The 56347-nt window shown below is 70.2% G+C and carries 48 protein-coding genes; 20 read left to right on the plus strand and 28 right to left on the minus strand.

Going from position 1 to position 56347, the window contains the following annotated elements; translation table 11 throughout:
• Positions 1-34: 34 nt before the first annotated feature.
• Positions 35-1030, minus strand: coding sequence for a helix-turn-helix transcriptional regulator (locus tag DPQ65_RS11420; RefSeq protein WP_114907432.1), 996 nt, complete (start codon positions 1028-1030; stop codon positions 35-37).
• Positions 1031-1468: 438 nt separating this feature from the next.
• Here DPQ65_RS11420 and purD point away from each other — a divergent pair, with 438 nt between their 5' ends.
• The 3 genes from purD to purL all read left to right on the plus strand — a co-directional run bounded on the left by purD (position 1469) and on the right by purL (position 7722).
• Positions 1469-2746: a phosphoribosylamine--glycine ligase gene (gene purD / locus DPQ65_RS11425; protein WP_114907433.1), complete on the plus strand. Its 1278-nt coding sequence runs from the start codon at positions 1469-1471 to the stop codon at positions 2744-2746.
• A gap of 125 nt (positions 2747-2871) precedes the next feature.
• Positions 2872-3810 carry a phosphoribosylaminoimidazolesuccinocarboxamide synthase gene (locus DPQ65_RS11430; RefSeq protein WP_238146814.1) on the plus strand — a complete coding sequence of 313 codons (939 nt, stop codon included), beginning with the start codon at positions 2872-2874 and terminating at the stop codon, positions 3808-3810.
• 18 nt (positions 3811-3828) lie between these two features.
• A complete protein-coding gene (purL, locus tag DPQ65_RS11435) occupies positions 3829-7722 on the plus strand; it encodes a phosphoribosylformylglycinamidine synthase (protein WP_114907435.1) in 3894 nt (1297 codons plus the stop codon).
• A 141-nt stretch (positions 7723-7863) separates the two neighbouring features.
• Here the strand turns inward: purL and DPQ65_RS11440 are convergent, their stop codons facing one another.
• Positions 7864-8301, minus strand: a complete 438-nt coding sequence (locus DPQ65_RS11440) for a VOC family protein (protein ID WP_162802177.1) — start codon at positions 8299-8301, stop codon at positions 7864-7866.
• Between the two features lie 258 nt (positions 8302-8559).
• On the opposite strand from DPQ65_RS11440, the gene DPQ65_RS15695 reads away from it, so the two are divergent.
• Entirely contained in the window at positions 8560-8724 is a 165-nt protein-coding gene (locus tag DPQ65_RS15695) for a hypothetical protein (protein ID WP_162802178.1), read from the plus strand.
• A gap of 77 nt (positions 8725-8801) precedes the next feature.
• On the opposite strand, the gene DPQ65_RS11445 is transcribed toward DPQ65_RS15695, so the two are convergent.
• Positions 8802-9278: a hypothetical protein gene (locus tag DPQ65_RS11445; RefSeq protein ID WP_337589688.1), complete on the minus strand. Its 477-nt coding sequence runs from the start codon at positions 9276-9278 to the stop codon at positions 8802-8804.
• Between the two features lie 69 nt (positions 9279-9347).
• Here DPQ65_RS11445 and DPQ65_RS11450 point away from each other — a divergent pair, with 69 nt between their 5' ends.
• Positions 9348-9986: a TetR/AcrR family transcriptional regulator gene (locus tag DPQ65_RS11450; RefSeq protein WP_114907437.1), complete on the plus strand. Its 639-nt coding sequence runs from the start codon at positions 9348-9350 to the stop codon at positions 9984-9986.
• Here the strand turns inward: DPQ65_RS11450 and DPQ65_RS11455 are convergent.
• On the minus strand, positions 9983-10834 hold the full coding sequence (locus tag DPQ65_RS11455) for an ABC-2 transporter permease (protein WP_114907438.1): 852 nt from the start codon (positions 10832-10834) through the stop codon (positions 9983-9985). The genes DPQ65_RS11450 and DPQ65_RS11455 overlap by 4 nt on opposite strands.
• Positions 10831-11748 carry an ABC transporter ATP-binding protein gene (locus tag DPQ65_RS11460; protein ID WP_114907524.1) on the minus strand — a complete coding sequence of 306 codons (918 nt, stop codon included), beginning with the start codon at positions 11746-11748 and terminating at the stop codon, positions 10831-10833. The genes DPQ65_RS11455 and DPQ65_RS11460 overlap by 4 nt, the downstream gene beginning before the upstream one ends.
• A gap of 182 nt (positions 11749-11930) precedes the next feature.
• On the opposite strand from DPQ65_RS11460, the gene DPQ65_RS11465 reads away from it, so the two are divergent.
• Both DPQ65_RS11465 and DPQ65_RS11470 read left to right on the plus strand, forming a co-directional pair.
• Entirely contained in the window at positions 11931-13133 is a 1203-nt protein-coding gene (locus tag DPQ65_RS11465; RefSeq protein WP_114907439.1) for a sensor histidine kinase, read from the plus strand.
• Positions 13130-13804 carry a response regulator gene (locus DPQ65_RS11470; protein WP_114907440.1) on the plus strand — a complete coding sequence of 225 codons (675 nt, stop codon included), beginning with the start codon at positions 13130-13132 and terminating at the stop codon, positions 13802-13804. The genes DPQ65_RS11465 and DPQ65_RS11470 overlap by 4 nt, the downstream gene beginning before the upstream one ends.
• Positions 13805-13942: 138 nt before the next feature.
• Here the strand turns inward: DPQ65_RS11470 and DPQ65_RS11475 are convergent, their stop codons facing one another.
• The 3 genes from DPQ65_RS11475 to DPQ65_RS11485 all read right to left on the minus strand — a co-directional run bounded on the left by DPQ65_RS11475 (position 13943) and on the right by DPQ65_RS11485 (position 17128).
• Positions 13943-14395: a heavy metal-responsive transcriptional regulator gene (locus tag DPQ65_RS11475; protein WP_114907441.1), complete on the minus strand. Its 453-nt coding sequence runs from the start codon at positions 14393-14395 to the stop codon at positions 13943-13945.
• A gap of 86 nt (positions 14396-14481) precedes the next feature.
• Entirely contained in the window at positions 14482-15582 is a 1101-nt protein-coding gene (locus DPQ65_RS16160) for a pyridoxamine 5'-phosphate oxidase family protein (RefSeq protein WP_238146800.1), read from the minus strand.
• A gap of 250 nt (positions 15583-15832) precedes the next feature.
• Positions 15833-17128 (minus strand): adenylosuccinate synthase, encoded by a 1296-nt coding sequence (locus DPQ65_RS11485; RefSeq protein WP_114907442.1) that lies wholly within the window; start codon positions 17126-17128, stop codon positions 15833-15835.
• A 124-nt stretch (positions 17129-17252) separates the two neighbouring features.
• Between DPQ65_RS11485 and DPQ65_RS11490 the strand changes: the two genes are divergently transcribed.
• Together DPQ65_RS11490 and DPQ65_RS11495 are read left to right on the plus strand one after the other, a co-directional pair.
• Positions 17253-17783, plus strand: a complete 531-nt coding sequence (locus DPQ65_RS11490) for a SigE family RNA polymerase sigma factor (protein ID WP_114907443.1) — start codon at positions 17253-17255, stop codon at positions 17781-17783.
• On the plus strand, positions 17780-19807 hold the full coding sequence (locus tag DPQ65_RS11495) for a hypothetical protein (RefSeq protein WP_114907444.1): 2028 nt from the start codon (positions 17780-17782) through the stop codon (positions 19805-19807). Before DPQ65_RS11490 ends, DPQ65_RS11495 begins: the two co-directional genes overlap by 4 nt.
• A gap of 30 nt (positions 19808-19837) precedes the next feature.
• On the opposite strand, the gene DPQ65_RS11500 is transcribed toward DPQ65_RS11495, so the two are convergent.
• The 5 genes from DPQ65_RS11500 to DPQ65_RS11520 form a co-directional block, all read right to left on the minus strand.
• Complete coding sequence (locus DPQ65_RS11500; protein WP_162802179.1) at positions 19838-20818, minus strand: helix-turn-helix domain-containing protein; 981 nt, start codon at positions 20816-20818, stop codon at positions 19838-19840.
• 258 nt (positions 20819-21076) lie between these two features.
• Entirely contained in the window at positions 21077-21484 is a 408-nt protein-coding gene (locus DPQ65_RS11505; protein WP_114907446.1) for a DUF3151 domain-containing protein, read from the minus strand.
• 20 nt (positions 21485-21504) lie between these two features.
• Positions 21505-22533, minus strand: coding sequence for a class II fructose-bisphosphate aldolase (gene fbaA / locus DPQ65_RS11510; protein WP_114907447.1), 1029 nt, complete (start codon positions 22531-22533; stop codon positions 21505-21507).
• Between the two features lie 80 nt (positions 22534-22613).
• Positions 22614-23225, minus strand: coding sequence for a TrmH family RNA methyltransferase (locus DPQ65_RS11515; RefSeq protein WP_114907448.1), 612 nt, complete (start codon positions 23223-23225; stop codon positions 22614-22616).
• Positions 23226-23268: 43 nt separating this feature from the next.
• On the minus strand, positions 23269-23910 hold the full coding sequence (locus DPQ65_RS11520) for a DedA family protein (protein ID WP_114907449.1): 642 nt from the start codon (positions 23908-23910) through the stop codon (positions 23269-23271).
• Between the two features lie 219 nt (positions 23911-24129).
• Between DPQ65_RS11520 and DPQ65_RS11525 the strand changes: the two genes are divergently transcribed.
• Entirely contained in the window at positions 24130-25596 is a 1467-nt protein-coding gene (locus DPQ65_RS11525; RefSeq protein ID WP_162802180.1) for a sunset domain-containing protein, read from the plus strand.
• Between the two features lie 191 nt (positions 25597-25787).
• Here DPQ65_RS11525 and pyrE read toward each other — a convergent pair whose 3' ends face one another.
• Positions 25788-26333 carry an orotate phosphoribosyltransferase gene (pyrE, locus tag DPQ65_RS11530; protein WP_114907451.1) on the minus strand — a complete coding sequence of 182 codons (546 nt, stop codon included), beginning with the start codon at positions 26331-26333 and terminating at the stop codon, positions 25788-25790.
• Positions 26334-26380: 47 nt separating this feature from the next.
• Between pyrE and DPQ65_RS11535 the strand changes: the two genes are divergently transcribed.
• From DPQ65_RS11535 to DPQ65_RS11550, 4 genes are all read left to right on the plus strand, one after another.
• Positions 26381-27169, plus strand: a complete 789-nt coding sequence (locus DPQ65_RS11535; protein WP_114907452.1) for an SDR family NAD(P)-dependent oxidoreductase — start codon at positions 26381-26383, stop codon at positions 27167-27169.
• Positions 27170-27195: 26 nt separating this feature from the next.
• A complete protein-coding gene (locus tag DPQ65_RS11540) occupies positions 27196-29010 on the plus strand; it encodes a S9 family peptidase (RefSeq protein ID WP_114907453.1) in 1815 nt (604 codons plus the stop codon).
• Between the two features lie 2 nt (positions 29011-29012).
• On the plus strand, positions 29013-29804 hold the full coding sequence (locus tag DPQ65_RS11545) for an exodeoxyribonuclease III (protein WP_114907454.1): 792 nt from the start codon (positions 29013-29015) through the stop codon (positions 29802-29804).
• Positions 29805-30090: 286 nt separating this feature from the next.
• Positions 30091-31302, plus strand: a complete 1212-nt coding sequence (locus DPQ65_RS11550) for a hypothetical protein (protein WP_162802181.1) — start codon at positions 30091-30093, stop codon at positions 31300-31302.
• Between the two features lie 49 nt (positions 31303-31351).
• On the opposite strand, the gene DPQ65_RS11555 is transcribed toward DPQ65_RS11550, so the two are convergent.
• From DPQ65_RS11555 to clpB, 5 genes are all read right to left on the minus strand, one after another.
• On the minus strand, positions 31352-32404 hold the full coding sequence (locus tag DPQ65_RS11555; RefSeq protein ID WP_114907456.1) for a phosphotransferase family protein: 1053 nt from the start codon (positions 32402-32404) through the stop codon (positions 31352-31354).
• The gene (locus DPQ65_RS11560; protein WP_114907457.1) at positions 32401-32985 is read right to left on the minus strand and encodes an HhH-GPD-type base excision DNA repair protein; all 585 of its coding nucleotides are present in this window, start codon (positions 32983-32985) and stop codon (positions 32401-32403) included. The genes DPQ65_RS11555 and DPQ65_RS11560 overlap by 4 nt, the downstream gene beginning before the upstream one ends.
• Before the next feature lie 42 nt (positions 32986-33027).
• Positions 33028-34779, minus strand: a complete 1752-nt coding sequence (locus tag DPQ65_RS11565; protein ID WP_238146801.1) for an MFS transporter — start codon at positions 34777-34779, stop codon at positions 33028-33030.
• Position 34780: 1 nt separating this feature from the next.
• The gene (locus tag DPQ65_RS11570; RefSeq protein ID WP_114907458.1) at positions 34781-35512 is read right to left on the minus strand and encodes an LppX_LprAFG lipoprotein; all 732 of its coding nucleotides are present in this window, start codon (positions 35510-35512) and stop codon (positions 34781-34783) included.
• Between the two features lie 157 nt (positions 35513-35669).
• Positions 35670-38240, minus strand: coding sequence for an ATP-dependent chaperone ClpB (gene clpB / locus DPQ65_RS11575; RefSeq protein ID WP_114907459.1), 2571 nt, complete (start codon positions 38238-38240; stop codon positions 35670-35672).
• Positions 38241-38578: 338 nt separating this feature from the next.
• On the opposite strand from clpB, the gene DPQ65_RS16350 reads away from it, so the two are divergent.
• Entirely contained in the window at positions 38579-39631 is a 1053-nt protein-coding gene (locus DPQ65_RS16350; protein ID WP_114907460.1) for a transglycosylase family protein, read from the plus strand.
• Between the two features lie 41 nt (positions 39632-39672).
• Here DPQ65_RS16350 and DPQ65_RS11585 read toward each other — a convergent pair whose 3' ends face one another.
• The 4 genes from DPQ65_RS11585 to DPQ65_RS11600 all read right to left on the minus strand — a co-directional run bounded on the left by DPQ65_RS11585 (position 39673) and on the right by DPQ65_RS11600 (position 42771).
• The gene (locus DPQ65_RS11585; RefSeq protein ID WP_114907461.1) at positions 39673-40233 is read right to left on the minus strand and encodes an NUDIX hydrolase; all 561 of its coding nucleotides are present in this window, start codon (positions 40231-40233) and stop codon (positions 39673-39675) included.
• Between the two features lie 169 nt (positions 40234-40402).
• Positions 40403-41200 carry a ZIP family metal transporter gene (locus tag DPQ65_RS11590; protein WP_114907462.1) on the minus strand — a complete coding sequence of 266 codons (798 nt, stop codon included), beginning with the start codon at positions 41198-41200 and terminating at the stop codon, positions 40403-40405.
• A gap of 57 nt (positions 41201-41257) precedes the next feature.
• Complete coding sequence (locus tag DPQ65_RS11595) at positions 41258-42430, minus strand: acyl-CoA dehydrogenase family protein (RefSeq protein ID WP_114907463.1); 1173 nt, start codon at positions 42428-42430, stop codon at positions 41258-41260.
• Positions 42430-42771, minus strand: coding sequence for a ribonuclease E inhibitor RraB (locus tag DPQ65_RS11600; protein ID WP_114907464.1), 342 nt, complete (start codon positions 42769-42771; stop codon positions 42430-42432). Before DPQ65_RS11600 ends, DPQ65_RS11595 begins: the two co-directional genes overlap by 1 nt.
• Positions 42772-42901: 130 nt before the next feature.
• On the opposite strand from DPQ65_RS11600, the gene DPQ65_RS11605 reads away from it, so the two are divergent.
• The 3 genes from DPQ65_RS11605 (at position 42902) to DPQ65_RS11615 (ending at position 49424) form a co-directional block, all read left to right on the plus strand.
• Positions 42902-43699 (plus strand): HAD-IIA family hydrolase, encoded by a 798-nt coding sequence (locus DPQ65_RS11605; RefSeq protein WP_114907465.1) that lies wholly within the window; start codon positions 42902-42904, stop codon positions 43697-43699.
• A 182-nt stretch (positions 43700-43881) separates the two neighbouring features.
• Entirely contained in the window at positions 43882-46311 is a 2430-nt protein-coding gene (locus DPQ65_RS11610; protein WP_162802182.1) for a cell wall-binding repeat-containing protein, read from the plus strand.
• A gap of 197 nt (positions 46312-46508) precedes the next feature.
• Complete coding sequence (locus DPQ65_RS11615) at positions 46509-49424, plus strand: cell wall-binding repeat-containing protein (protein WP_114907467.1); 2916 nt, start codon at positions 46509-46511, stop codon at positions 49422-49424.
• 95 nt (positions 49425-49519) lie between these two features.
• On the opposite strand, the gene DPQ65_RS11620 is transcribed toward DPQ65_RS11615, so the two are convergent.
• The 4 genes from DPQ65_RS11620 to dnaK all read right to left on the minus strand — a co-directional run bounded on the left by DPQ65_RS11620 (position 49520) and on the right by dnaK (position 53852).
• A complete protein-coding gene (locus DPQ65_RS11620) occupies positions 49520-49966 on the minus strand; it encodes a heat shock protein transcriptional repressor HspR (protein ID WP_114907468.1) in 447 nt (148 codons plus the stop codon).
• A gap of 64 nt (positions 49967-50030) precedes the next feature.
• On the minus strand, positions 50031-51035 hold the full coding sequence (locus DPQ65_RS11625) for a DnaJ C-terminal domain-containing protein (RefSeq protein ID WP_114907469.1): 1005 nt from the start codon (positions 51033-51035) through the stop codon (positions 50031-50033).
• Between the two features lie 208 nt (positions 51036-51243).
• Positions 51244-51927: a nucleotide exchange factor GrpE gene (locus tag DPQ65_RS11630; RefSeq protein ID WP_238146802.1), complete on the minus strand. Its 684-nt coding sequence runs from the start codon at positions 51925-51927 to the stop codon at positions 51244-51246.
• On the minus strand, positions 51924-53852 hold the full coding sequence (dnaK, locus tag DPQ65_RS11635; protein ID WP_114907470.1) for a molecular chaperone DnaK: 1929 nt from the start codon (positions 53850-53852) through the stop codon (positions 51924-51926). Before dnaK ends, DPQ65_RS11630 begins: the two co-directional genes overlap by 4 nt.
• A gap of 282 nt (positions 53853-54134) precedes the next feature.
• Between dnaK and DPQ65_RS11640 the strand changes: the two genes are divergently transcribed.
• Positions 54135-54872 (plus strand): TnsA-like heteromeric transposase endonuclease subunit, encoded by a 738-nt coding sequence (locus tag DPQ65_RS11640; protein WP_162802183.1) that lies wholly within the window; start codon positions 54135-54137, stop codon positions 54870-54872.
• On the plus strand, positions 54869-55942 hold the full coding sequence (locus tag DPQ65_RS11645) for a helix-turn-helix domain-containing protein (protein WP_162802184.1): 1074 nt from the start codon (positions 54869-54871) through the stop codon (positions 55940-55942). The genes DPQ65_RS11640 and DPQ65_RS11645 overlap by 4 nt, the downstream gene beginning before the upstream one ends.
• Here the strand turns inward: DPQ65_RS11645 and DPQ65_RS11650 are convergent.
• Positions 55917-56347, minus strand: a 431-nt coding sequence (locus DPQ65_RS11650; protein WP_202863095.1) for a transposase, incomplete at its 5' end; no start/stop codon positions are given. The two genes, DPQ65_RS11645 and DPQ65_RS11650, sit on opposite strands and share 26 nt — an antisense overlap.

Here is a 56347-nt window from a genome sequence, read left to right on the forward strand (position 1 = left end):
GTGTCCTCGGAGACCTCTGCCCTCCGGCCGTTGCTCAGATCCAGCCGCGGCGGGTCGCCTGCACGCCCGCCTGGAACCGCGTGCTCGCACCGAGCGTCCGCATCAGGGAGGCAACCCGCCGCTCCACCGTGCGTGTGGAGACGCTCACGCTGCGTGCGATCTGCTGGTCGGTGGCTCCGGTTGCCAAGAGGCTCAGGATCCGTCGGTCGCGCGGCTCCAGCGGCGCCTCGTCAGTCTCCCCGGCCATCCGCGCCAGGGTCGGCGCCATCGGGGTGGACAGTTCGTAGGCCACGTCAAACAGCGCCCCGATCGCCATGACGGCTGCCCGACGCCGCACCACGAACGACCCGTCGGCGCGTGGATCGTGGCGGGACAGGTCGACCAGCGCCGTCTTGTCGTCCACCACCAAGCCACTGAACGGGAGGCCATCACCCACCCGGACCGCCACCCCGGAGCTCGCGAGCTCCTCGAGGCGGGTCAGCACCCCGTCGTGCTGGAACAGGGCCACGTCCACCACCAGGCTCATCGACCTGCGCGGCACCGACGGCCACACGATCGCGCTGGGGTCCTCGCCCAGCTGCTGCAGCGTGGCCGGGGAGTCGTCCAGGAAGTAGCGCAGCCGCTCCTGCGCCGTGGCGGACAGGGAGTGGCTCGCCAGCACGACCTGGTCGACGGACCGCAACATCTCCACGCCGACGAAGGTCGGCTCCTCGGGCTCGACCCTGGCCTGGCGCCAGAGGGCACCGAGCTCAGGGGCCGTGTTCCGGGTGGAGCGGGCCCGCGCTTCCAGCGTGGCGGCCAGCCGGGGCATGGCCGTCTCCGGGGGCAGGATGTCCCAGACACCGGGGCCGATCGGCGTGATGAGCTGTCGACCGACCAGGAACGCCGCCCCACGGTCGACGTCGTCCGGGTGCAGCCCCGAGTCGACCAGCGCCTCCCGGGTCGGCCGGCCGGTCCGCAGCATCGCCAGGTACAGCGAGGTCAGGAAGTCTTCGAACTGTGGGTCCGCCAACTCATCCAGTCTCGGCACCGGGTGCCTCCCTCCGTCGTCGCTCTGTGCGTTGGTCCCACGACACCGTTGCCATTGTGTCGGATCACCGACAATGACTATAAGCCGCCACCTCTCAACGTGACATCTGTCAGCGGTCATGTCATTGTGGTGCCACCGGCCTAGCCGGAGTGGGGAATGTGTGAGTCGACTGTTATCCCCCCCGAGACAGTCAGACCCCGTTCTCCACCGCGTGGCCCATCTGGGAGAAGACCCCCCCTGCCTCCCAGGTGGGCCACGCCCCGTCTTCCCCCATTTTTGGGGAGGTTTGGCCCGCCCCCTGCGCATTTTTGGGGAGGTTCGGCCCGCCCCCGGCGCCGGGAGCCTGTGGCCTTGCGCAACCACGCCCGCGTCCCGAACCGGTGAGTTCGTGCACAGGGCCGAGTTCTGCCTGAGGCGACCCTGGCTTAGTGTCGTCCCGTGAGGGTTCTCGTCATTGGCTCCGGCGCGCGCGAGCACGCCATCGTCCGCGCACTGGCCGCCGACCCCACCGTCGACGCCGTGCTCGCCGCTCCCGGCAACCCTGGGATCGATCTGGTGGCCCAGTGCTTCCCGGACTGTGGGCCGGTCACCGACCCCGCGGCGATGTCCCAGCTGGCCGAGCAGGTGGGCGCCGACCTGGTGGTCGTCGGCCCGGAGGCACCGCTGGTGGCCGGTGTCGCCGACGCCATCCGCGCCCGGGGGATCGCCTGCTTCGGTCCCTCTGCGGCCGCAGCTGCCCTGGAGGGGAGCAAGGCCTTCGCCAAGGAGGTGATGGCCGCTGCCGGCGTCCCGACGGCCCTCGCACACATCTGCACCTCCGAGGACGAGGTGGTCCAGGCCCTGCAGAGCACCGGCGCACCGTTTGTCGTCAAGGACGACGGTCTGGCGGCGGGCAAGGGCGTCGTGGTGACCGATGACCACGCCGAGGCCCTGGCCCATGGACTGGCCTGCCTGGCCAAGGACGACGGCCGGGTCGTGATCGAGGAGTTCCTCGACGGGCCCGAGATCTCCCTGTTCTGCATCAGCGACGGCACCGAGGTCCGCGCGCTGGCACCGGCCCAGGACTTCAAACGGGTCGGCGACCAGGACACTGGTCCCAACACCGGCGGGATGGGGGCCTACAGCCCGCTCCCCTGGGCGCCCGACGACCTGGTCCCCGAGGTCCTGGAGCGCATCGCCCAACCCACGATCGATGAGATGCGCCGCCGCGGCACCCCGTTCGCGGGAGTGCTCTATGTCGGGCTGGCGCTGACCTCGCGCGGACTGCGCGTCGTGGAGTTCAACGCCCGCTTCGGCGACCCGGAGACCCAGGTCGTTCTCGCCCGCCTGCGCACCCCTCTCGCCCAACTGCTGGACGCGGCGGCCCACGGTCGCCTGGCCGAGATGCCCGAACTGTCCTGGCACGAACTGGCGGCGGTGACCGTGGTGCTGGCCTGCGAGGGCTACCCGCAGGCCCCCGTGACCGGCGCCGCCATCGCCGGCCTCGAGGAGTGCGGCGCCCTGGAGGACGTGCAGGTCCTGCACGCCGGGACTGTCGACTCCCCGGAGGGCGTGGTCGCCTCAGGCGGCCGGGTCCTCTCGGTGGTCGGCACCGGACCGGACCTCAGCACGGCCCGTGAGCGCGCCTACGCCGGCGTCGCCGTGATCGATCTGGCGGGTGGACAGCACCGCACCGACATCGCCGCCCGCGCGGCAGAGGGGACCGTCCTGACATGACCCCTGCGAGCGAGAGCCCTGACCAGAGCACGGGCAGGACCGCTGACCGCAGCGTCGGTGAGAACCCGGACCTGGGATCCCTGAGCGAGGACCGTGCGGGCCTGCCGGGCGAGCTCCCCGGTTTCATGCCCGTCTACTCCGGCAAGGTCCGCGAGCTGTTTGCCCCGATCGCGCCGGAGACCGGCCTGGTTGATGAGTCCCGCCTGCTGCTGGTCGCCTCCGACCGGATCTCGGCCTTCGACCACGTCCTCGACAGCCCCATCCCCGACAAGGGGGCCGTGCTGACCCAGCTCTCCCTGTGGTGGTTCGACCAGCTGGCCGACCTGATCCCCCATCACGTGCTGGACACCCGTGTCCCGGACCGGGTCGCTGGCCGGGCGATCACCGTGCGTCGGTTGCGGATGCTGCCGGTGGAGTGCATCGCCCGCGCCTATCTCACCGGCGGCGGACTGACCGAGTACCGCCAGAGCGGCTCGGTCAGCGGGGTCGCCCTGCCGGCCGGGCTGCAGGACGGGTCCCGGCTGCCCGAGCCGATCTTCACGCCGAGCACCAAGGCCCCGGCCGGTGAACACGACGAGCCGATGTCCTTCGAGGACGTCGAGGACGAGCTGGGCCCCGACCTGGCGAGCCGGGTGCGGGACCTGACCCTCGGCATACTTGATCGGGGCAACGCGATCGCCGCCGAGCGCGGCATCCTGATCGCTGACACCAAGGTCGAGTACGGCGTGGACCCGGTGTCTCTGGGCGTCGGACCGGACGATGAGATCGACTGGGCCACAGTGGATCCCGACGCGATCCAGGTGGTGCTGGCCGACGAGGTGCTGACCCCTGACAGCAGCCGCTTCTGGCGTGCATCCCAGTGGCAGCCCGGCCAGCCGCAGACGTCCTACGACAAGCAGGTGCTCCGTGACTGGCTGCTCTCGGACGCGAGCGGTTGGGACCGGTCGTCCGGAGAGGTTCCCCCGCCCCTGCCTGCGGAGGTCATCGCCCTCACCCGGGCCCGTTACGTCGAGGCCTATGAGGCCCTGACTGGCCAGACCTTCCGCACCCCCACCCCGCAGTAATCCCGAGGAGACCCGTTCATGGCCGCGCACGACCCTGCGTTGACGACCGTCGCCGGTGGCTCGGCGCTCTCCGACTTCCGTGCCCGTGCCCTGCTGCGCCGGCTGCAGACGGTGGTCCCGCGCGTGACCGGTGTCAGCGCGCGCTACCAGCACTGGGTGGCCTCCGCGGCCCCGCTCACCGACGACGAGGCCCACACCCTGCGCCAGCTCCTGACCTACGGCGACCCGCACCAGCCCACCGAGCCTGCCCCGGGCGAAGCGACCGTGGTGGTCACCCCCCGGCTGGGCACCATCTCACCGTGGGCGAGCAAGGCCACCGACATCGTGCACAACTGCGGCATCGCCATCCACCGGGTCGAGCGGACCGTCGACTACACCCTCGCGCTGGACGGCCCGGCCCCGCTGACCGAACAGGAGTGGGTGGCCTGCGCCGCTCTGCTGCACGACCGGATGACCGAGACGGCGCTGCCCAGCTCCGAGGGAGCCGCGGCGCTGTTCGCCGAGCGAGAGGCCGCCCCGATGGAACTGGTCGACGTGCTCGGCCGAGGCTGGGACGCGGTGGCGGAGGCCGACACCGCCTGGGGCCTGGCACTAGCCCCCGACGAGATCGACTATCTGGTCGACGCCTTCACCCGCATCGGCCGCAACCCGACCGACGTCGAGCTGACCATGTTCGCCCAGGCCAACTCCGAGCACTGCCGCCACAAGATCTTCAACGCCGACTTCGTCATCGACGGGGAAGCACAGCCGCACAGCCTGTTCGGGATGATCCGGCACACGGAGAAGGTCTCCGGTGCCGGCACGGTCGTGGCCTACAAGGACAACGCCTCGGTGATGGCCGGCGGACCGATCACCCGGTGGCTGCCGACCGGCGGTGCGGACGGGCCGCGGCGCTATGCCGCGGCCGAGGACGAGGTCCACGTGCTGATGAAGGTGGAGACGCACAACCACCCGACCGCCATCTCCCCCTTCGCCGGCGCCGCCACCGGTGCCGGCGGCGAGATCCGCGACGAGGGAGCCACCGGTCGCGGCAGCGCCCCCAAGGCCGGACTGACCGGCTTCGTGGTCTCCAACCTGCACCTGCCCGACACCAACGAGCCGTGGGAGGCGGACCCGTACGGCGCCCCGGACCACCTCGCCGCACCGCTGGACATCATGCTCGAAGGACCGATCGGCGCCGCGGCCTTCAACAACGAGTTCGGGCGTCCTGCGCTCGGCGGCTTCTTCCGGGTCTATGAGCAGACCGTCGACGGTGTGCGCCGGGGCTATCACAAGCCGATCATGAGTGCCGGCGGCCTGGGGTCGATCAGCGCCTCGCAGACCGAGAAGGTGCGCTTCCCCGCCGGGACCCTGCTCGTGCAGATCGGCGGACCGGGCATGCGCATCGGCATGGGCGGTGGCGCCGCCAGCTCGATGGCTTCGGGGGTCAACGCCGCCGAGCTCGACTTCGACTCGGTGCAGCGCGGCAACCCCGAGATGGAGCGCCGCGCCCAGGAGGTCATCAACCACTGCTGGTCCCTCGGCGCCGACAACCCGGTGCTGGCGATCCACGATGTCGGAGCCGGCGGCCTGAGCAACGCCTTCCCCGAGCTGGTCGACGACGCAGGCCTGGGCGCCCGTTTTGACCTGTCGGCCGTGCCGTTGGAGGAGTCGGGCCTGTCCCCCAAGGAGATCTGGTCCAACGAGAGCCAGGAGCGCTATGTCCTGGCGATCGCCCCGGACTCCCTGGACGGGTTCGCTGCGGTCTGCGAGCGGGAGCGGTGCCCGTATGCCGTGGTGGGGGTCGCGCAGGACGAGCCCCAGCTGGTCCTGGGTGACCCGGAGGCCGAGGCCGTCGACATGCCGATGGAGGTCCTGCTGGGCAAGCCCCCGAAGATGACACGCGACGCCCGGCGGCTGACCCGTTCCACGCCCGACCTGGACCGCACCGGGCTGGAGGGGTCCGCGGTGCGGGACTCCGCATACGCCGTCCTGCGCCACCCGAGCGTGGCCTCCAAGCGGTTCCTGATCACCATCGGTGACCGGACGGTCGGCGGGCTGAGCCACCGGGACCAGATGGTCGGGCCGTGGCAGGTGCCGGTTGCCGATGTCGCGGTGACCCTGTCCGACCTGGTGGGACTGGCCGGGCAGGCGATGGCCAGCGGCGAGCGCACCCCGCTCGCCGCCGTTGACGGGCCGGCCTCGGGGCGGATGGCGGTCGGTGAGGCACTGACCAACCTGCTCGCCGCGCCGGTGACGCTCAGCGGGGTGAAGCTGTCCTGCAACTGGATGGCCGCCGCGGGCGAGGAGGGCGAGGACGCTGCGCTGTATGACACCGTCCACGCCGTGGCCATGGAGCTCTGTCCCGCGCTGGGCATCTCGGTGCCGGTCGGCAAGGACTCACTGTCGATGCGGACCACCTGGACGCAGGACGGCGCGGCCCGGCAGGTGACCTCGCCGGTGTCCCTGGCCGTCTCGGCCTTCGCCTCGCTCCCCGACGTCACCGGCACCCTGACCCCTCAGGTGGCTCCGGAGACGGGGCTCCTGCTGGTCGACCTGGGCGCCGGCCGCAACCGCCTCGGCGGCTCGATGCTCGCCCAGGTGCGCGGGGAGTTCGGCGGCACCGTGCCTGACCTGGACGACCCCGCCCGGCTGATCGCCCTGGCCGGAGCGCTCACTGAGCTGCGCGCGCAGGGCCTCGTGACGGCATACCACGACCGGTCTGACGGTGGCCTGTGGGCAACGTTGTGCGAGATGGCGTTTGCCGGCGCCGTCGGCCTCGACGTCACGCTGCCCGGTGCCGACGCGGTGGCCACCCTGTTCGCCGAGGAGCTCGGAGCGGTCCTCGGGGTCCCGACCAACCTGGTCGACGCCGCCCGGGCCGTGCTGGCCGAGCACGGGCTCGCCGAGCTCACGCACCTGTTGGGGAGCACCACCGCCGAGCGTCGCGTGCGCGTGCAGGGAGAGGGCGTCTCGCTGGACGAGCCGGTGCGCGACCTGGCGCAGGCCTGGGACGAGGTCTCCTGGCGAATCAGCTCGCTGCGCGACAACCCGGAGTGCGCGGACTCCGAGCACGCAGCGTTCGGCCGCGACGACGACCCCGGCCTGCACCTGGCCACCAGTTTCGACCCGACCCATGACGTCGCCGCGCCCTACCTCAACCTGGGAGCCCGCCCCGCCGTCGCGATCCTGCGCGAGCAGGGAGTCAACAGCCACCTGGAGACCGCCTTCGCCTTCGACCGGGCCGGCTTCGACACCTTCGACGTCCACATGACCGACCTGCAGAGCGGACGGTTCGACCTGGCCGACGTGGTGGGGCTGGTCGCCTGCGGAGGCTTCTCCTATGGCGACACCCTCGGGGCCGGCGAGGGGTGGGCACGCTCCGTGCTGTTCAACACCGCGCTGACGGAGTCCTTCGGGTCCTTCTTCGGCCGAACCGACACCTTCGCGCTGGGCATCTGCAACGGCTGCCAGATGTTCGCCGCCCTGGCCGACCTCATCCCCGGAGCCGAGGCGTGGCCGCGGTTCACCCGCAACGCCAGCGAGCAGTATGAAGCTCGCCTGAGCCTGGTCGAGGTGCTGGACAACCCCTCGATCTTCTTCTCCGGCATGGCAGGATCCCGGATCCCGATCGCCGTCGCGCACGGCGAGGGCCGGGCCGACTTCGCGGCGCGCGGTGATGCGTCGGCGGTGCTGGCGGCGGCGCGCTATGTCGACCACCACGGGCACCCGACCACCAGCTATCCCGCCAATCCGAACGGCTCACCCGGTGGCCTGACCGCCGTGACGACCTCGGACGGACGGTTCACCGCGATGATGCCGCACCCCGAGCGGGTGCAGCGCAACGCCCAGCTGTCGTGGACGCCCGGCCCGCTGGACGAGGCCAGCCCCTGGCTGCGGATGTTCCGCAACGCCCGCGTCTGGGTGGACTGACCACCCCACCTCGACCGAGCGCACCGGGACCCGGACAAACGCCCCACCGAGCGCACCGGGACCCAGACAAACGCCCCACCGAGCGCACCGGGACCCGGACAAACGCCCCACCGAGCGCACCGGCGCCGGTGTCGGCGTGGGCTACTGGGCGCCCTCGTTGGCCCAGGCATCCAGCGCGGACTGCACCTCGGCATCGCTCTTGGTGAGGGTCGTCCCGACGATCCACTGGTGCCCGAACGGGTCCCGCACCCGCCCCTGGCGCGACCCGTAGGGCTGGTCCTCGACCCGGAACAGGATCTCCGCCCCGCGGTCGACCGCCGCCTGCACGACCCCGTCGGGGTCGTCGCAGACCACGTCGAGGATCACCCCGGAGCCACCGTCGGCCGGACTGCGGTCAACTTCGTCGGGATCCTTGAGCTGCAGCACATCGCCGCTGGGCAGGCTGAGCTCGGCAAAGACCACCACCTCGCCCATGGTGAAGCGGCTCACCAGGCTCATCCCGAAGACTTCCTGGTAGAACGCGATGGCACGATCGGCGCCATCGACGACAAGTTTCGGTCGGACACGGATCTGACTCATACCCTCCACCGTAGCCAACATTGCGTGCACACCAACCGGAATCGTCGAGACGCCCGTCGCGTCTGCGCAGGTCAGCGCGGTGGGTCCCCTCGGCGCCCTTGACCATTCCGGTTGTCGTGCGCGGTGGAGGGCAGTGGCAGGCTCCCGCGACGGTCATACCAGAGGCAGTCGGACCACACCCGCGGTATGAGGCCCCGTCGGAGCAGATCGCGACCGCAGGACGATCCGCTCCGCAACCAGTCTGGCGATGCTGGAGGCATGGATATCAACCACCTGCTCTCCGACCTGGCCATCGTCGCCGGCATCCTGCTCGTGGCCGTGCTGGCCGTCGGGCCGTTGTGGCTCGCCCACGACACCCAGCGCGGTGATAGCCGCGACCACGCGTCACGGCGGGCTCACTCGAGCCCGCTCGCCACGGACTGACTCGCCGGCAGTTTCATGAGTACCGGAGATCGACAACCTCGGGTGCCGCGCGCTCTCGGGGCGACCTCTGACAGGCCTCAGTCGATCATCGTCACGCCGTAGTGCGCCAGCAGACCGAACGCCACGCCCCACAGGATGATGGAGACGGTCTGCCACGCGATCACGGCATGACGCGAGGCCCCGAAGGAGACCATGGCGGCGGAGGTGATCTGGCTGGGCAGGATGGTCTGCCCCAGCAGACTCACTCCGGCCACGCCGAAGCGATCGAAACGCTCCCGCAGCTTGCGTCGACGGGCCGACTCCGGCTTGTCCCGCGCGACCCGTGAGCGGACGGCCCCCGCGCCGAGCACCACCAGCAACATGGTGACGAGATTGCCGATGACCGCCATCGCAATCGCGATCGGCAGGGGGAGTCCGGCCAGCACCCCGATGACCGAGCCGAGGTAGGACTCCACGAACGGGATCGCCCCAGCGATCACGATCCCGGCCCACTGCAACCACTCGGGCAGGGAGGCGGTGAAGTCCTGCAGCCCCTGGACTATCGAATCCATCATACCTTGAGACTAGCACACTGTACTAGCACACTGTGCTGGTATTCTCGGTCGGCGAGGAGGCTGACATCCATGGTCGATCGCAGGGAGCAAATCGTGCAGGCGGCGCAGGAGCTGCTCGCCGAGGGCGGACTCCGTGCGCTGAGCGTGCGGAGCACGGCCGCACGGGCTGGCATCGGGGCCAGCACACTGCGCCACTACTTCCCCACCCAGCAGGCACTCTTCGACACCGTGATGTCAGTGTCCTTCAACGCGCACCTGGACGACCTGCGGATCGCGGATCGGCAGGTCCCGGCAGCAGACAGACTGAGTGAGTGCCTCGCCCAGTTCCTGCCGCCCAGCGATGCCGAGACGGCCCAGCTGCTCGACTGGCTGAGCATGTACTCCGCTGCCCTAGGGCCAAGACGCACCGACCAGGCGACCCGGGCACTGACCTCGCTCACGGCCTTGGGTCGGCAACGCGTCGCGGCCTGGCTGGCTGTGCTGCAGGAGCAGGGCGAGCTGCGACACCCGAATGTGGATCGGCACGTCACGCTGCTGCTGGCACACCTTGACGGGCTCTGCCTCGCACTGCTCGTCCCCGACTCGGGGTTCACCCTGGCAGACGCACTCGAGCAGTTGCGGGAGTTGATCGCAGCCATGGTGGTCCACCCTTCAGCCGAGACCGAGACCGTCCGCGAAGACCGACCGACGCACCCCGACGAGCGCTAGGCGAGGTCGCGTCGCCGGACCACCAGCACCGTGATCATGGGCAGCAGCACGGCATACGCCAGAACGGTGACCAGCGCCTGGGTGCCGGACAGGGTGTCCAGGACACCCGGCGCGCCCTCCGGGCCGCCGGTCGCGCCGAGCGAGCCGACCAAGGAGCCGGCGGCGGTGCCCGGCAGGACCGTGGTGAGCGCGTCGACCCAGCTCAGCAGACTGCCGACGCCGCGGAGCAGGTTCTCCACCACCAGGGACCAGACCAGGCCGAGACCGACCGCGAGCGCGGGGCCGCGGGCCAGGGTGCCGAGCAGGTAGCCGAACAGCGCCCACATGAGCAGCACCAGGAAGGCAGTGCCCGCACCGCGCCCTAGGTCGGTCGCCGCGGGCAGGGCCAGGTCGGCTCCCTCCACCAGCGCCAGGGAGGTTGCGATCCCCAGGGCGAGCAGCACCGAGGCGAGCACCGTCGTCGCGACCGCAAGCGTCAGGGACACCAGTGACCCGAGGACAACGCTGGTGCGCGAGGGACCCTGCGTCAGAATCGTCTTCCAACTGCCCCAGCCGTAGCCGCTGGAGGCGGCCATGGCACCGAGCACCACCATCAGGGCGCCCCCGAACATCGGGGTGCCGGCGGTGATCGTCTCCGGCACGTTGCCCGGCAGCACCGAGCGCAGCAGCAGCTCACCCGCCATGCCGTCGGTCGCGAAGCTGCCACTGCCGGTCCGGTAGGCCAGATAGTTGAACACGTATCCGAACAGCACCATCAGCACCAGCCACGCCGCACCCACCACCCAGACTGCCGGCCACCTGCGCAGCCGCAGGACATCGGCCCGGGTGCTCGCCAACATCGTCGTCACGACACCGTCTCCTCTCGCCGCACGACCGCACCGGCCGCGGTCATCTCAAAGAACACGTCCTCCAGGGAGCGGTCACTCCGCCGCACAGAGTGGACCTCAAGGCCCCGCGCGACCAGCGCACGAACCAGCTGCGGCGCCTGCTCCGGCGCCAGCGCGACCAGCAACTCGCCGCGCTCGACCAGCACGTCCCCGGTGAACTCCCGGGCCACCGCGAGCGCCTCCTCGACCGGCTCGGCGCGCACCTGCAACCGCGGTGTGCCGAGCAGCTCGGCGACCGTCGACTCGCGCAGCAAGCGCCCCCGGTTGATGACGCCCACCCGGTGGCAGATCTCCTGGACCTCGCCGAGCAGGTGCGAGGACAACAGCACGGTCTGACCACCTCGGGCGAGGTCGACCACCAGGGACCTCATTCCGGCCATGCCGGCCGGGTCGAGCCCGTTGGTCGGTTCGTCCAGGACGATCAGCTCGGGGTCTCCCAGCAGCGCCGCGGCCACCCCCAGCCGTTGCTTCATGCCGAGGGAGTAGGAGCGGAACACATCCCCGCCGCGCTCGCCGAGTTCGACCCGCTCGAGGGCGTCCTCGACCTCGGCCTCGGCCAGCCGGCGGTAGCGCGCCAGGACCCGCAGGTTGTCCCGGCCGGAGAGGTAGGGCATGAAGCCGGGACCCTCGACGAGCGCACCGACCCTTGCCATCACCCCTGGCGATCCCGCTGCGCCGTCCAGCACACTGACCGTGCCGCTCGTGGGTCTGATCAGCCCGAGCACCATGCGCAGCGTGGTGGTCTTGCCCGCACCGTTGGGGCCGAGGAAGCCATAGACCTCGCCCCGTCGCACCGTCAGGTTCACCTCGTCGACGGCGATCCGTGGGCCGTACCTCTTGGTGAGGCCGGCCGTCTGCACCACTGGTTCACTCATGCCCACCACCCTGGTCCCGCACCTGGGGTGGGGTCGTCCGCCCGGGTGCGTGATCGACCTACGCAGGATCACGTATGCGGAGTGCTCGCCGGAGCGGAGGTGCTCGGCTCCGCCCCGGGCCTAGCATCGGTGGGTCGGGTCAGGGTCGCCTGCCCGCGGACGGATGAGGAGGGCTCAGTCACATGCCACAGGCCCCGTCGCGCCGCGACGAGCAACGATTCCGTGCCCGGGATCTGCTGTGGGTGCTGCCGCTCGCCGTGTTCGCCGGCGTGGGCACGCTCTTCTCCGGGGCGTCACCGGAGGGAGGGTGGTCCGGGCGGCGGGCACCGTCCGAGGACTTCGGCCCCCCGTGGGCTGACGGCTCTGTGCCCGACCTGGTCGGTGACGGGCTGCTCCTGGCGGCCGCCATCGTGGTCCTGGCGACGCTGGTGCAGCTGGCGGCACGGGCGCTGCCCGCCGCCACGCTGCTGGTGACCGGTGTCCTGGTCGGTGGCTACCTCGCGCTCGGCTTCCATGACGGCCCCGTCTACCTGGTGCTCGTCGTGAGTTCCTTCGTGACCGCCCGGCAGGCGCCGGTGCGCATCTGGGTCCGCTCCGTGGTCCCGGCCCTCGTCGTGGCCCTGGCCGGCCTGGTCGCCCGCGAGCTGGACGGCTCTGACGGTTTCGCGGTGGCCGCCCTGTGGCGGTCAAGCGGGACCATTGGCCTCACGCTGGCTGCGGGGCTGCTCGCCGGACTGCTGCGCAACCGGCGTCAGGCGGCCCGGGAGCGGGCCCAGCACGCCGCCACGGCCGAGCAGCTGCGCACCGCACAGGAGCTGCACGACGGCGTGGGCCACGGCCTGGCGGTCATCGCGATGCAGTCCGGCGTCGCGTTGCACGTGCTCGAGCGTGACCCCGCAGCAGCCCGGGCCGCGCTCGAGGCGATCCGCGACACCAGCCGCGAGTCCCTGGGGTCGCTGCGCGTCGAGCTGTCCCGCCTGGCGGGCCAGCCGGCCCCGCGCCGACCCCGACCGGGGCTGGCTGAGCTGCCGGCCCTCGTGGCGCGGGTGGAAGCCTCCGGCGTCCGGGTGAGGCTGCGCGACGAGTCGCCCGACGACCTGTCGGAGGCAGTGGAGGCAGCGGCCTTCGCCATCGCCCAGGAGTCGCTGACCAACGTCCTGCGGCACTCGGGGGCGCGTCAGGTCGACCTCACGCTGACGACCACGGGCGGGCGCCTGCAACTCGTGGTGCGAGATGACGGGCACGGCGTCTCGGTGCACGATGAGGGCATGGGCCTGGCAGGCATGCGCAACCGTGCAGCCGCGATCGGCGGCACGCTCCGAGCCGCGCCGCGACCCGCGGGTGGCTTCGAGGTGCGCGCCGACCTGCCGGTGGAGGCGCCGTGATCCGGGTTGCGCTGATCGACGACCAGGCGCTGGTCCGGGTCGGCCTGGCTACGCTGATCGGCTTCGAGGACGGATTGGAGCTTGTCGGTGAGGCCGCGGACGGCCGCAGCGGCCTGACGATGATCCGTCGCGCCCGCCCGGACGTCGTGCTCTGCGACATCCGCATGCCGGTCCTGGACGGGCTGGGACTGCTCCAGGAGGTCACCACCGATCCGTCCCTGGAGGACGTGCGAATCGTGATGCTGACGACCTTCGAGCTGGATGAGTATGTCTTCGAGGCGCTCCGGCTCGGTGCGAGCGGCTTCCTGCTCAAGGACGCCGAACCCACCGCCCTGCTCGATGCGGTGCGAGTGGTCGCGGACGGGGGCTCGCTGCTGGCTCCCTCGGTCACGCGTCGCGTGATCGAGCGGTTCGGCGAGACCACTCGTGCCACACGGGTGCACCCCGAGCTGCACCGGCTGACCGAGCGGGAGCGGGAGATGGTGGCCTGGGTCGGCACCGGCCGCTCCAACCGGGAGATCGCGGAGCAGCAGTTCCTCAGCCCGGACACCGTCCGCACGCACGTTTCTCGCGCCATGGTGAAGCTGCACGCCCGGGACCGTGCCCAGCTGGTCGTCTTCGCGATCGAGTCGGGTTTGACGGCCCCCGGTCCACCCGGGCGCAGCTCCTGAACGGGTGCCGCTGGCGACGTCCGGGGTGCCCGGCGCTGCCCCTGAGGGTGATCGGCCGGGCACCCCAACCCTCAGCAGCAGCCGCAGCCACAGCCGGCTCCGCAGTCGCAGGTCGGGTCGGTCAGCAGATCGGTCATCTCAGTCACCTCCTTCCTCGTTCGGTGGGCACCAGGACGAGCCCGGCGGGGGCGCACACTCCTGCGACGGCAGCGTCTGCACCATCGCCGACATCTGGGCCCGCAGGAGGGTCAGCCGTTCGAGCTCCGCGTCGACCTCCGCGATGCGGCGACGCAGGTGCTGCTCCGCAGGTTCGCACGGACACACCCCGGTGTCCCGGATCGCCAGCAGGTCGCCGATGTCGGACAGTCGCAGGCCGAGCCGCTGACACCCCTGGATGAACGCGAGCCGGTCCGCGGCACCTGGTCCGTAGTCGCGGTAGCCGGACGCGGTCCGCCTGGGCGGGGGCAGCAGGCCCTCACGCTCGTAGTAGCGGATGGCGTCCGCGCTGACCCCCGCTGCCCTCGCGAGCTGTCCGATCCGGAGCCGTCCTGGCCCCGGGATGGTGGGTTGGGGCGCCGTCGCGGTGTTCATATCGTCGACGATAAACCTTGGACCTGGGTCCAAGGTCAAGCCCGTCCAGCGGGCACCTTTCGGTGGCGACGTCTGCGCCCCGCTGCTCAGAACCGGAAGCGGGTGCAGTCCGTCGGGAAGGCGAACCACGCCATGGCCCGACGCGGGGTGATGACGCGCAAGCCGCCACCGTCGGCACCCGACCAGGAGTCCGGGCCGGGGGCATATCCGCTGTCGGCATACTTCCCGAACGCCGCTGACAGACGCGCACCGAGACTGTCGGCGTCGGCCCGGGTTGCGAGGGACTCGCCCTCGACGATGACGACCTCGGTGCCGCTCTCCAGGGTCAGGGTGACTGCCGGGTTCTGCTCGACATTGCGGGTGTGCCTGGTGGTCGGCGCGCCGTCATACCAGAACCTGCCATCGAGCCACACGCCCCAGCGGGGCACGGAGTGCGGGGTGCCGTCGGGGCGGACGCTGGTGATCCAGTAGTGCATTGCCTGCACCAGACGCGGTTCGACGTCGGACCAGAGCAGTTGGCCCTCCGCTGTCTCCGGGATGCCGTAACCGTCGGGAAGCCTCGGACGGTCGACACGAGGTGTTGCAGCCGTGGTGTCCATGTCCTCGACCGTAGCGCTGCCCACCGCCACGCGCGTCGTCACTTCTGACCGCAGTTCCTCCGACCAGACCGTGGGCAGGGGCGCTGCCGTCCAGGCGGGTTTCTGGACGCGGATGTCGGTCGCGTGGCGCCAGAGCCACCAGCTGGGCGGCGAACTGACCCGACGGACCTCGCGATCAGCAGGGAAGCGCCGGCCTCCGCGGTCGTGTCCGATCAACTCATGGTCCCGCCAGTCCACGGGCCAGACCCGGCGTCCCAGCCCCGCCCGTGGCGTCTCGGGACGGGTCCCCACCGGCAGCTCCTCGCCTTCCCGAGCGATCGCGAGCTCGTAGCCGGTGCCCTGCAAGGCATCGATCACTTGGCCAAGACGCAGCGAGGCTGCATCGGCCTCCAGTCGATGTTGGTGCGTCTTGCTCCACCCGCGGCGCTCGGCATACGCCCGCTGGCTGGCCCCCAATGCCCGGCGGTCTGCACGCAGCGCCAGCCCCACTCCCTGGGCGACGGTCAGCTCATCACGAGCCCGGAGGAGTTCGGCGGCAAGGGTCGGCCAGGTGGGCCCGCCTCGCCGTGCACTCGGTATCCGTCGCATGGGACCAGTCTTGCGTCTTTGGCACCCACGTAGATCTGCCTGTCCACAACCCCCGGGCCCACAGGCCCAGCACCCGGCGAGACTCCCCTCGCCCTCGCACTATGCGCTGCCCCGAGATAGGGACCACAACGCGTGAGCGGTCCGTATCTCGGGGCAGTGCATAGTGACGGTTTGGACATCCACCGCGGTGACCTGATCGCTGCGATGCCCATGCTGCCGCAGCAGCGGCGCACCGGCACGAAGTCGACGATCAGGAGTCGCGGCCCAGCAGGTCGAATCGTTGGATCGTCTCCTCGCGGTCCGGGCCCACACCGATCGCGGAGACCCGTGCGCCGATCAGCTCCTCGAGCCGCAAGACGTAGTTGCGGGCGTTCTCGGGCAGCTCCTCGAAGGTGCGACACTGGCTGATGTCCTCCCACCAGCCGGGCAGCTCCTCATAGATCGGCGTGGCGTGGTGGAAGTCGGACTGGTTGACCGGCATCGAGTCGTGACGCACGCCCTGCACGTCGTAGGCCACACAGACCGGCACCTTCTCCAGGCCGGTCAGGACGTCGAGCTTGGTGATCACGAAGTCGGTCACCCCGTTGATCCGCTGGGCATACCGCCCCATCACGGCATCCACCCAGCCGCAACGGCGTGGTCGACCGGTCGTGGTGCCGTACTCGGCGCCGGTCTTGCGCAGGAACTCACCGTTGTCGTCGTGCAACTCGGTCGGGAACGGCCCCTCCCCGACCCGGCTGGTGTAGGCCTTGAGGATTCCGATCACGCTGTCGATGCGGGTCGGCGCGACACCGGAGCCGGTGCAGGCACCGCCGGAGGTCGCATTGGAGGAGGTCACGAACGGGTAAGTCCCGTGATCCACATCCAGCAACGTCGCCTGGCCCGCCTCGAAGAGCACCGTCCTGTCGGCGTCGAGCGCCTCGTTGAGCACCAGCGCGGTGTCACGCACCATCGGGCGGATCCGCTCGGCGTGCCGCAGCAACTCCTCCATGACCTCCTCGACCTCGATCGCGCGCCGGTTGTAGATCTTGAGCAGCACCTGGTTCTTGGTGTCCAGCGCGGCGGTCACCTTCTGCCGGAGGATCGACTCGTCATACAGGTCCTGCATCCGGATCCCGACACGGCTCATCTTGTCCGCGTAGGTGGGACCGATGCCGCGCCCGGTCGTGCCGAGCTTCCGGCTGCCCAGGAACCGCTCGGCGACCTTGTCGAGCACCCGGTTATAAGGCGGGATGACGTGGGCGTTCGCACTGATGACCAGTTTTGAGGTGTCCACGCCACGTGACTCGAGGCCGTCCAGCTCCTCGATCAGCACCCCGAGGTCCACGACGACACCGTTGGCGATCACCGGGACGCACCCGGGGCTCAGGATGCCCGAGGGCAACAGGTGCAGCGCGTACTTCTGGTCGCCGATGACGACGGTGTGGCCGGCATTGTTGCCGCCGTTGAACTTGACGACGTAGTCGACGCTGCTACCCAGCAGGTCCGTCGCCTTACCCTTGCCCTCGTCGCCCCACTGGGCTCCTACCAGGACCACTGCCGGCATACTGCCCACCTCGCTGTCACGGGAATGTCAGGGGTCAGGTTATCTGGCCCGTGGATCAGGCAGTATGCCGACAGTCGCCAACCATCCGAGGTCCGGTCCGCGTTAGAGGAGTAGGAGGTGCTCAATGTCCGACCCAGGTGAGACCTACGTCGAGTACGTCAGGGCCCGCCAGTCAGCACTGCTCCGCTCCGCCGCGCTGATCACGGGTGACCCCCACCGGGCACAGGACCTCCTGCAGGATGCGCTGATCAAACTGGCCACACGGTGGGAGCGGGTCAGTCAGGGCAGTCCGGACGCCTACGTCCGTCGGGTGATGTATCGGGACAACATCTCCGCGTGGCGCCGGCACGGACGTGAGGTGCTGGTCGGCGACGTGGCCGAGGGAGCACGACCGCTCGCGGGGCGCGATCCGGTCGATCCCTCGGCTGTCGTCACCGGCCTGGACGTGCGGCGGGCTCTGCTAGAGCTCACCGACAAACAACGCACGGTGCTGGTGCTGCGCTACTACGACGACCTGTCCGAGGCTCAGATCGCCGACACGCTCGGCGTCAGCCGGGGCACGGTCAAGTCGCAGGCGCACGCTGCTCTGGGCCGGTTGCGGCAGCTGCTCCCGCAGGCTGCCGACGCACTCGTCGGGACGGAGGAAGCACGATGAGCGATGAGGAGATCCGCAATCTGCTCGACCTCGGAGTCGAGGACCTGGAGTTCGGTCCCCCGATCGAGGCCACCGACACCTGGGCCGCAGGACGACGCACCCGCACGCGGCGGTCCTGGGGCGTCGGGCTCGGCGCCGTCGCCGCCGCGGCCGCAGTCGTCGGGGTCGTCTGGACCCAGGGGCTGGGCGGCGACGTGGCACCGCAGCCGCCGGCGGACGGGACCCTCACCGGGCCGACGCTGTTGGGAACGCCGACCGAGACCGACTCCACCGCCGAGACCGATGCCGTGCCCGGGGACCGGGGTGAGCCGTTCTTCGCACAGTTCGAACGGGCCGGCAGCGAGGCTCCGTTCCAGTTGAGTGGTGCCTCCGAGCCAGCAACCCTCGAGGATCTGCAGGGCACGTGGCAGGGCCCGCACGGCGAGACGTTCGCTCTCGACGACACCACCCTCACCGTCGACACCGGGCCGCCGTGCCACGAAGGGGGATCGCACACGGTCGAACTCACCACAGACGGTCGGCTGGTGCTCCTCGACACGGAGGGGTGGGAGGTGATGGACTGCTCCGCCGACGAGGAGGGGCGGACGGACTGGCGGTCCGCCCTCAGACAGGAGCCGCTGCTCAGTCTGGACGGCGAGACGCTGCTGATCAGCGGCCTCGACGGGGCCGCCGAGGAGACCCGAGTCCCGGCGTCCCTCACTGTTGGGGCTGCCGACGAGGCCGGCTTCATCTGGGAGGACCGCCCGTCCCAGACCGGCGTCACGCCCGTCGGGCTCGGTGCGGACTTCCAGTTGATGGTCTCCGGTGATGCCGAGGACCTCGCCCTGACCAGCATCAGCGACCTCAACCTCGAGTCTCCCGGCTTGTGCGGACAGGTGATGGTGTCCTCGCTGCGCTCCGACGGCGTCCTGTTGGCTGGGGCGTCGGCGCCCTGGCCGGTCTGCACGGAGGGCGAGGACGCCCTGCCGCCGGCGGAGCCGTCGCCCGCGGTCGTGGCGCTGCTCCAGAGCGGGCCGACCGTTAGTTTCGACGACGGCACGATGGTGATCGCCGGCACCATTCCGGAGTCGCTCCTGGGGCAGTCGACAGCTCCGCCCGACGACACCACGGCGACCAGCGAGCCGCCGGAGGAGGAGGGATCCGAGGACCCGCCGAGTGGACCCGAGATGGTCGGCACACCGGTGGTGGTTGTGCTATCCGAAGGTGCCTGGGCCCCGGCTGGCGAGCTGACGCCACTGACTGGCGACGAAGCGGTCGACCGCCGCTGGCAACTGGTCGACTTCAACAGGGAGTCTCCCCGGGTCAATTCGCCAGAGCTCGACTACGGGCTGACCCTTGACGACTCAGGTCTGCGGGTCCGGTCCTGCGGCGTCGATGTCACCATCGCCGGCACCGTGCAGAACGGCTTGTTCAGCGCCGCTGGCGAGCCCGACATCGTCGCGGACCCCGACCCGAGCGCGGACTGCTCCGTGCCCACGCCGTCGCACGAGTGGGCGCAGATCCTGACAAACGAGCCCCGGCTGAGCACCGACGGCGAGATCCTGGTGATCGCCGGTGGGGTGGGCGATGTCCAGTTGGAGTCGGTCGGGATGGCTCTGCTGTCCGACACGGTCACCGACGCCCGCGGCGGTCCCACCAGGCCCGTCACCGTGGATGACCTGTCGGCCGGGCTGATGGAGGTCCCAGGCCCTGTCGCGGCGCAGGAGGTGGGCGTTCCGGGCGTCCGCGACCTGCAGCCGGAGCAGACGGCGCGGCTCTCCTGGGACGACAGTGTCGTGAGCGTTGACGTGGGATGTGCCGACCCGCTGCGCGGGCCTGCATGGTTCTCCCAGGTGGGTCCGGACGACGCTCCGTGGCAACTCACCGCCGTGCTGCCTGCTGAGCCTGACTGCCAGGGGGCCGCGGCGGATGACGCGGAGCTGTGGCGTCAGATGCTGGCCCACGGGACCTTCCTGCACCATTTCGGCGACTACGTCGTCCTGGACGCCTGGGCGGACCCGTCGCTCAGCGCACCAGGAGACTGATCAGACCGGAGCCGCCACACCCGAGACGACTCACTCCAGCAGACCGCGCCGGGCGACGGCCAGCCCGAGCTGGAAGCGGGTCTCCACCCCGTGCTCGTCCATCAGTGCCGAGACCCGGCGCCGCACAGTGCGGAGCCCCAGGCCCACGTGACGGGCGATCGCCTCGTCCTTGAACCCCAGGGCCAGGAGTTCGAGCAGGCGCAGATCCGCGGCCGCTGCACCGCCGTCGTGCACGGGGTCGGCCCGGCGCCACAACTCGGCAAACAGCCCGATGAACATCCGTCGCATGTTCGGCGCCTGCACCAGCAGCATGTTGGGTGCCCGGACCAGCGGCTCCTCCTCGTCGGCGAGCAGCACCCCGGAGAAGCCGACCACGAGGAAGTCCAGGGGAACCTTCTCCAGGTAACGCTGATGCTCTCCCGAGGCGGCGCGCTGGCCGGCCAGCCGCCGCCAGTCCGTGTCTTCCAGCACCGACAGCGGGAAGACGGACTGCTGCTCACGGCCTGCTGCCATGGCCTCTGCCCGCAGCCGTTTGACCGACTCCAGGTGTCCCGGCCCCCTGGCCAGGGTCGAAGTCACCTGGAGGATGGGGCCGTCCGAGGTCCGGATCAGGCGCTCGATCACTGCGGGGACCTCAGCGGCAGGGATGCGCTCCCAGGGAGGTGCGGGCGGACCGGACTGCTGCAACCCCTGCCGGAAGTCGGCCTCGTAGGTCTCGATCGCCAACCGGATGTCGATGAGGCCCTGCCGCCGCGCGCTGAGCTCGGCCTCCTCGTCGTCCAGCAGTCGACCGAGGGACAGCCGCGGGTCGTCGGCACTGACCACGGCCCCCTCCCCCAGGTGGATGAGCCGAAGTTGCTCCAACTCGGCGAGGTGACGGGCTGCCCGGGCCCTCGTCCAGCCCAGGTCGGCCGCATGTTCCTCGATGGCGGCCGGTGCCCGGCGGAGGATGTGCCGGTAGAGCACCTGGGCCTGGGCGCTCAATTGCAGCGCCGAAAGTTTACCGTTCACGTATGGCACGTTAAGGCCACTGGCAGCGAAATGCCAGGATTTGGGTCAATCGTGAGGCAGTATCTATACCCGTTGGACGTACCGTACGGGGACGCGAGGTCTGACACAGGGGGATGCGGCCGGGGCCGCCGTCTTCGGACGGGGCCACCGGCCGCCTCCATGCCCGGCCCGAACCGAACCTCCCTCAAGAAGGGCAGCAGGCGGTCCGGATCTCCCTTAAAAGGCGCAGCAGGCGGTCCGAACCTCCCCAAAAATGGGTCAGAGGCCGAGCTCCCGGGCCGCCTCGGCCGAGGAGTCGCGCAGGAAGTCCGCGCAGCGCCGCTGCTCATCAAGCTCGCCGATCCGGCCCGCCGCCTTCGACAGGGCCGCGAGCGCCCGCAGGAACCCGCGGTTGGGCTCGTGGCTCCACGGCACCGGTCCCTGCCCCTTCCAGCCGGCACGACGCAGCGAGTCCAGCCCACGGTGATAGCCGGTGCGGGCGAAGGCGTAGGCCTCCAGGTCATCGCCCTCGGACAACGCGTGCTCGGCCAGCTCGGCCCAGGCCAGGCTGGACGTCGGCTGGGCCGCCGCCACCTCGCGCGGGTCGACACCCTGCTCGAGCCGCGCGGCGGCACCGTCCTCGGGGAGCAGCGTCTCGGGGATCCCCATCAGGTTGCCCCCGCCCATGACGGCCCCGCTCCCGAGGCTCACTTGCTGGTCCCAGCGGAGCGCAGGTTCTCGCAGGCCTCGACGACGCGAGCCGTCATGTTGGCCTCGGCCTCCTTGCCCCAGGCGCGCGGGTCATACATCTTCTTGTTGCCGACCTCGCCATCCACCTTGAGCACCCCCTCGTAGTTGCGCAGCATGAAGCCGGCGACCGGGCGGGTGAACGCATACTGCGTGTCGGTGTCGACGTTCATCTTCACCACGCCATAGTCGACGGCGTCCGAGATCTCCTGGGCGCTGGAGCCGGAGCCCCCGTGGAAGACCAGGTCGAAGGGCAGCGCGCCTTCCTCCAGGCCCAGCTCCTTGGCGGCAGCGGCCTGCGCCGCCTGGAGGATCTCCGGGCGGAGCTTGACGTTGCCCGGCTTGTAGACGCCGTGCACATTGCCGAAGGTCAGAGCGGTCAGATAGCGGCCCTCCTCGCGAGGACCGAGTGCCTTGATGGTCGCAATCGCGTCGTCCGGCGTGGTGTAGAGCTTGTCGTTGATCTCGTTGGCAACGCCGTCCTCCTCACCGCCGACGACACCGATCTCGACCTCTAGGATGATGCGCGCCTGGCTGCACTGCTCGAGCAGTTCCTGGGCGATCTGCAGGTTCTCCTCCAGTGGGGTCGCGGAACCGTCCCACATGTGCGACTGGAAGTAGGGCAGCCCACCCTGCTTCACCCGCTCGATCGAGGCCTGCAGCAGCGGGCGCACGAAGCCGTCGAGCTTGTCCTGGGGGCAGTGGTCGGTGTGCAGCGCGATGTTGACGTCGTACTTCTTGGCGACCTCGTGGGCGAAGGCGCTGAACGCGAGCGACCCGGTGACCATGTCCTTGACCGCCTGGCCGGAGAAGTACTCCGCACCCCCCGTCGAGACCTGGATGATGCCGTCGCTGCCGGCGTCGGCGAAGCCCTTGATAGCGGCGTTGAGGGTCTGGCTGGACGTGACGTTGATGGCCGGGTAGGCGAAGTTCTCCGCCTGCGCCCGGTCGATCATGTCGGCGTAGACCTCTGGGGTCGCGATGGGCATGGGTCCTCCTCGATGAGGCGAGCGTGATGGGTCCTGGCGCCCATCGTTCCACATGCCGTATGCCGTGGGGCAGGGTGATCTCAGAGGTGCCGGAGGGCCCACTGGTACATGACGATCGCGGCTGCCGCACCGGCATTGATGGAACGCGTCGAGCCGTGCTGGGTGATCTCCAGGAGCACATCGCATCCGGCCACCGCCTCCGGGCTGAGGCCCGGCCCCTCCTGGCCGAGGAGCAGCACGCACCGCTCGGGCAGCGGATAGCCCTCGAGGGGGACTGCTCCCGCGACGTTGTCCAGACCGATGACCGGGAGGCCGGCCTCCCGCGCCCACTGCAGCAGGTGCTGCACGTCGGGGTGGTGGTGCTCGTGCTGGTAGCGGTCGGTCACCATCGCGCCACGCCGGTTCCAGCGTCGCTTGCCGACGATGTGGAAGGCGGCGGCGTTGAAGGCGTTGGCGGTGCGGATCACCGAGCCGATGTTGAAGTCGTGGCCCCAGTTCTCGACGGCCACGTGGAAGCCGTGGCGCCGGGTGTCCAGGTCGGCCACGATCGCCTCGTGGCTCCAGTAGCGGTAGGCGTCGACGACGTTGCGGCGGTCGCCCTCGCGCAGCAGGTTGGGGTCCAGGTGGGCGGGCAGTCCCCCGTCCGGCTCACGGGGCCACGGACCCTCCCAGGGGCCGACGCCGACCGGCACCTCGGCGGGCTCCTGGGGGTTGTCGTTGGGGGGCGTGGACAGGTCAGACCTCCTGGGACCTCGCGCGCGCCTGCTCCCGCACGCGGTGGACCACCCACCAGCAGATCGCGATCAGGACGACAACGATGACGATCTTCTGGAACCCGTCGGCGTAGGGCTCGACCCGCTCCCAGTTCTCTCCGAGGTAGTAGCCGGCGAGCACGAAGATGGTGTTCCAGATCAGGCTGCCGGCCAGGGTCAGCACGCCGAAGATCAGCGGTGGCATGCGCTCGATGCCAGCCGGGATCGAGATCAGGCTCCGGAAGATCGGGATCATCCGGCCGAGGAAGACAGTCTTCTTGCCGTGCTTGGCGAACCAGGCCTCGGTCTTGTCCAGGTCGCTCATCTTGACCAGCGGCAGACGGTCCCAGATGGCACGCAGTCGGTCCCTGCCAAGCAGCACACCGAGGAGGTACAGCGCATACGCGCCGACCACGGAACCCGCCGTCGTCCAGAACAGTGCCTCGGCAAGCGTGAAGGACCCTTTGCTTGCGGTGAAGCCGGCCAGGGGGAGGATCACCTCGCTCGGGATCGGTGGGAACAGGTTCTCCCCGGCGATGGCGACCCCCGCCCCAGGGCCGCCAAGGGTCTCCATCAGGTTGACCGCCCAGCCTGCGACCCCGGTCAGTTCTGCCTCGCCACTCATCTGTCTCCTCACCGGGGGACCCCCTCAGTACGTCCGGTGTCATTGTCGCAGTCCGGCGCCCGTGATCGTGCCTTCACCGGCGTGGCCCCGGGCGACCGCGTGGAGACCTGAGGCTGTTCACACTACGGTGAACAGAGGGCACAGCGGCTCAGGTCGCGCGCCCGGCCACAGCGACGGCACCCGCCGCCGCAGGTCTCGACTGACGAGGACGGTGTGACCATGGATTGGAAATGGGTCTGGCTTGTGCTCCTGCTGCTGGTGATTGCCGCCGCAGTCTGGCTGCTGCTACGTCGCCCGGGGGGCGCCAACGAGGTCTCGGGCAACAACGACCCGGCGCTGCACGACAACACCCACACCGGACCGACACCGCAGTCGCATGCCGGGGGCTATGACGACGGCACCGGCGCAGCAGGTGCTGCTGGCGCTGGCGTTGCTGGTGCCGACGCGGCCGAGGCCCCGATGGGCGATCCGTACGGTCAGTCGGCGGCCACACCTACCTACGACCAGCAGCCTGGCGCGGCTCCATATGACCAGACGGCGGACGCGGCACCCGTCGAGGACCGCTTGAGCGACTACGACGACACCCAGACCCAGCCTGCCGGCGAGGCGAGCGGCTACCCGCAGGAGGCGGCCTACACCGACACTGCCACCGGCGCCGCGACCCCGCCGGACACGGTGCCCGGGGATGCGCCGCCGGCTGACTCGACCTACGACCAGGCCCCGGCGGGCGGCGCCTACGGCACAGCGCCCACCGACCCGGTCCCCCAGAGCGACACCTCCACCGATCCGGCCACCGGTTATGCCTACACGGACACCGAGCCGGCCCCCGATGCCAGCGACTACGGCCAGGATGCGGCCTACACCGACACCGCCACCGGCGAGACCGAGCACACGGACACCGTCGCCGACGCCCCTCCGCCGGCGGACTCCGCCTACGACCAGACCCAAACCCCGGCGGGCGACGCGACCGCGGGTGAGGTGCCCGGGGACAACTCTGGTGTCTCCGGAGGCACGATGGCTGCTGGCGCCGGTGGGGTTGCTGCCGGTGCAGGCGCCGCGGCCTGGGCATCGCAGGATGATGAGGTCGCCCAGGACTCTGCTGCTGCCACCGAGGGTGGTTACGTTGAGCATGCACCGGACCCTGAATATGCCGAGGCCATCGACCAGGGATACGCACCTGAGGCACCGGTCGAGGGCGGCTACACCACTGAGGCACCCGCCCAGGGCGGCTACACCGAGGCACCCGCCCAGGGCGGCTACACCGAGGCACCCGCAGACGCGGGCTACACCACCGAGGCACCTACCCAGGGCGGCTACACCGAGGCACCTACCCAGGGCGGCTACACCGAGGCACCCGCAGACGCGGGCTACCCGGCAGCCGCCCCGGTGGGCGAGGGCGCTCCGGGAGGTGCGCCGGCGGATGCCGGTGACTACGGCTACGACGAGGCCCAGGCTGGCGCCGCGGCCGGAAGTTACGGGCAGGCGCCGTTCGGTCCGGGTTCGGCCGAGCCCGCGGAGGACGGCTCCGGCCCGACGGGCTGGTCCATCAAGGGCAATGCCGGGTCGATGCTCTTCCACACCCCCGAGTCCCCGTCCTACGAGGCGGCCAAGGCCGAGGTGTGGTTCGAGACCGAGGAGGCCGCTCGGGCCGCCGGGTTTGCTCACTGGGACCGGAAGCGACGCTGACCCTGGATCGCGTGTGACGCGCTGTGCCCCCGCCCCTTCGGAGCGGGGGCACAGCACTGTCCGGACCGGGACCCCCGCTGGGGACGTGACATTGGTGCATCTCGGCACACCAATGGGTCAGCTGGTGCACCTCAGCACACCAATGTCACGTCCCCGGCACGGTGGGTTGCGCGGCGTGGGTTCAGCGCTCTTCAGACCAGGCCGAGGTCAGCCATGGAGTAGGCCGCGCGGTAGTCCAGGCCCCGCTCGCGGACCTTCTCCTCCGCGCCGCTGGCCCGGTCGGCGATGACGGCCACCGCCACGACCTCCGCGCCCGCCTCGCGGCAGGCCTCCACTGCGGCCAGCGGGGAGCCACCCGTGGTGGAGGTGTCCTCGACCACCAGCACCCGACGCCCCGCGATCGAGGGCCCCTCGACCCGCTGCTGCAACCCGTGCGCCTTCTCTGCCTTGCGCACGACAAAGGCATCCAGCCGACCGCCGGCGGCGGCGCGCGCGTGCAGCATGGCGGTCGCGACCGGGTCCGCTCCCATCGTCAGACCGCCCACTGCGTCAAACTCCAGGTCCGCCACGAGGTCATTCATCACCTGACCGACCAACGGCGCCGCCTCCCCGTGCAGCGTGATCCGGCGCAGGTCGACGTAGTAATCGGCCTCCCTGCCGGAGCTCAGCGTCACCCGACCGTGCACGACGGCCAGGGTGCGGATCAGATGCAGGAGTCTGGTGCGCGTGTCAGTCACGACAGTGCAGCCTACCGGCGGGTTGCCGCTGACCTAGAGTGACCGCCATGGGAACCGCACTCGTCACCGGCGCCTCCACCGGGCTCGGCCGGGCCTTCGCCGTCGAGCTCGCGCGTCGCGGCCACGACCTCGTCCTGGTCGCCCGCGACAGGGCGCGCCTCGAGGCCCTGGCTGAGGAACTGCACACCACGTATGCCGTCACCACAGAGGTCCTGCCCGCTGACCTGGCCGATCGGGACCAGACGGAGACGGTCGCCGCCCGCGTGCGGGACGTCGCCCGTCCGGTGGACCTGCTGGTCAACAACGCCGGTTTCGGCCTGCGGCGCGGCTTCACCAGCGGGGACCTGTCCGACGAGGAGCAGGCTCTGGACGTGATGGTGCGGGCCGTGATGGTGCTCAGCCACGCCGCGGCCGGCGCGATGCGCGCGCGGGGCCACGGTGGCATCCTCAACGTCTCCTCGGTGGCCTCGTTCGCAGTGATGGGCAGTTATTCGGCGATCAAGTCGTGGGTGACCGTCTTCAGCGAGGCGCTGTCGGTCGAGCTGGCCGGGACCGGCGTGCTGGTGACGGCCGTCTGTCCCGGGTTCGTGCACACCGAGTTCCACGACCGAGCCAAGATGAACATGTCGGCCCTCCCGGACGCGCTGTGGCTCGAGGCCGACCAGGTGGTCACCGAGGCACTGCGGGACCTGGATGCCGGCCGCGTGGTCTCGGTGCCCTCAGCCGCCTACAAGACGGTCACCGCCGGAATCCGGCTGCTGCCCCGTGGCCTGGTGCGCGGGGTCTCCGCCGGGCTGGCCCGGCGCCGTCGCACCGCGGACCGACCGTCTGTCTAGCCGTCACCGCCACCTAGGCTGGAGAAATGGTTGACCTCTCCACCTCCCGTCTTGTCTCCTCCCTCTTCGAGGTCCGCGCCTGGACCGCCTTCGACGTCGACGGACAGGGACGAATCCTGGCCGGCCACGACGAGCTCGGCAGCACCCAGCTCGTGGAGATCGACAGCGACGGCACCCGCACCCCGCTGACCCGCCTGCCCGGCAAGTGCAGCGGCCGCTATGTCCCGGGGCGGCGCCAAGTGGTCGTGCAGCACGACCAGGGAGGCGACGAGAACCTGCAGCTCTCGCTCCTCGACCTGCCCCGCAGTGAGCCTGCAGGCCTGGACGAGCTCACCCCGCTGGTGCGCGACACCACGGCGATGCACGTGCTGCACGACATCACCGGGTCTGCGTTGACGTACTCCACCAACCGGCGCAACCGGGTGGACATGGACGTGGTGCGTCACGACCTCGCCGACGGCACGGAGACGGTGCTCTACGACGGTGGCGGCTATGTCGCCGACGTCGCGCCGGCCCGCGACGGCCGCTCCGTCGTCGTCACCCGCCTCAGCCTGCAGCCGGCCTCCTCCGCGCTGGACCTCGCCGGCCCGGAGAACATCACGGCCGTGACCGACCCCGACGAGCACGCACTGCACCACCACGTGGCGTGGTCGGCGGATGGAACGGCCCTGGTGCTGTCCAGCAACCACGACCGGGAGTTCGCCGCCGTCCGCCGCCTGTCCCTGGACGGCGCGGAGTGGGCTGACCTGGTCGCCGACGAGGCCCACGACCTGCTCTGCTGGGCCAGCCCGGACGCGTCCGCGCTGATCGTGGGGACACTCGCCGACGGAGCGCTCCGACTGGCGGTGCACAATGCCGACGGAGCCCACCGACACGACCTCGACCTCGGTGCCACCGGCATGGCAGAGGTGGTCTGGTCCGCGGACTCGACCCAGGCCGTGGTGACGGTCACCGGGCCCACGGAACCAGGCGGCATACACCTGATCGACCCGGCTGACGGTGCCACCAGGCGTGTCGTCTCCTCCGCCGAGGAGATGGATCCGACCACGCGGGACCTGCTGGTCCAGCCGACCACCCACCGGGTGCCGACTCCGGACGGCGAGCAGATCCCGTGCTTCGTCTATCCGGCCGCTGGGGCGGGCGACCCGGCGCTGGCCGGTGCCGCGGTGCTGCACGTGCACGGCGGGCCGGAGGCTGCGGCCAACCAGATCTTCCACCCGGTGATCCAGGCTCTTGCCGCCAGCGGGCTGACCGTCCTGGTGCCCAACGTGCGCGGCTCCTCGGGCTACGGAAAGCGTTGGGTCTCCCTGGACGACGGGAGGCTGCGGCTGGACTCCGTGGCGGACCTGGCAGCGCTGCACGCCTGGCTGCCCTCCCAGGGGCTGGATCCCGAGCGCGCGGCGCTCTGGGGCGGCTCCTACGGCGGCTACATGGTGCTGGCCGGGGTGGCGATGCAACCGGACCTGTGGGCGGCGGGCGTCGACATCGTCGGCATCAGCTCCCTGGTGACCTTCCTGGAGAACACCTCCGACTACCGCAGGGCCTACCGCGAGCGCGAGTACGGCTGGCTCGAGCACGACCGCGAGTTCCTGGTGGAGGCCTCCCCGATCACCTACCTGGACGACATCACCGCGCCGCTGTTCGTCATCCACGGAGCGAACGACCCGCGGGTGCCGCTGTCGGAGGCCGAGCAGATCAAGGAGGCCCTCGACGGCAAGGGCGTGCCGTGCGAGCTGCGGGTCTACCACGACGAGGGTCACGGTCTGGCCCGGCGCGAGAACAAGCTGGACGCCTACCCCGCGGCGATCGGTTTCCTGCACGCGCACCTGACCAGGGGCTGAGCGTGCGGATCGCCACCTGGAACGTCAACAGCATCCGCGCCCGCGTCGACCGGGTGACCGCCTTCCTCGAGCGCCACGACGTCGATGTCCTGGCCATCCAGGAGACCAAGTGCCGGGACGACCAGTTCCCACATCTGCCGTTCGAGGCCGCAGGCTACGAGGTGGCCCACGTCGGCCTGAACCAGTGGAACGGTGTGGCCATCGCCTCGCGGGTCGGCCTGCAGGACATCCAGATCGGCTTCGACGGGATGCCTGGCTGGGGCGACCCTATCGGCGCCGAGGCGCGGGCCATCTCCGCGGTGGCCGGTGGCGTGCGGGTCGTCTCCCTCTATGTGCCCAACGGGCGGTCGCTGGACGACCCTCACATGGCCTACAAGCTGGACTGGCTGGCACACCTCGCGGAATATGCCGGCGATCGACTCACCGCCGCACCGGAGGAGCCGACGGTTCTGATGGGCGACTGGAATATCGCGCCCGAGGACGAGGATGTCTGGTCGATGGCGTTCTACGAGAACAGAACCCACGTGTCGGAGCCGGAGCGTGCCGCGTTCCGGGCGGTGCTGGATGCCGGCTTCAGCGACGTCACCCGGACTCACACGCCGGGACCCGGCACCTACACCTACTGGGACTACACCCAGCTGCGCTTTCCGAAGCGCCAGGGCATGCGCATCGACTTCGCGCTCGGCTCACCGGCCTTCGCGGCACGGGTCACCGACGCCTTCATCGACCGGGACGAGCGCAAGGGCAAGGGGGCCTCCGACCACGCTCCTGTCGTTGTCGACCTCGCTCCCTGACTGGGGCGCGCCGCCTCCGTGCTCACGGCCGGGATCCGCGCCGTCCTGGACCTCATCACCTGAGGGTTCTTCCGAGCCACCCACCGACCCGGCGGCCTTGTCGCGCAACCCCGTTGCTATGGTGACCAGTTCCGTCGGCAGGTGGGGTGCGGAGCCCGGGGTGGCCGCGGTCTGCGAACCCCTCAATGGAGCGTCTCGACACCGCGGAGCCACGCGCTCGCACGGGCGGGGCCCTCCGGCCTGCCCGCGGAGCGCCCGTGACGAACCAGTGTTGGGAGACAACCTCATGCATGCCCGTTTTGCCCGCCGCCTCACTGCCCTGGGGCTGGCATCGACCCTCCTCCTCGCCGCGTGCGGAGGCTCCGACGAGCAGGCCGTCCTGGAGGACGCCGCTGCCGAGCTCGAGGACGACCTGACCGACTCCACGGCCGAGGAGGAGCCGGCAGCGGAGCCCGAGGAGGAGGCCACGGAGGAGCCCGCTGAGCAGCTCCGGAGCGGAACGGCCACGACGCTGGGGTCCGTGCCGGACCTGGACTGGACCGAGGTCGCGGAGTCCGCGGACGCCCTGTTGTTGGCCCCGGGCGTGCGGATGCGCGTCACCCAGGTCGCCGAGCTCGAGGAGATCCCGGCAGACCTCGCGGCCGAGGTGGCCACTTCCGCGGGCGACGGCCCGGTCCTGCCCGCCGACGGCGAGAAGGTCCTCGTGGCGACCGTCCTGTCCGAGGACTCCGGGTGGGAGATCGGTGACAACCGTGCCCCCAAGACCGAGGGTCACGTGCGACTCCAGGGCAGCCCGGCCGGCGGCGGCCTCATCGCCCAGCTCGGCTCCGGTGAGCGCTGGCAGCAGACCTATCTGGTGTCGGTGCCCACCGACGCCGGCCCCGAGGACGCGGTGCTCGAGCTCAAGACCGGGGACGCAACGCAGTCCGTCAGCCTGGTCGACGGCCTGCGCACCTCCTCCGACGTGGAGCACATCTATCAGGCCGGCTCCGCGGTGACCCTCGAGGGCGACGGTGCCTACAGCCACGTCTTCGACAGCTGGGGCAGCGGCACGCACGAGATCAACGGCCAGGTCACCGGTGCCGTGATCTCCCCCTATGTCGGCGGGTGGGCCAGGCCGGGCCAGGTCTTCCTCGGCCTGGATCTCGACGCGCGGGACGACACCGGCGTCGACGACGACCTCACCGACCTGCAGCTCGAGCTGCCTGACGGCACCACGATCACCCCGGAGAACGACTTCTCCTCCCTGCGGAACCGCTTCGTCGAGACCGCCTGGTTCCAGGTGCCCGCCGACTCCGAGCAGATCACACTGCACGTGCTGCCCAAGGCCAAGGCCGGCACCAAGGACATCGACTTCGAGTCCCCGGTCGAGGTGCAGCTCACCATCGAGGGTGTGCCTGCCCGCGGCGCCGACTCCGGCGACCAGGCCTCTGCCACCGAGGCCCCGGCCTCCACGGACAAGAGCACGACGACCAAGGAGCCCAGCTCCACGGACTGAAGCCGGGGGTCTTTTCCGGCCGGCTTGTCCGGCCGGCTTGTCCGGCCGGTCAGTCCAGCACTGCACCCAGGCGCGCCAGCAGGGTGTCGGCACGTTCGGCATACACCGGGTCGGCTCCCTGCTGGACCCGCCGCCGGAAGTGCAGGGCCACGAAGAACACCTCGTTGACCAGCCAGCAGCGACCGCGGGCGGCGAGTGCTGCCGGATCACCCTGGCCACCGGCGGCGACATAGGCGCCGAGGTAGCGCTCGATCCGCTCCCGGCTGAGCCGGAGGTACCACGGCTCGAGCCACACCTCGCCGCCGATGAAGGCCAGGTCGCGTGCCGGGTCGCCGATGCCGGCCCACTCCCAGTCGACATAGCGGGGCGTCCCACCGGAGACCAGGATGTTGGGCACCGCGGCGTCACCGTGGACCAGGGAGAACCGGTCCAGCCGCGCGAACTCCGGCTCGGTGGCCGCGAACAGGGCGCGCACCCGCGGCCACAGTTGGGCGATGTCAGCCGCCGCGACCAGGTCGGGGTGGTGGTCGGTCCACCACTGCAGGCTGGCCTCACCGGCACCGAGCATGCTCAACCGTGGCTCCAGACGGTCGGTGGCCGTCACGTCGCCGTGACCGTCGAAGGTCACCTCGTGCAGCCGGGCGAGCTGGGCCGCGTGGGCGGCCAACAAGTCGTCGGTCCAGCCGGCTGCCGGGCGCGGGTGGCCGGGGACGTGCTCGACCACCATGTATGCCGCACCACCTGTCGGGCTGCCCAGCTCGGCTCCGATCGGGTCACCCGAGGTGGCCAGGTGGATCGGGCGCGGGCCGAGCCCGTCCGGGGCCGCGACGAGCGCGGCGAACTCCTCCGACATCGGGCGCGGCAGCGCCGCGATGTCGCGGGGGACGCGCACGACCACGGCACGTGGTCCCTGGCGAGCACGGAGGTCGGCGAGCTCGCGGGAGATCACCAGCCATGCGGCATACGACTCCCCCGTTCCGATCAGGGTCGCATCCGGTGACGGTCGCTCCGGGACACCCCGCCCGTCATCGAGCCACTCCGGGTGGTCCGCGACCAGTGAGGCGACCGACTCGGCCGTGGTCAGGTCGTTGGGGTCACTCACTGCCCGGCAGCAGCCTTGGCGGCCGCCTTCTTCTCCTTCTTATAGGCACGCACCTGGAGCATGCTCTCGGCGTCGACCACGTCCGCGATCGACATGTGCACGCCCTCCCGCCCGTAGTCTCCGGCCGCCTCGCGCCACCCTGGTGTGGACAGGCCGCGCTGCTTGCCGAGCAGGGCCAGGAAGATCTTCGCCTTCTGGTCACCGAAGCCGGGCAGGGCCTTGAGCCGCTTCAGGATCTCGCCACCCTCGGGGTGACCGATGGCCCAGAGCGATCCGGTGTCGCCGTCGTAGTCGCGCACGATCGCGGTGGCCAGGTCGTGAACCCGTTGGCCCATCGACTTCGGGAAGCGGTGGACGGCCGGCGGCGTCGCACAGACGGCGATGAACTCGTCGGGGTCCATGGCGGCGATCTGACCCGGGTCACACGCTCCCAGGCGCTCCTCGAGCTTGCGCGGCCCGGCGAAGGCCACCTCCATCGGGATCTGCTGGTCCAGCAGCATGCCGGTCAGCAGGGCAAAGGGGTTCTCGGCGAGCAGGCGGTCCGCCTCTGGGTCGCCGACGAGGTGCAGTTCACGGCTCATGGGTCCAGGGTACGTCCACCCCGCCCGCCGCAGCCTGAGCAGTCACCCACCCCTGCCTGTCGACGCCGCCTGAGCAGTCCTCTCCGCGCCGCCCATGCGGCGCCAGCCGAGGGCGAGCGCGATGAGGGCGGCCGCGAACGTGGCCAGCGCCGCCCCGGCGAAGACGGTCTGCACCTGGACGACGGCGGCGTCCAGCAGGGCTTCTGAGTCCGTCGGGTCCGGCAGCTGGTTGACCTCCTGCTGGAACCGGCGCAACCCGACCGCGGTGAGGAGCGCCAGCCCGACGACCATCCCGACCATCCGGGAGACCACCACCAGGGAGCTCACCGTCCCGTGGGTGCTGTGGGTGGAGTCCGCGAGGGCAGCGTCGTTGACCGGGGCGATGGCCAGTCCGATGCCGAAGCCGGCCACGACCAGCAGGAGGGTGCCCACGCCCGGCTCGTCGAGGGCGCCGCGGGTCCACCCGGACATCCCCCAGAGTGCCAGGGCGGTGGCCGCCAGGCCGGGCGCGGCGACGATGCCGGGAGCCAGTCGTCTGAGCAGCAGGCCGCCGATCACGGCACCCACCGGCACGGCGACGAGGAACTGGACGAGCACGAAGGCGGCCTCGGTCTCCGAGGTGCCCTCGGTGAGCCGGGCCAGGAGCGGCACGTCGACCACCACGGCGACGATGGCGGTGCCGACCAGCAGGCTGACCACGAGAGCCGGGACGACCTTGCCGTGCACGACACCCCGCGCGATCAGCGGCTGGGCTGCGGTGCGCTGGCGGACCACGAAGGCGACAACGGCCAGCGCCCCGACCGGCAGCAACCACAGCCCCCACGGGCCGAGCACCTCCTGGGCCGGGTCGGCCGAGGAGAAGGTCAGCACCAGGCTGCCCAACGCGATGGCGATGAACAGGGCGCCGAGCACGTCGGCCTGCAGCAGAACGGGCAGCCATCGGCGCGCAGTCAGCAGCAGGAGGAGGAGCAGGGCCAGCCCGGCGACCAGGCCGACCGGCGTCAGCACCCGCGAGGTGGACTCCCCGAACGGGACGAACGGCCCGCCGAGCTCGACCGAGGTGGTCAGCGACTCCGGGGCGATGAGCGCCAAGGACCCGGCCGCCACCGCGACCAGGGCAACAAGCCAGGCCAGGACGGTCACGATCCCGCTCCGGCCAGGCCTGCCGTCCGCCTGGCCCGCGGTCACCCCCTCGGGCCGGATCAGCCACACGCCGACCAGGAACAGCACCCCGAGGAGCGCGTTGACCCAGAAGATCCCCCGCCAGTCGCTGACCAGCAGGATCGCGGCGCCCAGCAACGGCCCCAGGACGGAGCCGAACTCCTGGACCGCACCGACGATGCCCAGCGGCAGGCCGCGCCGACCCGGCGGCCAGAGGTCGGCCACGATCGCCAGGGTGGCCGGGACCAGCCCGCCACCACCGAGCCCCTGGAAGAACCGGCCGCCGATCATCACCGGGAGCTCGACGGCGATGCCGGTGACGAGCGAGCCGACGACAAAGATGCCCAGGCAGGCCAGCAGGATGGTGCGGCGGGAGACCAGGTCGGCCAGCCGACCGATCAGGGGCAGCACGGCGATATAGCCCAGCAGGAAGCCGGAGATGATCGGCGTGCCCTTCTGCAGTGACTCAATGCCCAGGCCCGCGCCGGCCATCATGTCCGTCAGAGCCAGCACCACGACATACGTGTCGGCGGCGGCGAGCGCGACGGCGACCGAGGCGACGGTCAGCAGCGACCGGGCACCCCGGGGCTGGCCGGTGCCGGGCTCGGCGGACACCGTCGAGGTGGCCCCCACGTCAGGGAGCGGTGACGGTGACCGGCTCGCCGTACTGGTCGATGGTCACCTGGTAGGTCGCGTCGTCCGGCGGGTAGAAGGGTCCGGTGATCGTCACGGTGCGGACCTCCCAGTCCTCCTCGATCAGGCCGTACTCGACGTCGAATTCCTGGGTCTCATCGCCCACGAAGAGCAGGTCGACGACCGCCTGACCAGGCACGGTGCCGGTGATCTGCTGGGTGACGTCGGCGCCGACCCGGGTCTGCTCCCCGAACGCCGCACCCTCGGTCTGGGTCAGCAGACCGGCCAGGCCGCTGTCCACGTCAAAGAGCCTGGCCGGGTCCGGGACGCCCAGGTCGTCCGGTGTGGTGGAGATGAAGTCGGGGGCGAAGGGCAGTTTCACATAGAGCGTGTCGTCCACCGCGATCGTGGGGACATCGGCCTGGATCCCGGAGACGTTGGCGGTGATCGTGCCGTCGAAGGCGGGGGGTTCCATCGTCCCGCTGCCCTCGGCCTTGAGGACGATGGCGCTGTCCGGCAGGTCGACACCCTCCAGGACCAGGTGCACACTGCCGGCCTTCGAGAGCACGCTGTGGGCCTGCTCGAGCCGGTCGGCGGCCGTGGCCTCGGTCGTGGTCTCCTCGTCGGTGTCCTCGGACTCCTCGTCGCCACTGCACGCGGTCAGGGTCAGCGCGGTCGCCGCCGCGAGCGCGAGCGACAGGCTCGCTCGCCTCGTGTGCCGGTTGCTCCTCATGGTCCCCTCCGTGCCGATCGCAGATGTCCTGTCGTCAGTATGCCGTCACTCACCGGGTGCGACGGGACCCGTTGGGGTGTGGTTCCGGATCGGGGGGACCGTCGGTGCGTCCGGTCCCCCCGATCCTCACCCCACGGTCCGCTCGGTCGGACGGGGGTCAGGTGAGCGTGATGGTCTGGCCGTCGTCGGCGACACCGACCGTGACCGTGCTGCCGTCGACGATCTCGCCGGCCAGCAGGGCACGGGCCAGGCGGTCGCCGATCTCGGTCTGCACCAGACGGCGCAGCGGACGGGCACCGTAGGCCGGGTCGTAGCCACGCTCGGCCAGCCAGGCGCTGGCGGCCTCGGTGACCTCCAGTCCGATCCGGCGATCCGCCAGACGTCGGGCCAGGTGCTCCACCTGCAGCCCGACGATGGTCGCCAGCTCCTCGCGGCTCAGCGGGTCGAAGATCACGACCTCGTCGAGCCGGTTGAGGAACTCGGGCTTGAACGCGGTGCGGACGGTGGCCATCACCTGCTCGCGCTTGGTCGCCTGGTCGGAGACCGGGTCCACCAGGAACTGGCTGCCCAGGTTGGAGGTCATCACCAGGATCACGTTGCGGAAGTCGACGGTGCGGCCCTGCCCGTCAGTGAGGCGACCGTCGTCGAGCACCTGCAGCAGGATGTCGAAGGTCTCGGGGTGGGCCTTCTCGACCTCATCGAGCAGCACAACCGAGTAGGGACGGCGGCGCACCGCCTCGGTGAGCTGACCGCCCTCCTCGTAGCCGACGTAGCCCGGAGGGGCACCGACGAGGCGAGCGACCGAGTGACGTTCGGAGTACTCACTCATGTCGATGCGCACCATCGCCCGCTCGTCGTCGAACAGGAAGTCAGCCAGGGCCTTGGCCAGTTCGGTCTTGCCGACGCCGGTGGGCCCCAGGAAGAGGAACGAGCCGGTCGGACGGTCCGGGTCGGCGATGCCCGCCCGCGAGCGGCGCACCGCGTCGGAGACCGCGCGGACCGCGGCGTGCTGCCCGATCAGGCGCTCGCCGAGGACGTCCTCCATGCGGAGCAACTTCTCGGTCTCGCCCTCCAGGAGGCGGCCTGCCGGGATGCCGGTCCACATCGAGATCACGTCGGCGACGTCGTCCGCGCCGACCTCGTCCTTGACCATCGGGCTCTCGCCGGTCGCGCCGGCGGTCGACTCGGAGGCCTCGGCCTCCTGCGCCTGCGCGAGCTCCTGCTCGGCTGTGGGGATCTCCCCGTAGAGCACGCGGGAGGCGGCCTCGTAGTTGCCCTCGCGCTGCAGGCGGTCGGCCTGGGTGCGCAGGTCGTCCAAGCGCGCCTTGAGCTCACCGACCCGGTTGAGACCGGACTTCTCCGACTCCCAGCGGGCGGTCAGCGCGGCCAGCTCCTCGCGTTTGTCGGCGAGGTCGGCGCGCAGACGGTCCAGCCGCTCCCGCGAGGCGTCGTCGGACTCCTTCTCCAGGTGCAGCTCCTCCATGGTCAGCCGGTCGACGGCGCGCTGCAGCTCGTCGATCTCCACGGGGCTGGAGTCGATCTCCATGCGCAGCCGGCTCGCCGCCTCGTCGACCAGGTCGATCGCCTTGTCCGGCAGCTTGCGGCCGGTGATGTAACGGTCGGACAGCGTCGCAGCCGCGACCAGTGCGGAGTCGGCGATCGCCACCTTGTGGTGTGCCTCGTAGCGCTCCTTGAGGCCACGCAGGATCGCGATGGAGTCCTCGACGGTGGGCTCTCCGACGTAGACCTGCTGGAAGCGCCGCTCCAGGGCGGGGTCCTTCTCAATGTGCTCGCGGTACTCATCCAGCGTGGTCGCACCGACCAGTCGCAGCTCACCGCGGGCCAGCAGCGGCTTGAGCATGTTGCCGGCGTCCATCGAGCCTTCTGCAGCCCCTGCACCGACCACGGTGTGTAGCTCGTCGATGAAGGTGACGATGCGACCGTCGCTGGAGGTGATCTCGTTGAGGACGGCCTTGAGACGCTCCTCGAACTCACCGCGATACTTCGCACCGGCGACCATGGCCCCCAGGTCCAGGGAGATCAGCCGCTTCTCACGCAGCGACTCCGGCACGTCGCCGGCCACGATGCGCTGGGCGAGGCCCTCGACGACGGCGGTCTTGCCGACGCCGGGGTCACCGATCAGCACCGGGTTGTTCTTGGTGCGGCGGGACAGCACCTGCACCACGCGGCGGATCTCGCTGTCGCGGCCGATCACCGGGTCGAGCTGACCCTCCCGGGCCAGTGCCGTCAGGTCGGAACCGTACTTCTCCAGGGCGTCATAGGTCGCCTCTGGGTCCTGGCTGTCGACCTTTGCGCCACCGCGCAGGGCGGGGATCCGCGCGCGCAGCGCCTCGGCGTCCAGCCCGAAGCGCGAGTCCGCGGCCAGCGCGACCAGCAGGTGGTCGGTGGAGACGTAGGTGTCCCCCATGGCCTGCATCTCCTGCTGGGCCGCCGCCAGGGCAGCCTGCAGCTGACGGGTGGGCTGGGCACTGCCGACGGCGGACCCGCTGGCGCTGGGCAGGCCAGCCAGCACGGTCTCGGCCGCCTGGGTCGCGCTCGCGGCTGAGGAGCCGACGGCATCCAGCAACGGCCCGGTCGTGGTGTCGCGCTGCTGGGCGAGCGCCCGGAGCAGGTGCGCGGTCTCCACCTGTGGGTGACCGGCCGCGGCGGCATCGCGCAGTGCGGTCGACAGGGCCTCCTGGGCCTTCGTGGTCAGTTGCAGGTCCATCGTGTGGGGTTCCCCTTCCTCGGACTACGGTTCACCGTGGTCAACTCAGCCAAAGTTGAGCGTATTCCACTCAACTCTAGTCACGCCCTGCGGGCCGCTGGCCGCGACCCCACGACACGTGAGATATGCCACACTCCGTGCGTTCGGCATACCACATCGACCAGACCAAACTCGCACGCCACGCCCCCTGTGGCTAGTCTGTGCCCTTGTTGCGCGCCACCTGCCCCAACTTTTTGTCCCGCGTCGCGCGCACGTGCCCCCGACCTCACCCCGCCCCGGGCGTGAGTGCTGGCTGATGACGGTCATGTGCCGTGGCAGCCCGCGACAAGGAGAAACAGATGGTCCACGTCCGATCCGCGCCTGCCCGGGCGCCGCACACACGTCGCCTCACGGCTCGCCTCGCCGGCGTCACCACGGTCGCCGTCGTCGCCGCCGGCTTGTCGGCGAGCACCGCTCAGGCGTCCTACACCCCCGAGGTGTGGGACCGCGTCGCCCAGTGTGAGTCCGGCGGCAACTGGAGCATCAACACCGGCAACGGCTACTACGGCGGCCTGCAGTTCCACCCGCAGACCTGGCGGGGTTTCGGCGGCGGCACCTACGCCGGCTACGCCCACCAGGCGAGCAAGGCCGAGCAGATCGCGATCGCCCGTCGCGTCCTGCACACGCAGGGCCCCGGCGCCTGGCCGGTCTGCTCCGTCAGGGCGGGTCTGACCCGCTCCAACGGTGGCGCCGACCCCAACGCCAAGCCCGGTGACGGCCAGGAGCCCGCCCCCGCGCCCGGCGAGCCGGTCACCCGCTGGGTCGACGCCAGCAACGCCGCCAACGTCCGCTCCGGCCCCGGCCTGGGCTACAACGTCGTCGGCGCCAAGGCCCGTGGGGCCGAGGTCCGCGGCACCATGACCAGCGGCTGGCTCAAGATCGGCGACGGCCAGTTCATCAGCGGCTCCATCCTGTCCGACTCCCCCGTGGACGGTGGCCAGCCGGCTCCGGACCCGGGCCCGGTGACCCGCTACGTCAGCGCGAGCAACGCCGCCAACGTCCGCTCCGGCCCCGGCCTGAACCACAGCGTCGTCGATGCCAGGACCCGCGGCGCGCAGGTCAGTGGCGTCATGACCTCCAACGGCTGGCTCGAGATCGCCGAGGGTCGGTTCATCAGCAGCGTCGTCCTGTCGACCTCGCCGGTCAGCGGCGGTGAGGAGCCTGGTGAGGTCACCCGCTATGTCAGCGCCAGCAACGCCGCCAACGTCCGCTCGGGCCCCGGCCTGGGCCACAGCATCGTGGGCGGCAAGGACCGCGGCACGCAGGTCTCCGGCGCGTTGGAGAACGGCTGGCTGCGCATCGGTGAGGGGCAGTACATCAGCAGCGTCGTGCTGTCGAAGTGGCCGGTCTGAGCCTGACCACCTGATCTGACCCCGCTCTGGCGCGGTCCTGGCTAACCGAGCCGGGACCGCGCCATTGCTATGGCCTCGATCAGATCCGGCGCCACATCGGGTGGGCCGGTGGGCGTGCCCAGCGATCGGACGGGCCACCAGCGCACGTCCAGGGACTCCTGGGACACCGCGTGCTCGGCCCCCGCCGGCGCCACCGCTGCGAACCGGACGTCCAGGTGGTGCACGCCGCCCTGGTCGCCGCAGAACGGCACCGCGTGCTCATCCAGGTGGATCGGCACGCTGTCGATCCGGAGCCCCTCGATGCCCGACTCCTCGCTGGCCTCCCGCAGCGCCGCGTCCACCAGTCGTGCGTCCTCCGGCTCGCAGTGCCCACCGAACTGGAACCACTTCTGGGCGCGGGCGTGCAGGGTCAACAGGACCTCCGACCCGTTCTCGGAGAGGACGACGGTGCTCGCGGTGATGTGATCCGGATAGCAGGACCGCTCCATACCGTCCGGGCAGTCGTAGAGGTGCCCGCCGAACCGGTCGCGCAGGGCAGCCTGCTCGGCGTTCGGCGGCACCCACGCAGTGAGGGTCTTCAGGGCGTCCCGGTGCAGTGTCACCTCCCTATTGTCAGGGGGCGTGACACTGGTGCACGACAGGACACCATCCGCACCTCTGGTGCACACCAGGACACCATCCGCACCTCTGGTGCACACCAGGACACCATCCGCACCTCTGGTGCGCACCAGGACACCAACCGCACCTCTGGTGCGCCTGGCGACACCAGTGTCACGTCATCGCCAGACTGCCCCACACGACGAAGGCTCCCGCCGCCAGACCGGCCAACGACTGGACGGGGTGGGTCTGATAGCGACGTGCCGCGGGGATCAGCTCTCGGAGGCTGAGCGCGATCATCATCCCGGCGACCAGGGCCAGGGTGAGCACCAGCAGTTCCGGTGGCAGGACGGCGCGCAGCACGAAGTAGCCCACGAGAGCACCCACCGGCTCGGCGAGACCGGCCACGGTGGCCCAGATGATCGCTGGCCTGCGACGGCCGGTGGCTGCGAACACCGGTGCCGCGACCGCCATGCCCTCCGGCACGTTGTGGATCGAGATCGCAACAGCCAGGCCCACGCCGAGCTCCGGGGACTCAAGCATGGTGAGGAAGGTCATCAGCCCCTCGGGGGCGTTGTGCGCACCAATCACGAGGGCGATCAGCAGGCCGCTGCGCGCCAGCCGAGCGTTGCCCTGCAGCGCTGGCGCGTCACTCTCCACCGCATCGGCGCCCGCAGCGTCGGCGGTCGGCGCGTGCCCGGGGAGCACCACGTCGATCAGCAGCACCAGCGCGCAGCCGACCACAAAGGCGCCCGCGGTCCACCAGATCGGCTGACCCACCCGCGAGTCGCGCAGCGTTGACAGACTCAGCGGCAGGATCTCCAGCACGGAGAGCACGATCATCAGACCAGCCGCGAACGCCAGGCCAAAGGCCAGGGGCCCACGCTTCCGCATCCCCGGGTGCAACGCGAGGAACCCGCCGACCACGGTGGCCAACCCCGCCAGGACCGTGGCCGCGATCGCCCAGATCACGGCCGCTTCCTGTTCACCGTCGGGTCAGCCGCTGACCAGCGCACCAGCACTACCCCTTCAGCGGAAGGCCGCGTGGCCGGTGAGGGCCTGCCCGACCACCAGGGTGTGCATCTCGGTGGTGCCCTCATAGGTCAGCACCGACTCGAGGTTGGCGGCGTGCCGCAGCGGGGAGTACTCCGCGCTGATCCCGTTGGCACCCAGCACGCTGCGGCACTCCCGGGCGATGGCCAGCGCCCGCCGCACGTTGTTGAGCTTGCCCAGGCTCACCTGCGCCGGCGCCAGGGTGCCGGCTTCCTTGAGGCGGGCGAGGTGCCGGGCGAGCAGCACGCCGGTGACGTAGTCCGCGGTCAGGTCCGCCAACTTGGCCTGGGTCAACTGGAACCCCGCGATGGGGCGGTCGAACTGAACCCGGCTGCCGGCATACGAGATCGCCGACTCCAGGCTGTCGCGCGCGGCCCCCATCGCCCCGAAGATGATCCCGAACCGGGCCTCGGTGAGACAACTGAGCGGCCCCTTCAGGCCGGTCACCCCAGGCAGCGCGGCCGACTCCGGCAACCGCACCCCCTCCAGGACCAGCTCACTGGTGACCGAGGCGCGCAGGGACAGCTTGCCGCCGATCTCCGGAGCCGCGAACCCGGGGGTGTCGGTCGGCACGACGAAGCCGCGGATGCCGTCCTCGGTCTGCGCCCAGACGACCGCGACCGCGGCCACCGAGCCGTTGGTGATCCACATCTTCGTGCCGTCCAGCACCCAGTCGCTACCGTCGCGGCGGGCACGGGTCCGCATCCCGGCGGGGTCGGACCCGTGGTCCGGCTCGGTCAGGCCGAAGCAGCCGATCGCCTCACCGGCCGCCAGCTGCGGCAGCCACTCCCGCTTCTGCTCCTCGGAGCCGAAGGCATGGATGGCCTGCATCGCCAGTGACCCCTGCACGCTCACCAGGGAGCGCAGGCCGGAGTCGGCCGCCTCGACCTCGGCGCAGACCAGGCCGTATGCCGTGGGGCTGGCCCCCGCGCAGCCGTATCCACTCAGGTGCATGCCCAGGACGCCGAGCCGGCCGAACTCACGGGCCAGCTCCCGGACTGGGAGTGCCCCGTCGGTGTACCAGGTAGGCAGGTGCGGGCGCACCCGGTCGGCGAGGAACGCCCGGGTCGCGTCCCGCAGGGCGAGATCGTCCTCGCTCAACCCGTGGTCCAGGGCGCCGAGCTCGTCGGGGGTCCAGGTGCGTGCCATCAGTGATCGGCCCCTGCCGGCGGTCGCTGGTCACCGGGTTCGTCGTACCACCCGTCGTGCTCGGTGGCCAACGTCGTGAACCGGTCGCGGAGCCCTTCGTAGGCCCCGCCACCGGAGGCGTCGGGCAGCCGCTGGTCGACGATGTGGACCGCCCACTCGTGGGCCTCGTCGTCGTCCTCGGTGCGCAGCACCTCCCGGATGACCGACACGTGGGCGAACCCCTCCTCCGCGAGTTCGTCGGCCACCGCCTCGGCAGTGTTCCGCTCGGGGAAGATCAACAGGTGCTCGGCCCCGGGCCGGCTGGCGCCCGCGGAGGCCTCTCGCTCGCTGGCGCTCTCCATGCGGTCACTATCTCACCCACCCCAACCTGGACACGGCGAGGCGTCAGGGCACCAGCCAAGGCCGTGGCACAGGCGACGGATACCTGCCCAGGTGTGGCCCCACAGCTGCCGTGGCTGGGATGATGGGCCCATGACCGAGTCCCTGCCCGTCGACTGCTGGCTCACTGACATGGACGGCGTGCTCGTCCATGAGGAGCGCGCGCTTCCCGGAGGTGCCGAGTTCATCACCGAGCTGCTGGAGACGGGGGTGCGCTTCCAGCTCCTGACGAACAACTCGATCTACACACCCCGCGACCTGCGCGCGCGGCTGGCGACCGGGGGCATCGAGGTGCCCGAGGAGGCGATCTGGACCTCCGCCCTGGCGACCGCCCAGTTCCTGGCCGACCAGCGTGAGGCCGGCTCGGCCTACGTCATCGGCGAGGCCGGCCTGACCAACGCCCTGCACGACGTCGGCTACGTGATGACCGACCGGTCCCCGGACTATGTGGTGCTCGGAGAGACCCGCACCTACTCCTTCGAGGCCATCACCCGGGCCATCCGACTCGTCGAGGACGGCGCCCGCTTCATCGCGACCAACCCCGACCCTACCGGCCCCTCGGCCCACGGACCGCTGCCGGCGACCGGATCGGTCGCGGCGCTGATCACCCGGGCGACCGGCGTGGAGCCCTATTTCGTCGGCAAGCCCAACCCCCTGATGATGCGCAGCGCTCTCAACCGCATCGACGCCCACTCCGAGCACACCGTGATGATCGGCGACCGGATGGACACCGACATCGTCAGTGGCCTGGAGGCCGGTCTGCGCACCGTCCTGGTCCTCACCGGATCCACCAGCCCCGAGCAGGTGGACCGCTTCCCGTTCCGGCCGACCCGGGTCTGCGACTCCATCGCCGACGTCGTCCCACTCATCCGTGAGTTTGCGCGCAGGTAAACACAAGGTGAACATCAGGTAACGCACCGCGTGGCTAAAGCCTCGACGTCAGGGCCAGGGTTTGACCAGATTGCTCACGTTCCCTAAGTTTGGTCCGGGTGCCCGTGGGGGGTGCCTTGCAGATCCGCTGGTGCTAGCACGTCCTCGGGCGTTCGGGACCAGCTCAATCCGAATGGGGAATCGTGAACAAGAAGACGACACGCGGGGCCGTAGCGGCCGTCGCGGGACTCGGGATGGTGGCGGTTGGCTTCATGCCGGTCGTCACCGCGAGCGCCGCGCCGGAAGCTGACGACGCCAATGAGCCGCTGGTCAGCAGTGAAGTCACTGCCCAGCTCGAGGAGAACGGCGAAGCCGACGTCTGGCTGAACCTGGCCGACCAGGCCGACCTGTCCGCCGCCTACGACATGTCCTGGGAGGAGCGGGGCGAGTTCGTCTACGACGCGCTGCGCGCCCACGCCGACGCCTCGCAGGCCGACCTTCGCGCCGAGCTGGACGCGGCCGGAGTGGACTACCAGACCTTCTGGATCAACAACTCCATCCGCGTGGAGGGCGCCTCGCTCGACCTCGTCAGCCAGGTGACCTCGGACTCGACGCTGAGCTCGGTCGTGCCGACGCGCACGCCGGAGATCATCGAGTCCGCCCCGGCCGAGACGGCTGTCAACGCCGCCCAGCCGCAGGCGACCACCTGGGGCCTGGACTTCATCAAGGCCCCCCAGATCTGGGAGCAGTACGAGGACACCGGTGAGGGCATCGTCGTCGGCACGTTCGACACCGGCGCCGACGTCTCCCACCCGGCCCTGAACGCCGCCTACCGCGGCACCGGCGGCAGCCACGACTACAACTGGTTCGACAGCACGGGTCAGAGCCCGACGCCGGTCGACCACGGCGAGTCCATCGGCGTGCCCCACGGCACCCACGTGACCGGCACCATGGTCGGCGCGGACGGCGACAACGAGATTGGTGTCGCCCCCGGCGCCAAGTTCATCGTCGCGGCCGGCTGCTGCGTCAACGACGCCCAGGTCTTCGAGACCTTCGAGTGGTTTGTCGCCCCGACCCCGGTCGGCGGCGGCGAGGGTGACCCGGCCATGCGCCCGGACATCGTCAACAACTCCTGGGGCTTCACCGGCCAGCAGGTCCCGGACCCGACCCTGGAGGCCGCTCTGGACGCCTGGGACGCCGCAGGCATCTTCGGTGTCTTCTCCTCCGGCAACTCCGGCTCTGAGGGCCCCCAGCCGGGCCCGAAGTGCGACAACATCTCCTCCCCCGCGTGGAACAACGGCGCGCACTACGTCGTCGCCAACCACACCGAGGACGGCACCATCGCGCCGTCCTCCAGCCGCGGTCCGGGCGAGGACGGTGAGCCGGGCGTCGACATCGCCGCCCCGGGCACCAACGTCGTCTCCTCCGTCCCCGGTGGTGGCTACGAGGCCTGGAACGGCACGTCCATGGCGGCGCCGCACATCTCCGGTGCCGTCGCGCTGCTGTGGAGCGAGTTCCCGCACCTGCAGGGCGACCAGGCCGCGACGATCGAGGCCCTGGACGCGGCCGCGATCGACCAGGCCGACCCGAGCTGTGGTGGCCCGGAGGGCAACAACCCGACCTTCGGTGAGGGCACCCTCGACCTGGTCGCGCTGTTCGAGTCCGTCACCCCGCCCGCTGAGGCCCCCGAGGTCGAGCGCGTCGGTGGTGCGCACCGTTACGAGACCGCTGACCTGGTCTCCGACCTCTACGCCGACGTCGAGACGGTCTACATCGCCTCCGGCCAGAACTACCCCGACGCCGTGACCGGTTCCCCGGCTGCTGCGCAGGGCAAGATCGACATCGCCGGTGTGATGAACACCCCCGACGGCAACCCCGCCCCGGTGCTGCTGTCGAAGGTGGACAGCCTGACGAACTCGACCCAGGCTGCGCTCGACGAGCTCGCCCCGGACAACGTGATCCTCCTCGGCGGCGAGAGCATCATCAACGCCGACGTCGAGGCAGAGCTCGCAGCTGACTACAACGTCAACCGCGTTGCTGGTGAGGACCGTTACGAGACCGCCGCCAACCTGGCCAAGATGTTCGAGGGCGCCGACAAGGTCTACGTTGCCGCCGGCAACGACAACGCCTTCTCCGACGCGCTCACCAGCTCGGCGCTGGCCGGGTCCGAGGACGCTCCCGTCCTGCTGACCAAGCCCGACGCCGTCCCCGCGGTCACCGCCGCGGCCCTGGAGGAGCTCGACCCCTCCGAGATCATCGTGATCGGTGGCACCGAGACCATCGACGACGAGACCGCCGCCGAGCTCGGCGCGACCGGTCGCCTGGGTGGCGCGAACAAGTTCGAGACCGCTGCCGCGATCTCGGCCGAGTACGCCGCCGACGTCCCGACCGTCTACGTCGCCAGCGCCAACGACTACCCGGACGCCCTGGCGTCCTCGTCGCTGGCCGGCTCGCAGGATGTCCCGGTGATCGTTGTCAAGGGCACGCACGACGCGTCCGACGACAAGATCCCGGCCGTCATCAAGGAGGCGCTGAAGACCCTTTCCCCGGAGAAGGTCGTCATCGTCGGTGGCCCCGAGGCCGTCGACTCCAGCGTCGAGGAGTGGCTGAACAACCCCGCCAGCTGGCAGTGAGGATCTCGTTGAGATCCTGAGTCCTCGGACTCACAGCTGACCTAGAGCCGCCGGGTCGGAGCATCTGCTCCGGCCCGGCGGTTCTGTGTGTGCGGCAACCCGTGTCCACGACTCTGGTTGACGGATTCAGGAGATGCCCTTACGTTGTTTTGCGGGTGCCCGTGGGGGGTGCCCGGACAAGTGCAAGGGGACAACCGATGACTCATCGAGCAGGCGGGGTGCCCAGACGCACCCTCGCCGTCGTGGCCGGTCTGGGACTGGTGGGCAGCATGCTCACCTCGCCGGCCGCCACGGCCACGACCCTCCCGGCGGACACCGCCGGGACGTCCGTCAGCGCAGCTGACTACGAGGACGGCCGCTACATCGTCCTCCTCCACGATGCACCGCTGGCCACCAACCCCAACACAGCGCCGGCCGCCGGCGAGAAGCTGGACGTCACCACGAGTGCCGCCACCTCCCACGCCGCGACGTTGGCTCGCGCCCAGGATGCTGTCCTGGCCGAGGTGGCTGCCGAGCCGACGCACCGCTACGACACCGTCCTGAACGGCTTCTCCGTGCAGTTGACCGCCGAGGAGGCGGCCACCCTCGCCACCCATGGCGACGTCAGGTCGATCTCCCTGGTGCAGATGCAGCAGGTGCACTCCGACCCGACCTTCCCGGACGGCTCGGCCTCTCCGATGACCGACGTCAGCCCCGACTTCCTGGGGCTGCGCGGCGAGGGCGGCGTGTGGGAGCAGCTCGGTGGTGCCGACACCGCAGGCGAGAACCTCGTGATCGGCGTCATCGACACCGGTCTGGACTATGACAACGAGTCCTTCACCGAGGGCACCGTCGCCGCTCCGCCAGAGGACTGGAACGGTGACTGCGACAACGGTGAGGACGGCTCCTGGCCCGACAGCGCCTGCACCGACAAGGTGATCGGAGCAAACTACTTCATGGACGGCTGGACCAGCCAGGGCGCCACCCCGGCACCGGGCGAGCACGTCAGCCCGACGGACCAGAACAACCACGGCACCCATGTCGCGGGCACCGTGGCCGGCTACCCGTTGACCCTGTCGGACGGCACCAACGACTACGACATCTCTGGCATGGCGCCGGCAGCGCACATCGCGGTCTACAAGGTCTGCTGGGACATGGAGTATCAGGGCGAGTCCTACAGCGGCTGCATGAACGACGACTCTGCCGCGGCCGTCGAGAAGGCCGTGGAGGACGGCGTCGACGTGCTGAACTACTCCATCGGCGGCGAGGACCAGGGCTACAACAACGACCCGGTCGACGAGGCGTTCAAGAGCGCCGCGGCCGTGGGCATCTTCAACGCCAACTCCGCCGGCAACTCCGGCCCGGAGGGCAACCCGCCCAACGTGCCGGTCGGCAACAACGCTCCGTGGGTCGCCACGGTGGCTGCCGCCACGCACAAGGAGGATGACTCACCGACCATCGCCGGGTTCTCCTCACGCGGCCCGGTCGACGTGGCGGACGACGAGCAGAACCTGCTCAAGCCCGACATCGGAGCCCCCGGCGTCAACGTGCTCGCTCCCGTCGTCGACGGCTGGGGTGAGATGAGCGGCACCTCCATGGCCTCCCCGCACATCGCTGGCCTGGCGTTGCTCCTCAAGCAGGCGCACCCGGACTGGTCGCCGATGGCGATCAAGTCTGCGATGCAGACCAGCGCGCTGGACTACACCAACGCTGAGTCCAACGACCCGTTCGTCGGTGGCACCGGCTTCGTCAACCCGCGGCAGTTCCTCAACCCGGGCCTGGTGTTCGATGCCGACATGGAGGACTGGGACGCCTTCGAGGCCGACGTCACGACCGGTTACAACTACAACACCGGGTCGTTGCAGATCGGCGCCCTGGGCGCCGAGGCGCCCACCACGACCACCCGGACGGTCACCAACGTGACCGACGCCGAGGTCACCTACACTGCGACCTTCGAGGGCCCGGAGAGCCTCGAGGTCATGGTCACGCCGGAGACGGTGACGATCCCGGCGGGTGAGTCCGCTGAGGTCACCATCGACGTGCGCAACGTGGACGCCCCGGCGGATGAGTGGCAGAACGGCACCCTCTCCTGGACGGGCGAGGGCCAGCCGGACGTCCACGTCACCGTCATCGCCCGCGGCGAGCAGGCGCCTCCCGGCGAGGAGCCCCCGCCCGAGGAGCCGAAGGTCGAGCGCGTAGCTGGTGACAGCCGCTACCTGACCGCCCAGGAGCTCAGCGCGAACTTCCCGGAGGGCGTGGAGACGGTCTACATCGCCTCGGGCCAGGGCTACCCGGACGCCATGTCCGGTGCGCCCGCTGCTGCGCAGGGCAAGATCGAGGTCCTGGGGACAATGGAGACCCCGGACGGCAACCCGGCACCGGTGCTGCTCGCCCAGCAGGACAACCTGACCAACGCGACACACGCCGCGCTGGACGCGCTCGACCCGGACAACGCCCTGATCCTCGGTGGCACGAGCATCATTGACGAGACGGTCGAGGCCGAGGTCGTCGAGCGGATGGGCGATGACGGCAACGTCCAGCGCATCCAGGGTGCGAACCGCTATGAGACCGCAGCCGCACTGGCCGAGCTGTTCGAGGACCCGTCCGTGGTCTACGTGGCCTCCGGTGTGGACGGGGCCTACCCGGACGCGCTGACCGGCTCGGCCCTGGCTGGCGCCGATGACGCCCCGGTCCTGCTCACCAAGACCGACCAGGTGCCCCAGGCGACCATGGACGCACTGGAGTCGCTGGGCAACCCCTCGGTCATGGTGATCGGTGGCCCGAAGGCGGTCAGCGACGCGGTGATGGAGGAGCTCGGTGCGACCGAGCGCATCGCCGGTGAGCACCGCTGGGGCACCGCTGCCGAGGTGTCCGCGGGCAACTACAGTCCGGACGTCCCGGTGGTCTACCTCGCCAGCGGCTGGGACTTCCCCGACGCCCTGGCCAGCTCCGCACTGGCCGGCTCGCAGGATGTCCCGGTGCTGCTGTCCAAGGACAACGCGATCCCCCAGGTGATCTGGGCGGAGCTGGACCGGCTCTCACCGGAGCGAGTCGTCATCGTCGGTGGCACCGAAGCCATCTCGGCGGAGGTCGAGGAGCAGCTCAACGAGCGCTACCCCGATTGGGTCGGCTGATGCTGCAGCCTCAACGCTGAGCCCGCGGGCTCACACCACCGGGCCGCCGGGACGGAGCGCCAGCCCGTCCCGGCGGATCGCTGACTGGGGGCAACTCAAAACGGCAGAGGCCGCCACACCGCGACGGCGGTGCTGGGCGACTCCTGCCGAGGCCGCGTCCCCGGGCGCATGACGACCGCCTCACCCCGCGGACCCGCGGCAAAGACGCGGCTGCGGACCTCGAGCGCCTCACGCAGCACACGGTTCTCCTCGAGCAGCTCAGCGGTGCGCGTGCGCAGCGCCTCGACCTGGTGCTCGAGCTCGATGATCCGCTGGATGCCGGCGAGGCTGATTCCCTCGTCCTGGGACAGGCGCTGGACCTCACGCAGCCGCGTCACGTCGCGGGCAGAATAGCGCCGCCCACCACCGCGGGTGCGCTGCGGTGTCACCAGCCCGAGCCGGTCGTACTGCCGCAGTGTCTGGGCGTGCATGCCGGCCAACTGGGCCGCGATGGAGATGACATAGACCGGCGTGTCCTCGTCCGGAACGTTCTTCCGCGCCATGGGTCCTCCTCCTTCGCAGTATGCCGTGGGCCGGCGGGGTCCTGTGCCTGCCCCGCCGCAGTCGTTACTCGCGGGCGCGCTCGAGCAGCTCGGCGCGCGGGTCGGTGCCGTCCTCCTCGGCGGCCAGGGCCTCGACGGCCTCGCGAGCCGCGTCGGAGAGCCGCTGCGGGACGACGATGCTGACCTTCGCCAGCAGGTCGCCGGTGCCGCTCTTGGCCTGGATGCCGCGACCCTTGACGCGGAGGACCCGACCCGACGGTGTGCCGGGAGCGACCCTGACCTTCACCGTGCCCCCGTCCAGGGTCGGGACCGCCACGGTCGCACCGAGTGCGGCTTCGGCGAAGGTCACCGGCAGGTCGAGCGTCAGGTTGTTGCCGTCGCGGCCGAAGACGGGGTGCGGCCGCACGGTGACGACCAGCATGAGGTCGCCGTTCCGCGCGCCCGGATCACCGGGCAGGCCCTTGCCGCGCAGCCGGATCTTCTGACCGTCCTTGACGCCGGCCGGGATCCGGGTGGTGACCCGACCACCCTCCGGGGTCTGCAGGGTGACGGTGTCCCCGCTCGCAGCCTGCATGAAGTCGATCGTGGTGCGCGCCTCGACATCCCGACCAGGACGCGGGCCGCGGGTGGCCTGGAAAGGTGACCCTCCGGCATACTGCCCGCCTCCGAACCCACCGAGCAGGTCCTCCAGGTTGATCCCCTGGGCCCCGCCACCGCTGGTGCTGAAGCGCGCGCCACCGCCGCCACCCCCGCCGAACATCTGGGCAAAGACATCCTCGAAGCCGGCTCCCCCGGCCCCGCCGGGGCCACCCGCTGTGAACCGTGCCCCGCCACGGGACATCGCACGGACGGCGTCATACTGCTGGCGCTGCTCCGGGTCGGACAGGACCGCATAGGCCTCGCCGATCTCCTTGAACTTCTTCTCCGCGGCGGCGTCCCCCGGCTTGGAGTCCGGGTGCCACTCGCGGGCCAGCTTTCGGTAGGTGCTCTTGATCAACTTGTCGTCCGCGTCGGCGTCCACGCCGAGGATCGCGTAGAAGTCCTTCTCGAACCAGTCCTGGCTCGCCATCCGCCCTCACCTCCTGTCCCGCATTTCGTACCGCATCTCGTACGCCCGTACCCGCATTCGTACGGGTCTCGCACGCTCATCCCCGGATGTCCGAGGCGGTCTCGCCCGCCCCGTCGATCCGGTCTGCTGAAGTATCTCTGCCCCTCCGTGCCGTTCACCGGCCGGGTGGGCCGGTCGGGGCGACGCTCACACGCCGCCCCGACCTTGATCATGCCGGGTCTGCCACCGCGACGCGCGCGGCGCGCACCACCCGGTCACCCACCTTGAAGCCCGGCTGCATGACCTGGACGATCGTCGTCTCGGTTGCGCCCTCGGGCAGGTCGGCCTCCGGCAGGTGCATCAGCGCCTCGTGGAAGGCAGGGTCAAAGACCTCTCCGACCGCACCCAGTCGCTCGACACCGAAGCGGCCCAGGGTCGCCTCGAGCTTGTCGGCGATCGCGACCAGCGGGCCCTCGGCGAGCTCACCGTGCTCCCGGGCCATGTGCAGGTCGTCGAGCACCGGCAGCAGTGCCTCGACCACCGCGATGGCACCGGCCTCACGGTCCCGGTCCCGGTCGCGGTCGACCCGTCGCTTGTAGTTGACATACTCCGCCTGGAGACGGCGCAGGTCCTCGAGTCGATCGGCCGCCAACTGGGTGTCGGGGTGCACCTCGTCCTCGGTCGCGCCGGGGAGTGAGTCCCCGACCTCACCGGCGAAGGCGTCGTCGCCCTCGGCCAACACCTCTGCGTCCACGACGTCGGCCTCCGACGTCTCGGCCGCAGGTGCCTGAGCAGCAGGCTGCCGGACCTCGCCGGTCTCGGGGTCAAGGCGACGCTTGTCCCGGATCACCGGACCGGTGGGGCCCTCGGACTCGTGGTCCTGCGGCCCCCCGGTTCCGGTGGTCTCGGTCACTTGGACTCCTCGTCGTCGACAACCTCGGCGTCCACGACGTCCTCGCCCGCGGCGCTCTGCCCGTCGGTGCCCTCGGCACCTGGGAAGCCGTCACCGCCGGGGAAGCCCTCGCCACCGGGGAAGCCGGCGCCCGGAGCACCGTCGCCGCCCTCGGCCTGCTGCGCGGCGTAGATCGCCGAACCCATCTTCTGGCTCTCGGTGGAGAGGGTCTCCATCTTGGCCTTGATGTCGTCGGCGCTCGCCTCGGACTCCGGCTTCAGCGCCTCCTTGAGGTCGTTCAGCGCCGTGTCGACGGTGCCGCGCAGGTCCTCGGGGACCTTGTCGCCGGAGTCGGTCAGGAACTTCTCGGTGGAGTAGACCAGCTGCTCCGCGGTGTTGCGGGTCTCGGTCTCCTCACGCCGCTTCTTGTCCTCCTCTGCGTGCGCCTCGGCGTCCTTGACCATGCGCTCGATCTCCTCCTTCGGCAGCGCCGAGCCACCGGAGATCGTCATGGACTGCTCCTTGCCCGTGCCCCGGTCCTTGGCGGAGACGTGCACGATGCCGTTGGCGTCGATGTCGAAGGTGACCTCGACCTGCGGGACGCCACGGGGAGCCGGAGCGATGCCGGTCAGCTCGAAGTTGCCGAGCAACTTGTTGTGCTGGGCGATCTCGCGCTCACCCTGGTAGACCTGGATGCCCACCGACGGCTGGTTGTCGCTGGCCGTGGTGAAGACCTCGCTGCGCTTGGTCGGGATCGCGGTGTTGCGCTCGATCAGGCGGGTCATGATGCCGCCCTGGGTCTCGATGCCCAGGCTCAGCGGGGTGACGTCGATCAGCAGGACGTCCTTGCGCTCACCCTTGAGGACACCGGCCTGCAGGGAGGCGCCGACGGCGACGACCTCGTCGGGGTTGACGCCCTTGTTGGGCTCCTTGCCGCCGGTGAGCTGCTTGACGAGCTCGGTGACCGCCGGCATACGGGTGGAACCACCGACCAGGACGACGTGGTCGATCTCGCTCACCGAGATGCCCGCGTCCTTGATGACCTGCTCGAACGGCGCCTTGGTGCGGTCCAGCAGGTCAGAGGTCATCTGCTCGAACTGCGCGCGGGTGAGCGACTCGTCCAGGTGGATCGGGCCGTTCTCACTCATCGACAGGAACTGCAGGTTGATGCTGGCGTTGGTGGAGCTGGAGAGCTCCTTCTTGGCCTGCTCTGCGGCATCACGCAGCCGCTGCATGGCGATCTTGTCGTTGGCCAGGTCGACGCCCGTGGTGTTCTTCACGGTGGTGAGCAGGTGGTTGACGACGCGCTCATCCCAGTCGTCACCACCGAGCTTGTTGTCACCGTGGGTGGCCCGCACCTGGATGGTGGCGAAGCCGTCCTCGGCGTCCTTGCCCACCTCGAGCAGGGACACGTCGAAGGTGCCGCCGCCGAGGTCGAAGACGAGGATGAGCTCGTCCTCCTTGCCCTTGTCCAGGCCGTAGGCCAGAGCGGCAGCTGTGGGCTCGTTGACGATCCGCAGCACGTTGAGGCCGGCGATCTCGCCCGCCTCCTTGGTGGACTGACGCTCGGCGTCGTCGAAGTAGGCCGGCACGGTGATGACCGCGTCGGTGACGTCCTCACCCAGGTAGGCCTCGGCGTCCCGCTTCAGCTTCTGCAGGATGCGGGCGCTGATCTCCTGGGCTGTGTAGGTCTTGTCGTCGATCTCGGGGCTCTTCCAGTCCGTGCCCATGTGACGCTTGACGGAGCGAACGGTGCGGTCGACGTTGGTGACCGCCTGACGCTTGGCGATCTCACCGACGAGGATCTCCCCGCTCTTGGTGAAACTGACGACCGACGGGGTGGTGCGACCGCCCTCGGCGTTGGCGATGATGTGCGGCTCCCCGCCCTCGAGGACGGCGACCGCCGAGTTGGTGGTGCCCAGGTCGATACCGACTGCACGTCCCATGCGTTGACTCTCCTGTATGTCGTGTGGTTGGCCGCAGCGTCCCGCCTCGGCCAAGTCTTCGGTCACCAACTTGCTCCTTCGACCCGGTCATTGTCAAACTGGGACTCAGTGAAGTTGAGTACATCATGCTCAACTTGCACGTGGGTCGGTTTGTTCCCTCCCTTCACCACGCCGACCTGACGGGAATCCTGTAGGTTCTCGGCCAAGTTGGCAGTGGTCTCATCTATCTGACAGTGGCGTGTCAGTAGTCTCATCCATCTGTCAGTGGGTCACGATGGGCGTGTGGGCGTGCGCGAGGTCTCCTTGCGGTACTGCAACGTCGCCGGTGACGAGGTCACGACGACGTGGCGCGAGGCGCGCGCCGAGCTGATCGTCGAGGGCCTTCCGGTCCGTATCCCGCCGTCCTACCGGGGGCAGGGGAACTACCCGGGTCTGTTCTGGTCGGCGACGAACCGTCGGACGCTGGTGTACGAGAGCCTGCTCGAGCTGGACCGGCTGTGGTTGGCGGACTTCGACCCGACTGTCGTGGGTATCGCGACCCAACCGTTCCAGATCACGGGAAGCGGCACCGGCGCTCAGCCTTCGCATGTGCCCGATGTCCTCCTGGTCCATGTCGACCGGACGGTCACCTTGGTCGACGTGAAGCCGGCAGAGTTCCTGGACAAGCCCGCGGTGCGGGCCCAGTTCGACTGGACACGCGGGTTGTGTCGGGACAAGGGCTGGGGCTACGAGGTCTTCTCCGGCGGCGATCCAGTCGTGCTGCGCAACATCAAGGCCGTGGCTGTCGGTCGTCGCTCCGAGCGACTACCGACCGGTGTCCTGGACCGGGCACGGGCGGTTCTTGCCCCAGGGGACGTCACCCTGAGTGAGGCCATCGCCCGCAAGCCGTCGACGTGCGGCGACGCTTCCTGGCGCGTGGCTGTCCTGGGGTGCCTGTGGCGCGGCGAGGCGATGGCCGACCTCCGACGGCCTCTAGGCATGGAGACGGTCCTGACTTACTCAGCGGGGGTGCCGGTGTGAGTGCAGAGAGCCTTGATGTGTCGGTTGGTGCCCGACTCTGGTGGCAGGGAAGCGCCTGGACCGTGGTCGAGCACGAGAGCGCCATCGTGATCTTGCGGTCGGGCGAGCAGTTCAAGAAGGTTCATGCACCCTCGTTGGTTGGCGTCGCGCAGGCCCTCGACGACCGGCCCGTCCAAGACGCCGATGCGGAGCTGGACGCGGTCGTTCTGGCGTCGCTGACCTCGGTGCAGCGCGCCGAGGTCGACCAGCAGGAGAAGGTGTTCGACGAGCTCGTCCTCCTCCCCTCCGACCGGCCGGTAGATGAGCGCTACCGCGCGGCGGCTGAGGAGCTCGGGATCTCTCTTCGTACCGCGTACCGCCGGGGGCGACGGTACGCGGAGAAGGGTCTCGTGGGCTTGGTGGACTCACGTCGACTTCAGCCTCGTCGGCCCTCGGTCGACCCGGAGTGGGACTCGGCATGCCTGGAGACTCTCCACGGTTACCGAGACTTGTCGAACCCGACGATGAAGTCGGTGCTGCGCAAGACGAATGAGAGGTACCTCGTCGAGCACCCGCAAGCTGCCACCCCGTCACGAGCCGTCGCCTACCGTCGGATCCGAGAGCTGGACAAGGGGCGTTACACGTTCGGGGCGGCCAAGCAACGCAGGTCGGTGGCCGAACGGCCGCAGGGCGTGCTGGGACGCCTGCGGGCGGACCGGCCCGGCCAGTACGTCGTGCTGGACACGACTCGCCTGGACGTGTTCGCGATGGAGCCGGTGACCGGTCGGTGGGTCAACACTGAGCTGACAATCGCGAAGGATCTGTACTCCCGGTGCGTCCTCGGCCTGGCCCTGAGGGCTGTGTCGACCAAGGCGCAGGACGTCGCATCGGTGCTGTTCCAGGTGGTCACCCCGCAGCAGTGGGGAGCTGACGTTGAGGGCGAGGTGCCGGCACCGTACGTCGGCGTCCCGGACCAGCTGATCACGATGACCACGGGTGCCCTGCCGGACACGATGGTCAAGTCCGGTGGAGTGGTGTACGACGGTGATCCCTCGGTAGGGGTTTTCAGGTCGTCAGTTCGGGCACTGTAGCAGTGAGCTCCTCGGGGTTGGTGGGGGTCGGGTTGAGTGCGTGTCGGCACCTGGTGAGGGCGTCGATGCCGATGTAGCGGCGTTGCTCGGCCCAGGCGTCGTGTTGCTCGGCCAGGACGGCGCCGACGAGGCGGATGATGGACTCGCGGTGGGGGAAGATGCCGACGACGTCGGTGCGCCTGCGGATCTCCCGGTTGAGGCGTTCCTGGGGGTTGTTGGACCAGATCTGGCGCCAGACCTCCTTGGGGAAGGCGGTGAAGGCCAGGATGTCGGTCCGGGCGTCCTCGAGGTGGGCGGCGACGGCGGGTAGCTTCTCGGTCAGCCCTTCGACGACCCGGTCGAACTGGGCGTGCACCGAGGTGGCGTCGGGCTGGTCGTAGATGGAGTGCAGCATGGCCTTGACCC

The sequence above is a fragment of the Ornithinimicrobium murale genome (assembly GCF_003352835.1).
Lineage (GTDB): Bacteria > Actinomycetota > Actinomycetes > Actinomycetales > Dermatophilaceae > Ornithinicoccus > Ornithinicoccus muralis.

What these genes read in the sequence shown, in the direction of transcription:
- DPQ65_RS11430 (WP_238146814.1), top strand. Translation starts at nt 2,872, where the DNA reads ATGCCCGTCTACTCCGGCAAGGTCCGCGAGCTGTTTGCCCCGATCGCG.
- purL (WP_114907435.1), top strand. Translation starts at nt 3,829, where the DNA reads ATGGCCGCGCACGACCCTGCGTTGACGACCGTCGCCGGTGGCTCGGCG.
- DPQ65_RS11440 (WP_162802177.1), bottom strand. Translation starts at nt 8,301, where the DNA reads ATGAGTCAGATCCGTGTCCGACCGAAACTTGTCGTCGATGGCGCCGAT.
- DPQ65_RS15695 (WP_162802178.1), top strand. Translation starts at nt 8,560, where the DNA reads ATGGATATCAACCACCTGCTCTCCGACCTGGCCATCGTCGCCGGCATC.
- DPQ65_RS11445 (WP_337589688.1), bottom strand. Translation starts at nt 9,278, where the DNA reads ATGATGGATTCGATAGTCCAGGGGCTGCAGGACTTCACCGCCTCCCTG.
- DPQ65_RS11450 (WP_114907437.1), top strand. Translation starts at nt 9,348, where the DNA reads ATGGTCGATCGCAGGGAGCAAATCGTGCAGGCGGCGCAGGAGCTGCTC.
- DPQ65_RS11460 (WP_114907524.1), bottom strand. Translation starts at nt 11,748, where the DNA reads ATGAGTGAACCAGTGGTGCAGACGGCCGGCCTCACCAAGAGGTACGGC.
- DPQ65_RS11465 (WP_114907439.1), top strand. Translation starts at nt 11,931, where the DNA reads ATGCCACAGGCCCCGTCGCGCCGCGACGAGCAACGATTCCGTGCCCGG.
- DPQ65_RS11475 (WP_114907441.1), bottom strand. Translation starts at nt 14,395, where the DNA reads ATGAACACCGCGACGGCGCCCCAACCCACCATCCCGGGGCCAGGACGG.
- DPQ65_RS16160 (WP_238146800.1), bottom strand. Translation starts at nt 15,582, where the DNA reads ATGCGACGGATACCGAGTGCACGGCGAGGCGGGCCCACCTGGCCGACC.
- DPQ65_RS11485 (WP_114907442.1), bottom strand. Translation starts at nt 17,128, where the DNA reads ATGCCGGCAGTGGTCCTGGTAGGAGCCCAGTGGGGCGACGAGGGCAAG.
- DPQ65_RS11490 (WP_114907443.1), top strand. Translation starts at nt 17,253, where the DNA reads ATGTCCGACCCAGGTGAGACCTACGTCGAGTACGTCAGGGCCCGCCAG.
- DPQ65_RS11495 (WP_114907444.1), top strand. Translation starts at nt 17,780, where the DNA reads ATGAGCGATGAGGAGATCCGCAATCTGCTCGACCTCGGAGTCGAGGAC.
- DPQ65_RS11505 (WP_114907446.1), bottom strand. Translation starts at nt 21,484, where the DNA reads ATGGGCGGGGGCAACCTGATGGGGATCCCCGAGACGCTGCTCCCCGAG.
- fbaA (WP_114907447.1), bottom strand. Translation starts at nt 22,533, where the DNA reads ATGCCCATCGCGACCCCAGAGGTCTACGCCGACATGATCGACCGGGCG.
- DPQ65_RS11520 (WP_114907449.1), bottom strand. Translation starts at nt 23,910, where the DNA reads ATGAGTGGCGAGGCAGAACTGACCGGGGTCGCAGGCTGGGCGGTCAAC.
- DPQ65_RS11525 (WP_162802180.1), top strand. Translation starts at nt 24,130, where the DNA reads ATGGATTGGAAATGGGTCTGGCTTGTGCTCCTGCTGCTGGTGATTGCC.
- DPQ65_RS11535 (WP_114907452.1), top strand. Translation starts at nt 26,381, where the DNA reads ATGGGAACCGCACTCGTCACCGGCGCCTCCACCGGGCTCGGCCGGGCC.
- DPQ65_RS11540 (WP_114907453.1), top strand. Translation starts at nt 27,196, where the DNA reads ATGGTTGACCTCTCCACCTCCCGTCTTGTCTCCTCCCTCTTCGAGGTC.
- DPQ65_RS11550 (WP_162802181.1), top strand. Translation starts at nt 30,091, where the DNA reads ATGCATGCCCGTTTTGCCCGCCGCCTCACTGCCCTGGGGCTGGCATCG.
- DPQ65_RS11560 (WP_114907457.1), bottom strand. Translation starts at nt 32,985, where the DNA reads ATGAGCCGTGAACTGCACCTCGTCGGCGACCCAGAGGCGGACCGCCTG.
- DPQ65_RS11570 (WP_114907458.1), bottom strand. Translation starts at nt 35,512, where the DNA reads ATGAGGAGCAACCGGCACACGAGGCGAGCGAGCCTGTCGCTCGCGCTC.
- clpB (WP_114907459.1), bottom strand. Translation starts at nt 38,240, where the DNA reads ATGGACCTGCAACTGACCACGAAGGCCCAGGAGGCCCTGTCGACCGCA.
- DPQ65_RS16350 (WP_114907460.1), top strand. Translation starts at nt 38,579, where the DNA reads ATGGTCCACGTCCGATCCGCGCCTGCCCGGGCGCCGCACACACGTCGC.
- DPQ65_RS11595 (WP_114907463.1), bottom strand. Translation starts at nt 42,430, where the DNA reads ATGGCACGCACCTGGACCCCCGACGAGCTCGGCGCCCTGGACCACGGG.
- DPQ65_RS11600 (WP_114907464.1), bottom strand. Translation starts at nt 42,771, where the DNA reads ATGGAGAGCGCCAGCGAGCGAGAGGCCTCCGCGGGCGCCAGCCGGCCC.
- DPQ65_RS11605 (WP_114907465.1), top strand. Translation starts at nt 42,902, where the DNA reads ATGACCGAGTCCCTGCCCGTCGACTGCTGGCTCACTGACATGGACGGC.
- DPQ65_RS11615 (WP_114907467.1), top strand. Translation starts at nt 46,509, where the DNA reads ATGACTCATCGAGCAGGCGGGGTGCCCAGACGCACCCTCGCCGTCGTG.
- DPQ65_RS11620 (WP_114907468.1), bottom strand. Translation starts at nt 49,966, where the DNA reads ATGGCGCGGAAGAACGTTCCGGACGAGGACACGCCGGTCTATGTCATC.
- DPQ65_RS11625 (WP_114907469.1), bottom strand. Translation starts at nt 51,035, where the DNA reads ATGGCGAGCCAGGACTGGTTCGAGAAGGACTTCTACGCGATCCTCGGC.
- dnaK (WP_114907470.1), bottom strand. Translation starts at nt 53,852, where the DNA reads ATGGGACGTGCAGTCGGTATCGACCTGGGCACCACCAACTCGGCGGTC.